Raw genomic sequence first — 57671 nt, 5'->3', positions numbered from 1 at the left:
TACAAGATCAGGGCCGCAGATCCTTCCTACCCGGCCCCCCAGGTCATTCCTGTCGGGCCGGCCTCGGTTGTGTTGCCACAGGCCACAGAGTCCTGGCCTCGCACCGTCTTCGCCATCGCTGAGAACACGGATGCGACCGTTGCGCCACTGTCACTGATGATGGTCCAGGACACCCCGCGAAGCGCCTACAAGGTGTACTACGCCATTCCGCTCGAGCCAGACACGACACTGCCCCCTGTCGCCCCGGCAACTGTCGGCACCTCGCGCCTGGCAGACGACAGCAAGCTCCTGTCGATCACGCCGGCCGACGCAGCGACCGGTTATGCAGACATCCTGGCTGTCGGAGACCAGAGCCCGTACTTCGACAAATTCGATGCAACGGGAGACACGCTCCGCACGAGCGTCGGCGTCGACTACAAGAACGCGAAAAAGGCGGCGCTGCCCAATACGGCGAGCATCGAATTTGCAAAGGTCGCCGGAGCAGGCGAGATCATCTCACTGGCCACGAACCAGTCGGGTGCGATTGTCGCCCTCAACATCAGGGAGTCGGAGACTGTCAAGGTGGTCGAGGCCGGTGCGACAGTGAGCCCGGAAGGCGGGGTGAAGGCCGCCTCCGGCGTCACCTCGTCGACAAAGGGCACCGAGGCGATCTACGATTACCAGTTGCTGTTCTATATCCCACCGTCGGGCGACACCTCGAAGGTCAGACTTCTCGGGTTCGCTCAGGGTCTCTTGAGTGCAAAGGAGTTGCCGTGAGCCAGGTTCCCCCCTCCGCCGCGAGCCTGCGAGGTGCGGTCGACCTGTCGTCGTTGGTGAACCGGGCGAACTCTCCGGCGGGCTCGGCCCCGTCACAGGGTGCCGACGGCGTCGCGGCTGGGCCGGGCGGCGTCGTCACGGTTCCCAGTCTGCTTCTCGACGGCACTGATGCGTCGTTCTCGCAGATTCTCGAACTCTCGAACTCTGTTGCCGTCATCGTCGAGTTGTGGGCATCGTGGTCTGACGGATCCCGGATGCTTGCCCCGCTGATGCAGAAGCTGATTCTGGAGTACTCCGGCCAATTCGTGCTGGTCAGGGTCGAGACCGACACGAACCCGCAGCTGACCGAGGCCTTCCAGGCGCAGTCCGTGCCGACCGTTGCGGCAATCATCGCTGGGCGACCCGTAGCACTGTTCGAGGGCGCGCAGCCGGAGCAGAGCATCCGCGACGTGCTCGAGCAGGTGGTGCAACTCGCTGATCAGAATGGCGTCACCGGCCGCGCCGAGCCCGAAGACGGGCGCACAGGCGCACGTCCCGAGGGAAGCGTGGCAGACCCGGCAGACGTCGCAGAGGAGGTACTCCCTCCGCACCACGCCGAAGCGTACGAAGCCATCTCGCGAGGGGACTACAAGGCGGCCATCGCAGAGTACGAGACGGCGCTCGCGCAGAGCCCTCGCGACCAGCTCGCCGTTGCCGGCCTCGCCCAGGTGAAGTTACTCGACCGCCTCACCGGCCACACGCTCGACGATATCCGGGCGCAGGCAGCGGCCCAACCCGACAACCTCGACGCGCAACTCCTCGTCGCCGATCTCGACGTGTCCGGCGGGCACATCGACGACGCCTTCGACCGCATTCTGACCCTCTTCGCTTCTGCGTCGGCCAGAGCGGACGCGCCGGCGAAAGACGTGTTGCGCACCCGGCTCCTCGATCTGTTCGAAGTGGTCGGTCTCGAAGACCCCCGGGTGACGGCTGCCCGCCGTCGCCTCACAATGCTGCTGTACTGACCCGCCCGCTGCTCGAGAGATTCTCGCTACGCCGCGGTACGGATACCCAACCGGCGAATGCTTGTCAATCGGCAGTATGGTTGCGCCTGATCTGACTGCCGGGGCAATACAGTCGAACCATGAGGATGAGCAGGCGTCACACACCACCACCGAGTCCGGCCAGTATTTCGCCCGAGGTTCAGACCATCACGCAGGGCACGGAGACGTTCGCCCAGGTGAATGCCTTCAAGATCGGGCTCCTCGGGGCGCTCGGTGTGCTCGTGGCATTGGTGATCGGCGGGTTGGTCACCCAACTGGGCACGGTGCTGATCTACGTCGGCGTCGCGCTCTTCATAGCCCTCGGCCTCGACCCGCTGGTCTCGCGCCTTTCCAAGCGGATGCCCAGGGCTCTCGCCATCGGAATCGTGTTCGGTGTCGTGGTGCTCATTCTCGCGGGGCTGTTGTTCACGATCATCCCGATCATCGTCGAACAGACGACAAACCTCGTCAACAACTTTCCGACGTACATGACGAACCTGCAGAACTCGGACTGGGTCAAGAACCTCGAGAACCAACTGGCCGGGGTCGTCAGCGTCGACGACGTCATCAAGAATGTGCAGACCTTCTTCAGCCCCGACAAGGTGCTCTCCCTCGGCGGCGGGATCCTGGCTGTCGGGGCCGGAGTGGCCAGCGGTGTGACGGGGTCTGTCATCGTGCTGATCCTGACGCTGTACTTCCTCGCGTCGCTTCGGTCGATGAAGCGGGTCACGTACCGGTTCGTCCCGGCAACGAAGCGCGCGAACTTCGCTGAAATCACGGAGCAGATCACGCAGGCGGTCGGTCGCTACGTCGTGGGTCAGATTGCGTTGGCGCTTGTCAACGGCATTCTGAGCTTCATCTTCCTCTCGATCATCGGGGCGCCATTGCCGGTGCTTCTGGCATTCATCGCCTTTCTGCTCTCGCTGGTGCCGCTTGTCGGTACGATCACGGGTTCGGTCATCATCGTGCTCGTCTGCCTGCTCGCGTCACCCTTGACTGCCTTAGTCGCAGCGATCTACTACCTGATCTACATGCAGGTGGAGGCATACGTCTTGAGCCCGCGCATCATGAACCGGGCCGTGTCGGTGCCGGGGGCCGTCGTCGTCATTGGCGCGGTCGCGGGTGGAACCGTCGGCGGCGTGCTGGGCGCGCTCGTGGCGATCCCGGTGGCCGCATCGGCGATCATCATCATCGAGAAGGTGGTGTTCCCCAAGCAGGACGCTAAGTGAAGGCACTCCGTGCCGGGGGAAGGTTTGCGAGGGTTGAGCTGCGGGACGGTGCCTGAGTTTGGCCGGGGTCAGGACTTCGGGCGGAACTCAGGTCATATGGCATCCTAGGGGTCGCCACCTCCACTGTGCTCCGCCCGAAGTACCCGGCGCGGCGGGAGTCAGCGGGGGCGGGGCTTCAGGTAGAGGGCGGCCAGGGGCGGGAGAGTCAGCTCCACGGAGGCGGGGCGGCCCGACCAGGGCACGTTCTCGGCGGTGACGGCACCGAAGTTGCCGACGCCCGAACCGCCGAACTCGACTGCATCGGTGTTGATGATCTCGTCCCAGATACCGCCGAACGGCAGGCCCACGCGATAGGGGCCGACGGGAGCGCCGGAGAAGTTCATCAGGACGGCGATCGGGTTGCCGTCGGCATCCCAGCGGAGGAACGACACGAGGTTCTTCTCGCTCGACCCGCCGTCGATCCACTCGAATCCGCCCGCCTCGTTGTCGCGCGCCCAAAGCGCCGGATTCTCGCGGTAGACAGTGTTCAGCGACGAGACGAGGTGCAACAGGGCCCGGTGCACCGGCTGGTCGAGGATCCACCAGTCGAGGCCACGCTCCTCACTCCACTCCGAGGGCTGGCCGAACTCCTGGCCCATGAACAGCAGCTGCTTGCCCGGGTGCGCCCACATGAAGCCGAGGTACGCCCTCAGGTTCGCGAGTTTCTGCCAGTGGTCACCCGGCATCTTCGACAGGAGAGATCCTTTGCCGTGCACGACCTCGTCGTGCGAGATCGGCAGCATGAAGTTCTCGCTGAACGCATACAGGAACGAGAACGTGATCTCGCCGTGGTGGTAGGAGCGGTAGAGCGGGTCGGTCTCGATGTACTGGAGGCTGTCGTGCATCCAGCCCATGTTCCACTTGATGCCGAAACCGAGCCCTCCCTGGTTGGTCGGGTGCGTCACACCCGGCCAGCTGGTCGATTCCTCGGCGATCATCACGATGCCGGGGTAGCGCCGGTACGCCGTGGCGTTGACCTCCTGGAGCAGGCTGATCGCCTCGAGATTCTCGCGCCCGCCGTACTGGTTCGGCAGCCATTCACCCTCTTTGCGGGAGTAGTCCAGGTAGAGCATCGAGGCCACGGCGTCGACCCGCAGACCGTCGATGTGGAATTCCTCGAACCAGTAGAGCGCGTTGGCGACGAGAAAGTTGCGCACCTTCGAGTCGCCGAAGTTGAAGACCAGCGTGCCCCAGTCCGGCTGCTCACCGCGGCGCGGGTCCGCGTGCTCGTAGAGGGGCTGGCCGTCGAAGTTCGCCAGCGCAAAGGCGTCTTTGGGAAAGTGCCCCGGTACCCAGTCGAGAAGCACGCCGATGCCCGCCTGGTGCAGGCGGTCGATGAGGTACCGCAGGTCATCCGGAGTGCCGAAGCGCGCCGTCGGTGCGTAGTAGCCCGTGACCTGGTAACCCCACGAACCGCCGAATGGATGCTCGGCCAGGGGCATGAACTCGACGTGGGTGAATCCCAGCTCATTCATGTAGTCGATCAGCTGATCGGCCAGCGAGCGGTAGTCGAGCCCGGGCCGCCACGAGCCGAGGTGCATCTCGTAGACGCTCATCGGCGAGTTGTGCGGGTCGGTCTCTGCCCGCGTCTGCATCCAGTCGCCGTCAGCCCAGTCGTAGCTCGATTCGGTGATCACCGACGCGGTCAGAGGGGGCACTTCGGTTCGGCGGGCCATCGGGTCGGCCTTGCTGACCCAGCCGCCGTGCTGCGTCAGCAGCTCGAACTTGTAGTTGCTGCCGGGGGCGAGCTCGGGAATGAACACCTCCCACACGCCGGTCGCGCCGAGGCTGCGCATCGAGTGCCGCGTGCCATCCCAGCCGTTGAAGTCGCCGATGACGCGCACGGCCCTGGCGTGCGGTGCCCAGACCGCGAAGGAGGTGCCGATGGTCGCCGCGTTGATGCCGTTGTGTGAGCGGTGGTGCGCTCCCAGAACGTCCCAGAGCTGCTCGTGCCGGCCTTCTCCGATGAGGTGCAGGTCGAGTTCACCGAGTGTCGGTGCGAAGCGGTAGGGGTCGTCGGCCGTCCAGGTGGAGCCGTCGCCGTAAGTGGCATCGATGAGGTAGTCGTCGAGACCGGTGATGGTGAAGCCCTGCCAGATGCCGCCGTACAGGTGCGTCAGCTGGGTTCGGGCTCCGTTGGAGAGCACCGCGACAACTTCGGTGGCGAGCGGACGAAGGGTGCGGATGACCGTGATGGGGTCACCCGCGCTGCTGGGGTCGACGAGGTGCTGCCCGAGAATCGCGTGCGGGTCGTAGTACGAACCGCTGGCGATCTGCTGCAGAACGCTCTCGTCGATCTCGGGAATGGTCAGGGCGGTGAGGCCGTCGATCTGGGCCATCAGGAGTCGCTTTCGTTGGTGGTGGAACGCTGGTTGAGTAGCGGTGCGAAGCGGCGCGTATCGAAACCGGTGGTGATTTCGATGCGCCCGCGCCCGTGGCACGAGCTACTCAACCGGCGGGTGGCGGTGCGTGGGCTCACGGCGTGTCGTCCGGGTCGGCGGCGGTCGCATCAGCAAGTTCGTCGGGGGGAGTAGTGCACCGAGAGGATGTGGACCGGTTCGGTGAATGCGTTCAGGCGTACGTAGTTGTCTGCGCCCCAGAGCCAGGAGGCGCCGGTGATCGCGTCTGTCACGCGGAACTGCGCCCCGGGCTCGAGGCCGAACTTGGTGACATCGAGGCGAACAGTGGTCTCGCGCACCGACCACGGGTCGACGTTGGCGACCACGATGAGGCCGTCGGGCTGCCCGGTCTCGGTGAACTCGCCAGCGATGTACTTGCTGTACACCAGAACCGAGTCGTCGTCGCTGGCATGGATGTCGAGGTTGCGCAACTGGTGCAGCGCGGGGTGCTCGGACCTGGCTTTGTTGAGCAGGGTGATATACGGCGCGATCGAGGTGCCGGCGGCCGTCGCCGCCTCGAAGTCGCGAGGACGGTATTCGTATTTCTCGTTGTCGATGTTCTCTTCGGAGCCGGGCCGGGCGACGTTCTCGATCAGCTCGTAGCCCGAATACACGCCCCAGGTCGGCGACGCCGTCGCTGCGATCGCCGCCCTGATCTTGTAGGCAGGGCGGCCGCCGAACTGAAGGTAGGCGTGCAGGATGTCGGGGGTGTTCACGAACAGGTTCGGCCGGAAGAACGCTGCCGTCTCGTGCGCCAGGGAATCGAGGAACTCTTCGAGCTCCTCCTTCGAGTTGCGCCAGGTGAAGTAGGTGTACGACTGCTGGAAGCCCACCTTGGCGAGCGTCTGCATCAGCGCCGGCCTGGTGAACGCTTCTGCCAGGAAGATCACATCGGGATGCTCGGCGTTGACGGTGGCGATGATCCACTCCCAGAAGTCGAGCGGCTTCGTGTGGGGGTTGTCGACCCTGAAGATCCGAACGCCGGCAGCGATCCAGAACCGCAGAATGCGAAGCGCCTCTGCACGGATGCCGGCAGGATCGTTGTCGAAGTTGATCGGATAGATGTCCTGGTACTTCTTCGGCGGGTTCTCGGCGTAGGCGATCGACCCGTCGGGCAGGGTCGTGAACCACTCGGGGTGTTCCTTGACCCATGGATGATCGGGCGAGGCCTGCAGCGCGAAGTCGAGCGCTATCTCGAGCCCGAGCTTCTCGGCTGCGGCACGGAAGATCGTGAACTGCGCGACCGTGCCGAGGTCGGGGTGCACGGCGTCGTGGCCGCCGGCTGCGCCCCCGATCGCCCACGGAGAGCCGGGGTCGCCCGGTTCTACGGTGAGGGAGTTGTTGGGGCCTTTGCGGAACGCCTTGCCGATGGGGTGGATCGGCGGCAGGTAGAGCACGTCGAACCCCATGGCCGCAACGGCAGGAAGGCGGCGTGCGGCAGTGCGGAAAGTGCCGCTGGTGAAGGTTCCGTCGGCCTTCTGTACGGCTCCGACGGACCGGGGGAAGAACTCGTACCAGGCTCCGTAGCCTGCGCGCTCACGTTCGACTTTCAGCTCGTGCCAGTCGGAGAACGTGTCGAGGCTCGCGATCGGTCGATTCTCGACGGCATGCTGCACGGCAGGCGACGTCGCTTGCTCGAGCCTGTCTGCCGCGGGGATGGCTTCGTCTGCCACGAACAGGGCGAGGTCGTCGAGTAGTGCACGCTCCTCTGCAGGTCGCTCGGCATCGGCGCCGGCGACGAGGAACAGCTTGCTCACGATGGCGAAGGTCAGCTCGACATCGATCCCGGCGGGGACCTTGATCGAAGCGTTGTGCTCCCAGGTGGCGTAGTCGTCGCTGAAGGCGCGGATACGGAATCTCCACGCACCCTGCGTGGGCACGTGGGCGAGGGTCTGAAAACGATCGATGCCGGTGCCGATCATCCGGAGCCCGTGGGAGGACGTTGCACCTGCGGGGTCGACGAGCTCGAGTCTGGCACCGACGGCATCGTGGCCCTCGCGAAACACGGTTGCGCCGAAGGGGATCACTTCACCGGCGAAGGCCTTCGCCGGCCATCGGCCGCCGGAGACCTGCGGGAAGACGTCGACGATCGGGATACGCCCGATCGTCGGGATGAAGCCGGGTTCAGCGGGAGCCCCTGCCCGCTTGGGTGCCGCTCGGCCGGATGTCTTTGCCACTGTCTTAGCCACAGATCGACCGTACCAACAAAGGTCAGGGGAGGCGGCGGAAAAATTGCCCCCTTGTGCGTTTAACGTTCCGTAACGTACCTGTTCTAGGCTTGCGCGACAGGGGCAACGATGGAGCGCACCCGACACGTTGCTCCGTCACTACCGAGGCACTGCTGTGTTCTTCGAAGGAGCTGTACGTGAAGGCAATACGCAAGTTCACCGTTCGATCTGTTCTGCCCCCTGAGCTGAAATCCGTGGGTCAGCTCGCTGGCAACCTCCGGTGGTCGTGGCATGAGCCGACGCGCAGGCTCTTCGCGCACATCTCGCCTGACGACTGGGAGGCCAGCCTCGGTGACCCGATCGCGCTCCTCGGTGCCGTGAGCCCGGACAGGCTGGCCCACCTGGCCTCCGACGAGGGATTCGTGGCCTGGGCGAACAGCCTGCGCGACGATCTGCACCGGTATCTCACCGAGCCCCGCTGGTACCAGGGCCTCGAGGGCCCCAAGCCCCGCAGTATCGGCTACTTCTCTCCCGAGTTCGGCATCGCCGCCGCGCTGCCGCAGTACTCGGGCGGGCTCGGAATTCTGGCTGGTGACCACCTCAAGGCGGCCTCTGACCTCGGCGTGCCGATCATCGGCGTCGGCCTGTTCTACCGGGCGGGGTACTTCCGCCAGGCGATCTCGCGTGACGGCTGGCAGCAGGAGAGCTACCCCATCCTCGACCCTGACGGGCTGCCGCTGAACGTGCTGCGGCTGGCCGACGGGTCACCGGCCCAAGTCGTGCTGGCTCTTCCCGACGACCGCGCGCTGTACGCCCGCATCTGGCAGGCACAGGTGGGGCGCATCCGGTTGCTGCTGCTCGACACTGACATTCCCGACAACGACGAAGACCTGCGCAGCGTCACCGACCGCCTGTACGGCGGTGGGGGTGAGCATCGCCTGCTGCAGGAGCTTCTGCTGGGCATAGGCGGAGTGCGTGCGCTGAAGATCCTGGCGGAGCTCACCGAGCAGCCCGAGCCGCAGGTCTTCCACACCAACGAGGGTCACGCCGGTTTTCTCGGCCTCGAGCGCATCTGCGACCTCATCGGCGAGGGGCTCTCGTTCGATGCCGCCCTGCAGGTGGTTCGCGCGGGCACGGTCTTCACAACCCACACTCCGGTTCCGGCCGGCATCGACCGGTTCGATGCCGCCGTGGTCGAACGCTACTTCTCCACCGATCTCCTCCCCGGCGTCGATGTGTCGTCCATCCTGGCGCTCGGCAACGAGGTCGCCAACGGCGGAGACCCGGGCATGTTCAACATGGCGATCATGGGCCTGCGCCTCGCGCAGCGGGCCAACGGCGTGTCGCAGCTGCACGGCGAGGTGAGCCGAGGAATGTTCGCCGGGCTCTGGCCGGGCTTCGACAGGGCCGATGTGCCGATCACCTCGGTGACCAACGGTGTGCACGCCCCGACCTGGACAGACCCGCTCCTCATGGAGCTCGCGCAGAACCGGCTCGGCACGTCTGACACGGCCACGGCCGACTGGATGTCGCCTGACGTCACCGACGACGACCTCTGGGCGGTTCGGGGCGAGATGCGCCGCCAACTGGTTGCCGATGCCAGGCACCGCGTCACCGAAGCGTGGCTCGAGCGGAGCCCCGGCTCGATTCCCCCCTCGTGGTACCGCACCCTGCTCGACCCCGCCGTGCTCACGATCGGGTTCGCCCGGCGGGTGCCGACCTACAAGCGCCTCACGCTGATGCTCCACGACCCCGCCCGGTTGAAGTCGATCCTGCTCAACCCGGCGCAGCCGGTGCAGCTCGTCATCGCTGGCAAGTCGCACCCTGCTGACGAAGAAGGCAAGCGCCTCATCCAGAAGCTCGTGCAGTTCGCTTCGGATCCCGAGGTGCGGCACCGCATTGTGTTCCTGCCGAACTACGACATCGGCATGGCGCAGAAGCTCTACCCGGGCACCGACGTGTGGCTCAACAACCCGTTGCGGCCGCTCGAGGCCTGCGGAACATCCGGAATGAAGGCCGCCCTGAACGGCGGGCTCAACCTGTCGATTCTCGACGGCTGGTGGAACGAGTGCTACGACGGCGAGAACGGCTGGGCGATCCCGACGGCCGACAGTGCCGAGTCGTCGGAAGAGCGCGACCAGCTCGAGTCTGAGGCCCTGTACGACCTGATCGAACACCAGGTTGCGCCACGGTTCTACGACCGCAACTCGGAGGGTGTGCCCGAACGCTGGACCAAGTCGATCCGCCACACGCTGGCCACTCTCTCTCCGTCACTCTCGGCCGAGCGCATGGTCAGCGAGTATGTCACCCGCCTCTACGTGCCCGCGTGCGCTGCCGAGAAGGCCGTCTCCGGGCACGACTACGCGCCGGCGTTGGAACTGTCGGAGTGGAAGGCGCGCGAGCGCGCGGCCTGGTCGAGCGTGTCGGTGGTGCACGTCGAATCGGGTGGCCTCGATGACACGCCCCAGGTCGGCGACGAGCTGCAGGTCAGAGCCAGCGTGAACCTCGGCTCACTGACGCCCGACGACGTCTCGGTCGAGGTGGTCTACGGCCACACGGCCAACGGCGACCAGCTGACGGATGCCCGGGCCGTCGCCCTCGCCCCCACCGTCGTGTCGACCTCGACAACTCCGCTCACGGTTGTCGCCCCCGGGGTCGTACCGACCGACGCCGACGGCCTCTACGGGTTCTCGGGCACGGTCGTGCTGGAGCACGCGGGCTCGTTCGGGTACACCGTGCGCGTGGTGCCGAAGCATGAGCTGCTGGCGTCGTCGGCCGAACTCGGTCTGATCGCCTCGGCGCGCTGAGCCGGACGGCTCTCGACGGAATGGTCCACGCGCGATGCTGCGTGCAGCCTGCACGCAGCATCGCGCATGGACGAATCGGTGGTCGTGGTGGCTGGGTGACCTGACGAAGCGCAGCTTTGTCAGCGCTGGCGTCGCGGCGAGCATCCACTGGATGATCGCTCAAAGCTCCAGCGCGCGGACGGGTCAGTCTGCGCGGAAGAGTTGCAGCGAGCTTGCCGACACCGTGAGCTCGGTACCAGGGGCGAAGACGACGGCGGGGGCATCCTCAGCAGGAGGAGTGTCGTCGTTGCTGTCCCAGAGCAGGGCGTAGCTGGCCACACCCTCGTGGCGCGGCAGGATCACGCTGGTGGGCGACTCGATGCCGTGGATCACCAGCAGGATGCGGTTGAACTCCTCGCGCTCCGGTGTCGAGGCCGCAAGGAACTGCAGGGTTCGGTTCTCGGCCGAGTTCCAGTCCCAGACGCTCATCTCGTCACCTCCGGCGTCGTACCAGTCCATCTGGCTGGCGCTCGGAGTCGTCTCGCCGAAGACGCCGAAATGTGACGGGCGGAGGGCAGGGTTCTCACGGCGGAGCTTCAGCAGGTGTTGCGTGGTCTGCCAGAGGCCGTTCTGCCATTTGCGGCGATCCCAGCTGAGCCAGGTGAGTTCGCTGTCGTGGCAGTAGGCGTTGTTGTTACCCTTCTGGCTTCGGCCGAACTCATCACCTGCAGTGATCATCGGGGTGCCTGCTGAGAGGAGCAGCGTCGCCATCATGTTGCGGATCGTCCGGCGCCTGCTGGCTTCGATGACCCGGTTCGTCGTCGGACCTTCGACGCCGTGGTTGTACGACATGTTGTTGTCGGTGCCGTCACGGTTCGACTCGCCGTTGCCTACGTTGTGCTTGACGTCGTAGGCCGTGAGATCCGCCAGGGTGAAGCCGTCGTGGGCCGTGATGAAGTTGACGGAGGCGAGGGGGCCGCGAGTCTGGGAGAAGGTGTTCGACGACCCGGCCAGGCGTGTGGCGAGCATCCCGACACCGTCGCCGGGGGAGCCGTGTTCACGCATCGATCGCACGTCGCGCAGCCAGAACTTGCGCATGCGGTCGCGGTAGCGGTCGTTCCACTCCTGCCAACCCTCGGGGAAGTTGCCCGTCTGCCAGCCGCCCATGCCCACGTCCCAGGGTTCGGCGATCATCTTGACGTCTTTCAGCTCAGGGTCGCTGACGATCGCGTCGAGAAGAGGATGCTGGGGGTCGAAGTAGGCGTCGGCGTTGCGGCCGAGCGTGGCGGCGAGGTCGAAACGGAACCCGTCGATCTGTACGTCGTTCGCCCAGTACTTCAACGAGTCGAGAACGAGTCTCGATACGGCCGGCACCGAGGTGTTCACGCTGTTGCCGCAGCCGGTGACGTCGATGTAGTTGCCCGACTTCGTCTGCCGATAGTAGTTCGCGTTGTCGATGCCCCGAAAGCTGGTGCGCGGCCCGTTCGGCCCCTCTTCTGCGGTGTGGTTGTAGACCACGTCGAGAATGACCTCGAGGCCAGCCTCATGCAGCAGCTTGACCATGCCCTTGAATTCGCGCAGCACTGCGCTCGGGCCATTGGCCTGCGCCTCGCGCGTGCCATAGAACGAGTGCGGGCTGAAGAAGTTGAGGGTGTTGTACCCCCAGTAGTTGCTGAGCCCCTGTTTCATGAGTCGGCGCTCCGACACGAAGGCGTGCACCGGGAGCAACTGCACGGCCGTGACGCCCAGTTTCTTGAGGTAGCTGATCGTGGTTTCGTGCGCGAGACCTGCGTAGGTGCCGCGGAGGTGTTCGGGCATCCTGGTGTTGAGCCTGCTGAGGCCCTTCACATGGCCCTCGTAGATGACCGTGTGGTCGAGCGCGGTGTTGGGTTTGACCGAGCCGTTCCAGTTGAAGTCATTGTCGACGACGACGCTCCGCCAGAGATCGGGGCCGGTGCGGGTCAGGCCTCGCGCGTAGGGGTCGAGCAGTAGCGCATTCGGGCCGAACGAGTTCATCGGGCCGTCGGGGCCGTTGACCCTCAGTGCGTATTTGCGCCCAGGAGTGAGTGATTTGGTCTTGCCGAACCAGACGTTGTTCGCGTCGCGGGTGAGCGCAACCGTCTTGAAGATCCACTTCGGATCCTTGAGGTCGAACAGGCACAGCTCGATCTGGCTGGCGTTCTCAGACCACACCCGGATTTCGCCGCCGCTCGCTGTCTGTCTGATGCCGAGGTTGGCGAGGGCATCAGCGTGTGTCATGAGTCTTAGAGTAGTGAATGGTTGTTACAGCAAGAAAAACTGGAGTCTTGGGCGAACATGGCGATCTACCTCGATCACGCGGCGACTACGCCGATGATTCCGGATGCCCTGCAGGCCTACATCGGGGCGCTCAGTGTGGTCGGCAACCCGTCGTCCATCCACTCGCAGGGGCAGCAGGCCAAGCAGCTGCTCGAGGAGTCGCGTGAGGTGGTCGCGGCCTCGCTCGGAGCCGACGCTGTCGAGGTCGTCTTCACTTCGGGGGGCACGGAGTCGATCAACCTCGGGATCAAGGGCCTGTACTGGAACCGGCAGCAGGCGCAGCGTCCGCGGCCGCGCATCCTGGTGCCCGGTGGCGAACACCATGCGACGAACGATGCCGTCGAGTGGCTGGTGCGGCACGAGGGAGCCGTCGTCGAGTGGCTGCCGGTCGATGAGTTCGGGCGACTCCACCCCTCCGTCTTGGGTGCCGCGCTCGCCGCCGGGCACGGCGACGAGAAAGTGACGCAAACGGCGCTTCGGAGCGGCGCCGAGAGCAGTTTGCGTCACTTCGGCGGGCCGGGGTTCGGCGCAGAGGACGTCGCGCTGGTGAGCTTCTTGTGGGCAAACAACGAGGTGGGCACGATCCAGCCCGTCGCCGAACTCGCGGCCGTGGCGGCGGAGTTCGGGGTTCCCGTGCACGTCGACGCGGTCTCGGCCTACGGGTACCTGCCGATCGACTTCCACGCAATCGGAGTCGCAGCGCTCAGCGTCTCTGCGCACAAGATCGGTGGGCCGGTCGGCGTCGGTGCGCTGGTGGTGTCGCGCACCGCCGAGGTCGTGCCTCTGATCCACGGCGGGAACCAGCAACGAGGCCGCTCGGGCACGCAGGATGCCGCGGGGGCCGTGGCGTTCGCCGCAGCCGCGCGGTCGGCGACTGCAGGGCTGCCGAAGTTTGCCGCGTCGCTGGCCGGCCTTCGCGATCGCCTGGTGGCGGGCATCCGGTCGGCTGTGCCCTCTGCGGTGCTGAGGGGCGACCCGGATGCTGCCGGCCGACTACCGGGCAACGCTCACTTCACGTTCGCCGGGTGTGAGGGCGATTCGCTGCTCTTCCTGCTCGATGTCGCCGGGTTCTCGGTGTCGACGGGCTCCGCGTGCCAGGCAGGAGTGCCGGAGGTCTCGCACGTGCTCACTGCGATGGGTGTGCCGGAGACAGAGGCGCGCGGTGCCCTGCGATTCACGATCGGCCACGGAACGACCGAAGCCGACGTCGACGCACTCGTGGCGGCGCTGCCCGCTGCGGTGGCCCGTGCCTCGAAGGCCGGCTTCGCTGACCGCACCGTCGGCTGAGCCCGCGAGCTGCCGCACTCCGCGAGAAGCCAGGGCTTCAGAGGTTCATGCTCGTCAGGATGGCGCGGTGGTCGCTGTCGCCGGCGCTGAGTGTCGTGTTGGACGTCACCGTCATTCCTCGTTGGAGGAGGTGGTCGAGACGCGTCAGGGGGAGCGGGGTGGGCCAGGTGCTGCCGAACATGCCCTCGCTCTGGTTGGACTCCGCCAGCTGCGATTCGATTCCCGCCATGGCCCTGTCGGTGGAGGCGGCGTTGAAGTCGCCCACCGCGATCACCCGGTTGTTCTCATCTCGCGGCAGGGTGGTGGCGAGTGCGGAGAGCATCGAGTCTCGCGCAGAGACGTCTCCCGGCCGGGCCGAGGCAGCGTGGATGACGTAGATGCTGACAAGGCCCTGCGGTGTCTGCAGGTCGGCGGCGAGGGCCCTGTTCCAGCCCAGGCCGAGGTTCAGGGGCTGCGCGTTGAGGACGGGGTACTTGCTCCACAGCCCGACGGTGCCGACTCCGTACGAATAGGGATATGCCGACGCGAGGGTCGAGGAGATGGTGTCGAAGTCGGTCGAGGTCATCTCTTCGAGAGCGATCACGTCGGCCCCGGTCGCGGCGAGGGTCGTAGCCGACTGGGAACCGGTGCCCGAGGTCGCTTCGATGTTCTGGCTGGCGACGGTGAGGCTCGTTCCCTCTGCCGTCGACGGTGGCACAGCACTCCAGGAGAGCGGCACGACCGAGGGGCCGAACAGCAGCGCCCAGGCCGCGATCGGCGCCAGAACGGCGAGCCAGGCCCGGCGCCGCCTGCTGAGGAGCGCGAGCAGGGCGAGAGGGGCTACGAGCAGCCCGAACCAGGGGATCGCCGTGTCGAGTACCAGGCCCACACCGGCGATGTCGGGCACGGCAGTGTGGAAGACCAGCAGGCCGACGAGCACCAGCGAGAGGATGACCGTGGTGATGCCGAGCGTCGTGCTGCCCCGTCGTGGCTCGACAGTCCGCCCCTCAGGTGCGCTGAGGGGGACCGGGCGGGTCGGAGTGGAAAGAAAGGACATCCCGTCTACCTTCCCCCACGAAACTGACTGCTGAGTGAACATCTCCTCCACATGCACGCGTGTCGATTCGGGTTCTGCACAGTACCGACGAGTGAGGCTTCTCCCGAGGGCATCGTCGGAGGGTCAGCTTAGACTTGTGCACATGAGAGTTCTGGCAGCAATGAGCGGCGGTGTCGATTCCGCGGTGGCCGCCGCGCGGGCGGTCGAGGCCGGTCACGACGTGGTGGGGGTTCACCTTGCCCTCAGCCGCATGCCGGGCACCCTGCGCACCGGCAGCAGGGGCTGCTGCACGATCGAGGACTCGTCAGACGCCCAGCGTGCCGCGAACATCATCGGCATTCCGTACTACGTCTGGGATTTCTCTGAGAGATTCAAGCTCGACGTGGTCGACGACTTCATCGCCGAGTACACGGCAGGCAGAACTCCGAATCCCTGCATGCGCTGCAACGAGCGCATCAAGTTCGCCGCGCTGCTAGAGAAGGCGCTCGACCTCGGGTTCGACGCGGTGGCGACGGGCCACTACGCGACGATCGTGACCGACGGCGACGGCAACCGGGAGCTCCATCGTGCTAGCGCCTGGGCGAAAGACCAGAGTTACGTTCTCGGGGTGCTGACAGCGGAGCAGCTCGCACACTCCCTGTTCCCCCTCGGGGCGACGCCGTCGAAGGCGCTGGTCAGGGCCGAGGCCGCCGAACGCGGCTTCAGTGTCGCGAACAAACCAGACAGCCACGACATCTGTTTCATTCCCGACGGCGACACCAAGGGGTGGCTTGCCGACAAGGTCGGCACAGCAACGGGTGACATCGTCGAACGCGACGGCACCGTGGTGGGCAGCCACGAGGGTGCGCACAGTTTCACCGTGGGCCAACGCCGTGGCCTGCACCTCGGCCGGCTGGCCGAAGACGGCCGTCGGCGCTTCGTGCTCGAGGTCAAGCCCGCGAGCAACACGGTCGTCGTCGGCCCGAAGGAGGCACTTGCCATCGCCGAGATCGCCGGGTCTCGGTTCACCTGGGCGGGGCGTGCCCCCGAGCATCCGGAGCTCGCCTTCGAGTGCGAGGTGCAGATCCGTGCGCATGCTGACCCCGTGCCGGCAGTTGCCCAGGTCGTTGCCGCGGGCGATGACGGTTCGAACGAACTCGTGATCAGGCCGCACAACCCGCTCATCGGGGTTTCACCCGGGCAGACGGCGGTCGTCTACATCGGAACACGAGTGTTGGGGCAGACCACCATCGATCGCACCGTGAGTGCCGTACCCGCAAACACGGCCCCAGCGGCAGCGACCGCAGCAGCGTAGAAAGTAGTCGCCGATGACCGCGAGTTCGCTGGAGAATCTGTCGCTCGAAGCAGCCGCAGACCGAGCGGCAGCGCTGGCGCAGCGTGTGCAGGAGCTGCGCGATGCCTACTACGACAAAGACTCCTCGCTGGTCTCCGATGAGGAGTACGACACCCTCTTGCGGCAGCTCGGCGAGCTCGAAAGGTTCTTCCCCGAGCTCCAGAGCCAGGACAGCCCGACACAGACTGTGGGTGGCCGGGCGGAGACCACTCTCTTCGATCCCGTGCAACACGCGGAGCGCATGCTGAGCCTCGACAATGTGTTCTCGCTCGAGGAGTTCGCTGAATGGGCGAGCAAGGTCGAGCGGGATTCCGGTCGTGCTGTGCACTACCTCTGCGAGTTGAAGATCGATGGTCTTGCACTCAATCTGCGGTATCTGAATGGGGTTCTGCTCTCGGCCGCGACACGAGGTGACGGAGTCGTCGGTGAAGACGTCACGGAGAACGTCGCGATGATTCCCGGAATCCCCGCACGGCTCACCCCGGTCGAGGGCCTGGAGTTCCCGCCGGTCATGGAGGTGCGGGGTGAGGTCTTCTTTCCGACCGCGGCGTTCGATGATCTCAATGCGGCCCAGGTCTCGGCGGGCGAGCGCGTCTTTGCCAACGCCCGGAATGCAGCGAGCGGCTCGCTTCGCCAGAAATCCGAGAACAAGAATCCCGATCAGCTCGCGTTGATGGAGGCGCGACTCGGCCGGCTCCGAATGCTGGTGCACGGTATCGGCGCCTGGCCCGAGCCGCCCGTGCGGTCGCAGTCCGAGGTCTACGGCGTTCTGAAGGGCTGGGGACTGCCGACGAGTACTCACTACGAGGTGAAACCGAGTGCCGCGGAGGCCGCCGATTTCATCGAATACTACGGTGAACACCGGTACAGCGTCGAGCATGAGCTCGATGGCATTGTCATCAAGGTCGATGAGCTTGCCCTCCACCAGGAGCTGGGAGCGACGAGCCGCGCCCCGCGCTGGGCGATCGCCTACAAGTACCCACCAGAACAGGTGCAGACGAAACTGCTCGACATCGTCGTCAGCGTCGGGCGCACGGGCAGGGCGACACCGTTCGCTGTGATGCAGAAGGTGCGCGTCGCTGGGTCTGAGGTTCGCCAGGCCACACTCCACAACCAGGACGTTGTGAAAGCAAAGGGCGTACTCATCGGAGACACTGTCATTCTCCGCAAGGCGGGCGACGTGATCCCCGAGGTGCTCGGCCCGGTGGTCGAACTCCGCGACGGCACTGAACGCGAGTTCGTGATGCCGGAGTTCTGCCCGGAGTGCGGCACCCGGCTCGCCCCCGCGAAAGAGAACGACGTCGACCTGCGCTGCCCCAACGCGCGCAGTTGCCCCGCGCAGGTGCGCGGGCGGGTCGAGCACGTCGGCTCGCGGGGAGCGCTCGACATCGAAGTGCTCGGTGAGGTCGCCGCCGCGGCACTGACCCAGCCTGTCGAACCGGAGACACCACCACTCATTACCGAGGCCGGCCTGTTCGACCTCACCCTGGAGCAGATCTTTCCGATCACCACCACCGTTCGTGATTCAGAGACGGGGCTGGAGAAGCTCGGCGACGACGATCTGCCCAAACGCGAGGCACCGTTTCGGCGTCGCCGGAAGAAGAAGGACGGCCCGTTCGTTCCTGGCGGCGAATTCTCCGGAGACGAACTGTTCGTTCCCTCGAGCAACGCGATTCGACTGATCGACAACATCGCCAAGGCCAGAACCAGCCCGCTCTGGCGAATCCTGGTCGCGCTGAGCATCCGTCACGTCGGCCCGGTGGCCGCCCGTGCGCTGGCTGACTATTTCGGCTCACTCGACGCCATCAGGGCTGCAACTGCTGAGGAGCTCGCATCGGTCGACGGCGTAGGCAGCATCATCGCTGAGGCGCTCGCCGACTGGTTCGCCGTGGACTGGCACCTCGAGATCATCGACACCTGGGCAGCGGCTGGCGTGCAGTTCGCCACTCCGGGTCACCCGGGCCCGGGAGCTGCAGCGGTCGCCGGGGGAACCCTGGCAGGGCTGACGGTCGTCGCCACCGGATCCCTGGAGGGATTCACGCGTGAGGGTGCGGTCGAGGCCATCATCGCCGCTGGAGGGAAAGCCGCGTCGTCGGTGAGCAAGAAGACCGACTTCGTGGCGGCAGGCCCTGGTGCCGGGTCGAAGCTGCCCAAAGCCGAAGCGCTGGGAGTGCGCGTCATCGATGCGGCCCAGTTCGCACTGCTGCTCGCCGAGGGGCCCGAGGCGCTCGGCCCGCCACCTGCAGTGGTGACTGGTGAGCCCGGAAAAGAGGCAGCAGCCACCTGACCGGATTGCTGCGCGCGGCCCGCACCCTCCGCGGAATCGTACCGGGCATCGGGTGCAGCATCCACCGCACCGATCACCGGCACGGCGACCGAATACACTTGACTGGTTCACCGCCGTGCGTATGCGCGCGAGACACGAAGCCCTACGGAGTAGCATGCCCCCCGAAATGCCCCCGGCCGCATCAGCACACGCCGATCAGCCCGCCACCATCAGCACCAGCGCGAACAGCAGGCCTGTGCAGAACGACACGACCGGCCCCGGTGAGATCACCGCCGACCAGGTGTCGCACCTCGCCAACCTCGCCCGCATTCGCCTCACGTCCGCTGAGATCACCAAGCTCACCGGCGAACTGAAGGCGATTGTCGACAACGTCGCGAAGGTGATCGAGGTCGCTACCCCCGATGTGCCGGCGACCAGCCACCCGATTCCGCTCCAGAACGTTTACCGCCCCGACGTCGTGGGTGTCACGCTCACGCAGGAGCAGGCGCTCTCGGGCGCGCCCGATCACGACGGCAGCCGGTTCCGCGTCTCCGCCATTCTGGGAGAAGAGCAGTGAGCCACGACCTGACCCGCCTGACCGCCTCCGCGCTCGCTGAGAAGCTCAGCTCCGGCGACGTTTCGAGCCTCGAGGCGACGGATGCCCACCTCAACCGCATCGCTGCCGTCGACCGTGATGTGCACGCCTTCCTGCACGTCGCATCCGAAGCAGCCCGTGCCACGGCCGAAGCGATCGACAAGCGCCGGGCAGCAGGAGAGAGACTCGGCCCGCTCGCCGGCGTTCCCATCGCCATCAAAGACGTGCTCTGCACCATCGACATGCCGTCGACTGCCGGATCGAAGATCCTGCAGGGCTGGGTCCCGCCGTACGACGCGACCGTCGTTCGCAAACTCCGCGATGCCGACCTGGTTCCTCTCGGCAAGACCAACATGGATGAGTTCGCCATGGGTTCGTCGACCGAGCATTCCGCGTACGGTCCCACGCACAACCCGTGGGATCTCGAGCGCATTCCGGGTGGTTCCGGCGGTGGATCGGCCGCTGCCGTCGCCGCCTTCGAAGCGCCCCTCGCGCTCGGAAGTGACACCGGTGGTTCGATCCGCCAGCCCGCGGCCCTGACCGGCAGCGTCGGTGTCAAACCCACCTACGGCGGAGTGAGCCGGTACGGTGCCATCGCGCTGGCCTCCTCGCTCGACCAGGTCGGCCCCGTGAGCCGCACCGTTCTCGACGCCGCGCTGCTGCACGACGTGATCGGCGGCCATGACCCCCGCGACTCGACCTCTCTCACCGACACCTGGCCGAGTTTCGCCGCCGCAGCGCGCTCGGGTGCCGAGAACCGCAGCCTGAAAGGGCTCAAGATCGGTATCGTCAAGGAACTTCAGGGCGACGGCTTCCAGTCCGGCGTCACCCGGCGCTTCGAGGAGGCCGTCGCGCTCCTCACTGAGGCCGGCGCCGACGTGGTCGAGGTGAGCACCCCGAGCTTCGAGTACGCGATCTCGGCGTACTACCTGATCCTTCCAGCCGAGGCGTCGAGCAACCTGGCGAAGTTCGACTCGGTGCGCTTCGGCCTCCGGGTGAACCCGGTCGGCGGCGGCACCGTCGAAGACGTGATGTCGGCCACTCGCGAAGCCGGTTTTGGCGACGAGGTGAAGCGCCGCATCATCCTCGGTACCTACGCACTGAGCGCCGGCTACTACGACGCCTATTACGGCAGCGCGCAGAAGGTGCGTACGCTCATCCAGCGTGACTTCGCCCGCGTGTTCTCCGACGTCGACGTGCTGGTCAGCCCGAGCGCACCCACGACCGCGTTCAAGCTCGGCGAGAAGCTCGAAGACCCGCTGGCGATGTACCTGAACGACCTCACCACCATTCCGGCCAACCTCGCTGGCGTACCCGGTATCAGCCTGCCCGTGGGGCTTGCGCCTGAAGACGGGCTGCCGGTGGGCATCCAGTTCATGGCGCCGGCGCGGCAGGATGCCCGGCTCTACAGCCTCGGGGCGACCCTCGAGGCCCTGCTCGAAGAGAAGTGGGGCCACACTCTGCTCAGCCAGGCGCCCGCGCTCGAGTCCGGCGAAATGTTCGCCTCTGAAGAAGGTGCAGTCTGATGGCCAAGGCCGAACTGATGGATTACGACAAAGCGATCGAACTCTTCGAGCCGGTGCTCGGCTTCGAGGTGCACGTCGAACTCAACACCAAGACGAAGATGTTCTCTGACGCGCCGAACTTCTTCGGCGGGGAGCCGAACACGAACGTGACCCCGGTCGACCTCGGCCTGCCGGGCTCGCTGCCCGTCGTGAACGAGCAGGCCGTGAAGTACTCGATCAGCCTGGGGCTGGCCCTCGGATGCTCGATCGCACCGGTCTCGCGCTTCGCGCGGAAGAACTACTTCTACCCTGACCTGGCGAAGAACTACCAGATTTCACAGTTCGACGAGCCCATCGCCGTGGGCGGCTCTGTCGACGTCGAACTCGCTGACGGCCGCATCTTCACGGTGCCGATCGAGCGCGCTCACATGGAAGAAGACGCAGGCAAGCTGACCCACGTCGGCGGAGCAACCGGCCGCATCCAGGGGGCGGAGTATTCGCTCGTCGACTACAACCGCGCCGGTGTACCGCTGGTGGAGATCGTCACCGACATCATCTACGGTGCTGAAGGCGACGCTCCGGAGCTCGCCAAGGCCTACGTCTCGACGATCCGTGACATCGTCGTCTCGCTCGGAATCTCCGATGCGAAGATGGAGCGCGGAAACCTGCGCTGCGACGCGAACATCTCGCTGCGCCCGCGCACCGCTCCCGGCGAAACCCCGGCAAAGCTGGGCACACGCACCGAGACGAAGAACGTCAACTCGCTGCGCTCGGTGGAGCGGGCCATCCGCTACGAGATCCAGCGACAGGCTGCGATTCTGGCCAGGGGTGGAACGATCATCCAGGAGACCAGGCACTGGCACGAAGACACCGGCCAGACCTCGGCCGGCCGGCCCAAGAGCGACGCTGACGACTATCGGTACTTCCCGGAGCCCGACCTGCTGCCCGTTGCGCCCTCGGCCGAACTGATTGCCGAACTCCGCGCGGCGCTTCCCGAGGCGCCCGTCATGCGTCGTCGCCGGTTGAAGGCCGACTGGGGTTTCACCGACCTCGAGTTTCAGGATGTCGTGAACTCCGGGCTTCTCACCGAGATCGTCGAGACCACGGCAGCAGGTGCGTCTGCCCAGGCTGCCCGCAAGTGGTGGACCGGCGAGATCGCCCGCGTCGCGAACCAGCGCGGCGTCGATGCGTCGAGCCTCGTGTCTCCGCTTCACGTCTCTGAGCTGATCGCTCTTGTCGAGTCGGGAAAGCTGACCGACAGGCTTGCGCGCCAGGTGTTGGAGGGTGTGATCGAGGGTGAAGGCACGCCAGACGAGGTCGTCGCCGGTCGTGGGCTTGCTGTCGTCTCAGACGACGGTGCTCTGATCGCCGCGATCGACGAGGCACTCGCCTCCCAGCCTGACGTGCTGGCGAAGATCCGCGACGGCAAGGTTCAGGCAGCCGGTGCGGTGATCGGTGCCGTCATGAAGGCGATGAAGGGCCAGGCCGACGCTGCCCGCGTTCGCGAGCTGGTGTTGGAACGAGCAAACAGCTGACACCGACGGGCAGACAGCGTTGGAGTTCAGTGCGCCAACCCCGCAATGAGGTTGATCGCCGCGGCGAGGATGACGGCCCCGAACAGGTACGACAGCAGCGCGTGCCGGAGTGCCGTCGAGCGGAATTCGCTGGACTGGAACGACGTGTCTGAGACCTGGTATGTCATTCCGATCGTGAAAGCCACGTAGGCGAAATCGGTGTACCGCGGCTTCGCGTCCTGGTTGAAGTCGATCCCGCCGTCGGTTCCCCGGTAGTAGATCGAGGCGTACCGCAGCATGTACAGCGTGTGTACCAGTACCCACGACAGCGTCAGGCCTGTGACGGCGAGTGCGCCGCTGCCGAAGCGTGCCACGCCCGACTGATTGCCCGACCCGATCAGAACGACGACGACCGCTCCGATGCTGGCGAGGCTGGCGAGCAGGATCAGCAGCTCCGCAATCGGCCGCGACGGGTCTTCGCGCGTCGCGTGCGCTTCCGTCTGCGCCGCGTCGTAGCGATGCGTCCGCGCCCACACCCAGATCGAGTAGAGCAGCGCCGCGCATCCCCAGCCGATGACCGCCGCTTCGATGCCGAGCCCGAATGCTACGGCTATTCCGGCGGCAACGACGCCCACGACCATCATCACCACGACACGGGTCGCCGTACGGTGACGGAGGGGAACGATGTTGTCGGCAGAACTCACTCTTGGATCTTGCCACGACCGCGAACGATCAGGCCTTCTGACCCGCCACGAGCACCTCGTCACGGGGGCTTCGTGTGACGATGCTCAGGAATCGTGGCTCTCGTCGAAGACTGATTCGTAAGCGAAGCTGTCCCTGTCGCGCCAGTACGATTCCGATCACCACGGCCGCCACGACGGGAGCGAGTCCGGAGACGGCCATGCCGACGTGGGCTCCGTACGTCTCGACCATCCATCCCATCAGCGGGCCCCCGACGGCCTGGCCGCCCAGGAGCAACAGCACGTACACCGACATCACCCGACCGCGCACCCCCATGTTCGAGGAGACCTGCACGAGCGAGTTGGCGCCCGTGATGAACAGCAGGTTGGCGAAACCGACCCCGACCAGAACGACGCAGAAGAACACCTGGCTCGGCATGAACCCTGCCACGGCCTGGAGCGCCCCGAAGAGGCCCGCCGTGAAGATCACCGTGCGCAGACGGATGCCGAGTCTCCGAGTCGACGCGATGGCGCCCGTGAAGGCGCCGACGGCCAGCAGCGTGTTGAAGAGCCCGTACCCGCCAGCACCGACCTCGAAGACATCACGTGCATACGCGGCCAGGAGAACCGGCATCGAGAAGGTGAACAGTGACATCACCGCGATCATCACCATCGTCCACAGGATGGCCGGCTTCGCAACGACGTACCGGAGTCCTTCGCGAAGCTGGCCCGGGGCGCGGACGGCGGGAGTCGTCGGGTGCAACTCGTCTACGCGGAGGCGGAGGAGTGCCGCCACGACGAACAGGCAGCTCGCGCCATTGATGGCGAACGACCATCCGGCCCCCACCGCGACGAGGAGCGCACCGCTCAGCGCCGGGCCGATGAGACCACCGAGCTGGAACACCGAAGAGTTGATGCTGATGGCATTGTGCAGCTTCGCAGGTCCCACGAGTTCGTTCACGAACACCTGCCGTGCGGGGTTGTCGAACACGGTGACGGTACCCACGAGAAAGGCGATGACGTAGACCTGCCAGACCTGCACACCGCCGCTGAGGGTGAGTGCGGCGAGGGCGCCGGCCAGCACGAACAGCGCCAGCTGGGTGGCCAGAAGGATCGATCGTCGGGAATGACGATCGACGAAGACTCCGCCGAACAGGCCGAAGAGCAGCATCGGGGCGAACTGCATGGCGACCGTGATTCCGACGGCCGCGACGCTGCCGGTGAGTTCGAGGACGAGCCAGTCCTGAGCGATGCGCTGCATCCAGGTGCCGGTCATCGACAGCAGGTTCGAGAAGGTGAAGAGCCGGTAGTTGCGAATGCGGAGCGAAACAAGGGTGTCGCGCCAGGCGGGCCTCTGGTGGATGACGCTGATGGGTGCGGTTGCAGGGAGTGCCTGCGAGAACGGTGGAGCCACGGTGAAACCTCTAGCCAGTATCGATAGGTGTTCTGTACTCCGACGGTATCGCGCAAAGTGACATTGAATTGCTAAATTGGAACTATTACTCCCATTACCTTTTCGAATGAAAGGCGCTGCACGTGTTCGAACCGATTCTGCTGAAGACTTTCCTTGCAGTCGCCGAGACGCACAGCTTCACGGCGGCGGCCCACCGGCTCGGCATCAGCCAGCCGACGGTGAGCCAGCACATCCGCAAGCTCGAAGTGGCGGCCGGGAGGATGCTCGTGGCGCGGGATACCCGCGATGTGCGCATGACCGACAACGGCGACGCTATGGCAGGCTTCGCGAGAACCATCCTCGCCGCCCACTCGGCGGCCTCGGCCTACTTCACCGGATCGGCGATGAAGGGTCGCCTGAGATTCGGCGCGGCAGACGATCTCGCCATCACGCAGCTGCCGCGGATCCTCCGGCACTTCCGCCAGTTGTATCCGCAGATCAATCTCGAGCTCACCGTCAACCAGAGCACGCCCCTCTACCGTCGGCTGAAGAGCGGCCAACTCGATCTGATCTTCATCAAGCGCATGTCCGACTCCGATGAGGGTTCGCTCGTGCGACGCGACGACCTGGTGTGGGTCGGGCAGGAGAAGACGCTGGTCGAGCCGGGCATTCCTGTGCCCCTCATCGCCTACCAGGCGCCGAGCATCAGTCGCCAGAGTGCGATCGACGCCCTGGAGAACGCTGGTCGCACCTGGCGCATCACCTGCAACACGCGCGAGGTCAACGGCATGCTCGCGGCCGTGCGGGCCGGCCTCGGCATCGCAGTGTTCCCGCAGTCGCTCATCCCCGACGACCTGGTCACCGTCGGGCAGCGGTTCGGTCTGCCCGAGCTCGGACATGTCGATTTCCGGCTCCTCTCCAACCCGTCTGCACCCGCTGCGCCCATCGAGGCTCTCACTACGGCGATCATGGGTCGCCCACTGAGCCAGCCCCGGACCGTCTAGCGTAGGAAGATACCGAAGAGACCATCGTCTGCACGACGACAGGAGAAATCATGAATCGCGCCCTCATCGTCATCGATGTGCAGAACGAGTACATCGACGGCAGTCTGCGGGTCACGTATCCGCCACTCGGCGTCAGCGTGCCCAACATCCTCGCCGCCATGCAGGCCGCGACCGGCGCTCACGTGCCGATAGTGATCGTGCAGCACGTTGCGCCGGAGTCGTCCCCGATCTTTGCAACAGGCAGCCACGGCGGCGCGTTGCTGGCGAGTGTGGCCGAGCATCCACGCAGCCTTCTCGTCGACAAGACCGAGGACTCGGCTTTCGACGGCACCGTGCTCGGCGCCTGGCTGGCGGCAGAAGAGGTCGACACGATCACGATCGCCGGATATATGACGCAGAACTGCGACGAAGCGACCGCACGCGATGCCGTTCAGCGCGGGTTCGGCGTCGAACTGCTCTCTGACGCCACCGGTACCCTCGACTTCGCGAACGAGGCCGGTTCGATCTCGGCCCAGGCGCTCCACGAGAGCGTGCTGGTCGTTCTGCAGAGCGGTTTCGCTGCGGTCACGACCACGGCCGAGTGGGTGGATGCCCTGCAGACCGGCGCCGCCCTGTCGCCGTCAGACATCTTCGCGAGCACCGCGGGGGCTCGTACGAGGCAGACCCCCGCTGCCGCTTCACAGGAAACCCGATAGGGCCGCCAGGCATGCCATCAACTGTGTTCATGAAGGCCATGGAGTCGTCGCACCGCTTCGTGCAGTGGATCACCCGGGGTCGCGTCGGCTGGTCGATCAACCAGATGCCGGTGATCGAGCTCACGACCATCGGGCGTCGAAGTGGCGAGAGACGGGCCACGATGCTGACGTCTCCGTTTCACGACGGCGATCTGTACGTCGTCGTCGCCTCGCGCGGTGGTGACGACAGGCATCCGGCCTGGTTCCTGAACCTCGAGAGCAACCCGAACGTCGACGTGGTGATCGGGGGAGCGCCGTCGAAGCCGATGAATGCCCGCGTGGCGACGCCCGAGGAACGCGCGCGCCTGTGGCCGGTCATTACGAAGCGTTACGCCAACTACGCGGGGTACCAGATGAAGACGACGCGCGAGATCCCGCTCGTTTTGCTGGAGCCCAGGCCGACCGGGCCAATCGCAGGCTGAGGGTCACCGGTTCTGTCAAAGCTCTCAGAAAGCATGCGGCGAGATGACCTAGATTGTCACTTCGACCACACGATGAAGGGGCTGTCAGCACCATGGGATTTCTGGATCGATTGTTGGGCAGAGCCGAAGAGCCACCCCGCGTGAATGACCCGGCACCTCCTGCAGCGAAGTCGGCCGACGAGGTCGCGGTGGAACGCTACCGCTACCTGCTCCGAACGGCACCGCCCGAAACCATCGAGCAGGTGCACGCTGAGGCATTCGCCAAACTCACCCCGGCCCAGCGCGACATCATCTTCACTGAGCTCACGACCGCTGCACAGGCCGGAGATGCGCCAGCGTCGGCGACACCAGAAGCCCTGGCGCGCTCCGCGACCCGATCGGAGATCAGGCAGCCAGGGGTACTCGAACGAACGCTGTCAGGTCCGCAGTCCGGCCTCGGCGGGGGCATGGGGTTCGGCGGCATGTTCGCGAGTTCGCTGCTCGGTTCGGTGGCAGGCTTCGTGATCGGATCGGCCATCGCGCAGGCCTTCATTCCCGATTCGATCGGCAGCGACCAGAGCGCCGATGCCAGTCAGGCGTCAGACTCGCCCACTGACCAGCAGCCGGCTGAATCGGACACCTCTGCCGATTCGTCAGATCAGGCCGATACGGTCTCCGCCGACGGCGGCTCGGACGGTTTCGGCGGTGACTTCGGGGGCGGTTTCTCCGACTCGGGTTTCGGCGATTTCGGTGACTTCGGGCTCTGAGGCCCGCATCGTCAGTCCGTCGGGAAAGTCACGCCCGTCAGCGACTCTGACATCGACCAGAGCAATTCCGCGGGTCGCTCCTTGTCGGCGCGCTTGGCAAAGTGGGCAAATCCCGGTTCGCCGGTGAGCTCGAAGAAGCCAGAGGGCCCGAAGTAGTCGCCACCCAGGGCTTCGGGGTTTGTCGCTGCGAAGAGTTCTGGCAACGCGCCCTCTGCCGCCGACTGGGTCATTCCGGGGGCGGCATTCATGCGGCTCATGAAACCCGACGGCTTCTCCCGGCCGAGGTTCGGCCCCGACGATTGCAGATTCGTGCGGCTGAAGCCCGGGTGGGCGGCGACGCTCAGGATCTTCCAGCCGAGCGATGCACTCCGGCGAGCGAATTCCTTCGCGAACATGAGATTCGCGAGTTTGGACTGGCCGTAGGCGCCCCAGGCGTTGTAGTGGTTCTCCGATTGCAGGTCGTCGAAGTCGATCCGTCCCATCCAGTGCATGATGCTCGACATCGTGATCACCCGCGCGGAATCCGAGCGCATCAGTGCCGGCAGCAGACTGCCCGTCAGCGCGAAGTGCCCCAGGTGGTTCGTACCGAGCTGCAGTTCGAAACCGTCGTCGGTCAGGGTCCGTTTCGGCACAGCCATCACACCCGCGTTGTTGAAGAGCAGGTCGAGTGGATGCCCGTCTGCCACGACCTCGGAGGCGAGGCGTTCGACCGACGCGAGGGTGGCGAGATCGAGGCTCGCGAGGGTGACGGTTCCCCGTGCGGGTTGTGGCGACGCGACGCTCGCCAGAGACTGCAGCTCGCGCAGGGCCGCCTGGCCCTTCTCTGCAGAACGTGCGGTGATGATCACGTCGGCACCGGCCGCCATCAGTCGCTTGGCGGTTTCGAAGCCCAGGCCCGAGTTGGCCCCGGTCACGAGAGCACGTTTGCCCGTGAGCTCGGGAAGCACGATGTCGAACGGTCTGCGTGACGGTTTGCCGATCATCCTGCCAGCGTAATGCGCCGTGCGCCCACACTCGCCCGGGCTCGCGATACGGTCGGGGGATGAGTATTGTCGTTCGCCCGGTGTCGCCCGCCGATGAAACCCAGCTGCTGAGACTGAACAACGCCGCCGTGCCCGCGGTCAACGAACTCGATGAGGCGGCGCTCCGGGCGATCCTCAGTGACAGCCATCTCTCGATTGCCGTCGTCGACGAGCGTGACCTGCAGACCGTGCTCGGGTTCGTGGTGACCTTCGTGGCCGGTGCTCCCTACGACAGCGAGAACTATCGCTGGTTCGAGACCAGGTCAGACGACTTTCTCTATGTGGACCGGATCGTGGTGGCAGACGGCCACCGGGGCAGAAAGCTCGGGCAGGTGCTCTATTCGGCGGTGTTCGAGGCGGCTCGGGATGCCCGTCGGCGAGAGGTCTTCTGCGAGGTGAACCTGCAGCCACCCAACCCGGGCTCGCTCGCCTTCCACGGCCGCCTCGGGTTCAGCGAGGTCGGGCAGCAGGCCACGAAGGGCGGCACGGTCGTGGTGTCGCTGATGGCCGCTCAGGTCGCTGGCCGCTGAACGGCTAGAGGCGGGCGATTCCGGCACCGAGGATGACCACCCCGGCCATGATGAGCACCACGCTCGTCACGCTGTGGTTGTTGCGCACGACCCACTCCCGGGTCGCGTTGAGGGTGTCTTCCATCTTCTTGCCGAGAAGGGTGTAACCGACCACGGGGCCGGCGACGGTGCAGACGCCGACCACGGTGAAGATACCGAGAGGGATCAGTGACTCGGCTACACCCAGCCCGGCACTGCCGATCTCCACACCGGCTGCGATCGACAGCAGGAGGTTCTTCGGCCGGAACGCCAGTGCGAACCCGACGCCCACCGCGCTGAACAGATTGAGATGGTTCAGCGCTGACATCCACTTCGGAAGGCTCGGATCCATGTCGCTCTTCGACGCGCGGTACCACGAGATGCTCGCGTAGACCGTCAAGACGATTCCCGCGAGGATCTCCACCAGGCCCTGCCAGAACGGCGGGTTCGACGCGGTCGGCTGCGGTATCAGGCGGAACCCGACGCTGAGAACACTGACGACGAGGAAGACGCCGGCAGTGAACCCGATCATGAACGCGATTCCCACCGCGGGGGGAGTGGGGGAAAGCAGAATGAGGATGACAGCGATGATGGGAATGGAGCTGAGCGCGACCGCAAGGGCCAGCGGAAGAATGTGCCCGATCACCCCTGCCATACCGGTTAGTTTACGGTTATGCGGGTTCTCGCCGCGTCACGGCGCAGCGGCAACGTTCTCACGAGCATTTAGTGTGGAGTGATGCACACCACCGCGCCGCCCTTCGAGCGAACGCGCCCCTGGTTCATGTTGGCACTCGGCCTGTTCGCGCAGGTGGCCGGCACGGTCGCCGTGACCACTCCCGCTTTTCTCCTGCCACTGCTCACTACCGAACGAGGACTCTCCCTCGGGCAGGCCGGATTGCTGGTGGCGGCTCCGTCTCTCGGCATGGTTCTCACGCTGATCGCATGGGGCGCCCTCGCCGATGCGATCGGCGAGCACTGGGTCATCACGGCTGGGCTCACAGTGACAGCGCTTGCTGGCCTGGGTGCCTTCCTGTCGACCGATCTGGTCACGCTCGCCCTGTTCTTCGCTCTCGGCGGCATGGGCGCGGCCAGCGCCAACGCTGCCGGTGGTCGCCTCGTCGTGGGCTGGTTCCCGGCCAGGCGCAGAGGGCTGGCCATGGGAATCAGGCAGATGGCGCAACCCTTGGGCGTGGCCGTCGCGGCGCTCGTGATTCCGTCGCTCGCGGCAGCGGGTGGCCTGGGGGAGGCGCTGGTCTTCCCGCTCGCGATCACGGCGCTCGCGGCGGCTCTCTCCGCACTGTTCATCGTCGATCCGCACCGCCCGCCGCTGGCGGAAGGCTCGGCGACGGGGCGCCCCGCCAACCCCTACCGTACGAGCGCAGTGCTGTGGCGCATCCATCTCGTGTCGGTCCTCCTCGTGTTTCCGCAGTTCGTCGTCTCGACGTTCGCCCTGGTCTGGCTCATCACGGCCGAGGGATGGAGTCCTCTCGCGGCCGGGACCATCGTCGGCATTTCACAACTGGTCGGTGCCGTCGGTCGCATCGGGGTCGGAATCCTCTCCGACCGGATGGGCAGCCGCATGGGACCGCTGCGTATCGTCGCGGTGGCCGCGAGCCTGTCGATGCTGGTGCTGGCCGGCACCGATGTTCTCGGGTGGCCAGTGCTGGCCGCTCTCGCGGTCGTTGCCGCCTCGACCATCACGGTCGCCGACAACGGCCTGGCGTTCACTGCGGTAGCAGAGTTGGCCGGCGGCCGGTGGTCGGGCCGGGCCCTCGGCGCGCAGAACACAGCGCAGTTCCTGGCGGCCGCCGCCACGGCGCCGATCGCGGGTGGGCTGATTGCTCTCGTCGGGTTCGGTGGTGCGTTCGGGGTGACAGCGATTCTGCCCCTCGTCGCTCTCCCATTCGTCCCAATGAGGGACAAAATCAGCGGTAAATCCCTTTAGGCAACATCCGTGGCGAATTCTGTCTCTCCGCGCGTGGTAGCGTGCAAAAATGCCAAGAATATCGGGAGTTGCCGCAGCCTTTCCCCCTCATTCCTACACCCAGTCTGAAATAACGGAGCTTCTTGGTCCGATCATCACAGACAACCCGTCGAAGCGAGCGCTGCTCAATCGCTTGCACACCAATAGCAAGGTGAATACCCGTCACCTCGTCATGCCGTACGACTGGTACAAGAACAGCAGCCTGAACTTCACCCTCACCAACAACACCTTCATCACCGCTGCCGTCGGGCTTGCCGAAGAGGCAACCCTCGGTGCGCTCGCGAAGGCCTCGTTGAAGCCCGAAGACGTCGATTTCATCGTCTTCACCTCCGTGACTGGTATCTCCGCTCCGTCTGTCGACGCTCTCGTCGCGCTCCGACTCGGGTTTCGGCCCGATGTCAAACGCATGCCCATGTTCGGTCTCGGATGTGTGGCCGGAGCGGCAGGAATCGCCCGCCTCAACGACTACCTCCTCGGGCACCCGAACGACGTGGCCCTGCTGATCTCAGTCGAGCTCTGCTCCCTGACTGTTCAGCGGGGGGATGACTCGATGGGAAACCTCGTGGCCAGTGGGCTCTTCGGTGACGGTTCGGCCGCCGTGGTCATGGTCGGCTCCGAACGGGCGAAGGCACTGCCGGTCACCGGGCCAGACGTGCTCGACACGCGCAGCAGGCTCTACCCGGGAACGGAAGATGTGCTCGGCTTCAATCCCGGCGAGAGCGGGTTCCGCATCGTGCTGACGGCGGGAGTGGCTGACGTGATCGACGAACATTTCGATGCCGACGTCGTCGGATTCCTCGACGACCACGAACTCGCGGTGTCCGACGTGGAGGTGTGGATGGCTCATCCGGGAGGCCCGAGGGTGCTGAATGCCTTCGCGAGCGCGCTGAGCCTGCCAGACGGTGCCCTCGATGTCAGCTGGGAGTCGATGGGAGCAAAGGGCAACATGTCTTCGGCCTCCATACTCCACGTACTCTCGGAGACGCTCGATCAGCAGAAGTTCACTCCGGGCGACAAGGGCATGTTGTTCGCCCTCGGCCCGGGTGTGTGCGCCGAGATCGTGCTCATGAAGTGGCCTGACGACGAGTTGCAGGAGCTGTAACGCCCGTGCTGCTCTACGCTCTGCTGATCTTCGCCACCGGTGGCGAGCGATTCGTTGAGCTTGGAGTCTCCTCGCGGAATGCGGCCTGGGCCTTCGCCAGGGGAGGAGTCGAGTTCGGCAAGCGCCACTTTCCGTTCATGGTGATCCTGCACACGAGCATGCTGGTGGCGTGCCTCGCAGAGGTGTTCCTGCTTCAACGCGCGTTCACGCCGTGGCTCGGGTACCCGATGCTGGTGATCGCTCTCGCGTCGCAGGGACTTCGCTGGTGGTGCATCGGCACTCTCGGAAAGCGGTGGAATACCAGGGTGATCGTGGTGCCCGGCCTTCCCCTTGTGAACAAAGGGCCGTACCGCTGGTTCAGGCACCCCAACTATGTGGCGGTGGTCGCAGAGGGCATCGCCCTTCCCCTGGTCTACAACGCCTGGATCACCGCCCTGGTCTTCACTGTGGTGAACCTCGTCCTGCTCCTTCGGTTTCGCATCCCCGTCGAAGAACGTGCTCTGGCGTATGGCCTGGCCAAGTCCGGGGTGACGGGCTGAGAATGGCGGAGTTTGTGGGCGGCGACGATGCTGCCGGCGGGGGCCGTGCCGACTGCGACCTGATTGTGGTCGGTGGTGGGCCCGTCGGCCTGGCGGCCGCCATTGGTGCGCGTCAGCGGGGCTTGAGTGTTGTGGTCGTCGAACCCCGTTCGCTGCCGCTGGACAAGGCCTGCGGTGAGGGACTCATGCCCGGAGCCATGGCTGAGCTGGCACGGCTCGGGGTGGAGGTCGACGGGCACACGATCACCGGCATCGCGTATCGACAGGGTTTGGGCCCCCGATTCGCCACGCATGACTTCGAAGGTCCATCGGGCAGGGGAGTGCGGCGCACAGCGCTGTCCGGTGCCCTGGTGCAGCGGGCGCTCTCGTGCGGGGTCACGTTCGTCGACGCCAAGGTGACGGCGCTGGTTCAGGATGCCCGGGGAGTGACGGTCTCGCTCGGCGGAGGTTCGGGCATCCGGAGCCGGTGGTTGTTCGGCTGTGACGGACTTCACTCGCCGGTACGGCGAATGGCTGGGCTCGAGGCGGCACCCAGGCGCAGGCTCGTGCCGGCTCGGCGACGATACGGCCTTCGGCGGCACTTCAGCGTGACGCCGTGGAGCGATCGGGTCGAGGTCTTCTGGGCCCGAAGGTGTGAGGTCTACGTGACGCCGGTTGGCGGCGCAACGATCGGCGTGGCGATCTTGGGTGGCCGGGGACTCGACTTCGACCAGGTGATCGCCTCGATTCCGGCGCTCGCTGCGCGCCTGGATGGTGCAGAGCCGGATTCGACCCTGCAGGGCGCCGGCCCGCTTCGCCAGCGCGTGAGACGTCATGGCGTCGGCCGCGTGTTGTTGGTGGGCGACGCCTCGGGCTATGTCGACGCACTCACCGGCGAAGGCCTGCGGGTGGGTCTTGCCCAGGCGGCGGGGGCCGTGGCTGCCATAGCCGGGGCCGCGCGCGAGCCTGTCGATGTGAATCGAGCCTACGAACACGCGTGGTCCCGTGCATCGCGCGGTGCGAACACGCTCACGGCAGGGCTTCTCGCCTTGGCACATTCCCCGTTCCGGCGACTGGTGGTGCCGATTTCTGCGGCCTTTCCTGCCGTGTTCGGTGCCGCCGTCGAACGAATTGCCCGCTGAGGCCCCACTGATGACGGGCCTCGGCGGTGAAGCCGCTGAGAATTTGCGTTCCCGGTCGGGCGGCAGTGTGGCAACAGCTGAAGATAGAGACGTGAACATCTTCCCAGAGGGCATGCGGAATCGATTGCGATCGACGTTCACCGGCCAGCTCGAGGGCTCACCTGAGTGGGTGCTGAAGCTCGAAGACGGCGATGACGCGGGCTACTTCTCGCCGGGTTCGGCCACCTGGGCGGTCCACGGCCAGACCGCGACGATCGTCGCTGGTGTGAGGGCACTGTTGATGCAGGCCATGCACGCGGGAGCGATGGCCGGGGTGCACGACCACTCCCGGTACAAGGAAGACCCGCTGGGCCGGCTCGCCGGCACCATCCGCTGGATCTTCACGGTGACGTATGCCGACACGGCGACCGCAGTCGCGACCTCGAACTGGGTGCTCAAACTGCATGAACGCGTGACCGGCAGCTACCTCGATGCGCAGGGCATCTCCCACGACTACGCCGCGAACGACCCGGAACTCCTCTCCTGGGTGCACCTGGCGTTCACCGATTCGTTCTTGGCGACGGCCAAACTCTGGAGCGAACCCATCCCCGGCGGCCCCGACGCCTACGTTCGCGAATGGGCGAAGGCCGGCGAACTCATGGGAGTTCCGAACCCACCCCGCTCAGAAGCAGAGCTTGCCCGCCAGCTGCAGGCCTTTCTCGACTCCGGTACCCTCGTACGAAACGACCGCGTCGACGAGGCCGTGAAGTTCATCGGAAACCCTCCTCTCTCCCGCGCGATGATGCCCGCGTACCACGTGCTCTTTGCGGGCGCTGTGTCGTCGATTCCCGAGGAATACCGCCGGATGCTCGGCCTCGAGGTCGCTCATCTCGGGCCGGTGCGACTCCCCGTTGTCGGCGCCACGCGGCTCGTGCTGAAGCTGGTCGGGGCGATGCTCGGCCACGAAGCTCCCAGTGAGAGTTCGGCGCGTCGTCGCCTGATTCGCCTGGGGCTTCTCTCGCCCGACCAGACGGTCGCTGCGGGCCGCGGCGCGGCCTGACCCTCTCCCAGAGGAACCCTCGCCGGGGTGCGGGCAGCGCGTGAAGCTAGCGGAACCGCATGGTCGGTGGCAGAGGCTTCGGCGGTTCTGAGGCCTTTCTCACCCGCCGCCGCTCGACCCGCGCCGCGACGACCATCACCAACGCGAACACCATTCCGCCGGCCATGACGACCAGCAGCGGTGTGAGCAGCACGTTGTGGGTCAGCGCGTTCGTCACTGCCGCCGCCACGGTCACAGAAGAACCGATGAAGGCGAGCAGGGAGTAGCGAGTCGCGCGGTCGATGTTCACCTCTGCCTCAGGCCACGCGAGTGGCGGGCGAGACGGTCTTCGACGGGTCGCGCTCGACGACGTCGCCCAGCGCCTCGTCGATGCGCCCGAGGGTCTCTGCGTCGATCTTCACACCGGCAGCGGCGACGTTCGACTCGATCTGCTCGGGCTTCGAGGCGCCGATGATGGCAGAGGCCACGTTCGGATTCTGAAGAACCCACGCCACAGCCAGTTGGGCCATCGTCAACCCCAGGTCATCGGCGATCGGCTGCAGCTTCTGCACCCGGGTGAGCGTCTCCTCCCTCAGCCAGCTCTTGATCATGTCGTCGCCGCCCTTGCTGTCTGTCGCACGGGTTCCCGCCGGCAGCTCGGCACCCGGCTTGTACTTGCCGGTCAGCACGCCCTGCGCGACGGGAGACCAGACGATCTGGGAGATTCCTAGTTCTTCGGAGGCGGGCACGACCTGCTCTTCGATGACCCGCCAGAGCATCGAGTACTGCGGCTGGTTCGACACGAGCTGAAAGCCGAGCTGGGTGGCGAGCGTCGACGCCTCGCGGAGCTGGGCCGCCGTCCACTCGCTCACGCCGATGTACAGGGCCTTGCCCGAACGCACGACGTCGGCGAATGCGGTCATGGTCTCTTCGAGCGGAGTCTCATAGTCGTAGCGGTGTGCCTGGTACAGGTCTACGTAATCGGTGCGCAGCCGGTCGAGCGAGCCGTTGATCGACTCGAAGATGTGCTTGCGCGAGAGGCCCGTGTCGTTGTGGCCCTTCGGGCCGGTCGGAAAGTACACCTTCGTGAAGATCTCGAGAGATTCGCGTCGTTCGTTCTTGAGGGCTTTGCCGAGCACCTTCTCGGCCACGGTGTTGGCGTAGGCGTCTGCGGTGTCGAAAGTGGTGATGCCTGCTTCGAGGGCGGCGGCCACACTGCGTCTCGCGATGTCGTTCTCGACCTGTGAGCCGTGCGTCAGCCAGTTGCCGTACGTGATTTCAGAGATCTTGAGCCCGCTGTTGCCGAGGTAACGAAATTCCATGGTGACAACGCTACCCTTCGCTGCTGACAGCCCCGTGCGATCAGCGAGCCAGGCCCAGTTTCGCTATGCCCACGAGGGATTCACCCGGCAGGAACGCGCGGGTCAGTGCCAGGGCAATCTTCGGCAGATCTCCTTCGTCGCGATAGAGCAGGCTCATCCGCTCGTACCGTGGATTGAATTTCGTCTTGAAGTTGTGCAAGGACTGGAACCCGTAGAGCGGTTCGAGGACCTTTCCGAGCGATTCGAGCAGGGCATCGATTCCGGTTGCATCGGCATCTCCGGCGGCGCGCGCGAGCGGGGCGCCAGAGAGCGAGACGAAGGCCGCGCCCTGCTCCTGGAACGCGAGGCACGATGAAGCGATCAGAAACTCCATGACGGGCTTGAACGTGCCGTCGCTCCGGCGCCGCATGAGGTCGAGCGTCCAGCCCCGGATCGAATCGTCGGCGCCGTAGACCGGCAGCCACGACAGGAATCCCTGCACCGTGCCCATCTCATCGAGGGCGAGTGCCGTCTTCACGTGCGGGTCGAGCGCCTCGTCGACACCACCGAGCGTGAATCCCATCTCCGGCAACGCCTTGTCTCCTACCCACTCCTCGGAGATCGCCCGAACCTGCGAGACGATCGCCCACGGCTCCTCGGCCAGCGAGGTCATCCTGAAGGTGATCTTCTCGCGCTCCGCCCTGTTCAACGATGACCGGATGGCCTGCCACTTCTTGCCCGTCATCTCGAGTGTCGGCAGGTCGATGATGGTGTCTTCGGCGACCTGCAGGTGCGTCCAGCCCTCCGGTGCGGCGGCCAGCACTGCATCAGAGACCGAGAACAAGCACGGCGCCAGCCCGACCCGCTCGCACTCGTCCACGAACTCGACGATGGTCGCCTCGAGGTTCTCCGCTGGTCCCACGGGGTCACCGAGTGCGACGGCCACTCCGGCATAGCGTTGGTAGGCCACGAAACTCTCACCGTCGGCCGTCACGAAGTACGAGTTCTCCTTCCACATGGTCATCCACGAGAGGGTGCCTCCGCCATCGGACGTCAAGATGTCGAGGGGGGTCTTCTGGGCATCCTGCTGCTGCCTGATCGCGCGGCGCGAGCGGCGAAGCGGTACCCGGTAGGCCGCGCGGCCGAACCAGAGGATGACCAGCAGGGCGATCCACAGTGAGGAGTTGGTCATCGCCTCGAACAACGACGGAGGGAAGTCGACCGCGACGAAGGCGTAGATCACGAGCCCCACGAACTCGAGCACATTGAAGACACCGAGGATGAGAGCGATGACCCAGGGGAGGCGGTGGCCCAGGCGCACCCCGTTGGCGATCAACGCGATGATGGCGACATCGATCACCAGGTCGACCCACGTGCTCGTCCCGGGCGTGGCGGATGCTGCCGCATCGTCGCCAGGGAGAAGCGTGCCGAGAACCTCGACGACAGCAAGGGTGAGCAAGCTGGCGAATGCAAGGATGCGCCATTCCCGACTGCTCGGCCGGCCGGCACGGTACTGAGGTCCCCGGATGAACGGGGTGGCGACGAACACGGCGACCACACCCAGGAAATGTTCGATGTCGGCCAGGGTCCCGATGTAGATGAGCGATACCGCCACGCAGGCGAAGAGGGCAAAGCGCAGTCGCAGCCGCCAGGGCGCGCGCACCGTGCCGAGAACGGCCGCCAGGCACGCGAACATGCCGCCTGAGGGCCCGACGTCGTATTGGGTGGCGAGGTGGTTGGCCCAGTCGCTGTCGAAGGAGCGTGCCGCGAGCATGAAGAAGGTGGTGCCGATGACGGCGACGATCTGCCCGCCGGCGAAGATGCCGATGGTCCTGAGCGAACCGAACTGTCGTTCTGCCCAGCCGACGGCCACGATGAGGCCGATCAGAATGACGGCGTAGTGGATGGGCAGCTGCGAGAAGAACGTGCCGGTGACCAGGGTCCACCAGTGCCCGTCGAGGAACGAGGGCAGTCCGTAGGCGATGTCGTGGTACCAGGGCCTGTGGATGAGCGGGTCCCAGAGTGCCCCCGTGACGAGGCCGGCGACGACGAAGATTCCGAGCAGGGTTGCAGCGAACGGCGTTCGGCCGAGCGCTCGGCCGACGGGGCCGAGCACCACCCCGACCGCGGCCCTTACTCCGGCGATTCCGGTCGTCCCGGATTCCATTCCCGCCGCTGCGGCGAGCGGACTGAGGCTGCCGTCTTCTTCGAACAGGTCAGACATCTGGAGTTCAGGAGCGGCATCGAGGTCCGCTCCAACTGGCTCGCTCACCTTCGCTCGAGCCTTCCGTGAGCGATAGACCATCACCACCGAGACCACCACTGTGAGGGCCACAGTCACGAGCAGGGCGATCCAGGTGAATTGGTGCAGCAGGGTGATGGCGGCGGTGCCCAGGCTGAAGACGACGGTGGTCACCATCGCGGCCCAGAGCACCGAGCCGATGGCGTTCGCGGCGAGAAAACGGCGGTAGGGCATCCGGAGCGTGCCGGCCAGGGGGCCGATGAGAATGCGAAGCAGCGCGATGAACCGACCGGCGACGACCGCATAGATGCCCCAGCGATTCATGACACCGATCGCCGAATGGATGCTCTGGGCATTGAATCGCGCGGGAAACCGCCTCGCGCCGATGATCAGCAGCCGCGAACCGAATCGTCGCCCGATGAGGTAGCCGATCGAGTCGCCGACGATGGCGCCGACCGCTGCGGTCACGCCGATGGCCCAAGGGGAGATGGTGCCGTCGAGCGAGAGGAGTGTCGCTGCGACCAACACCGTTTCGCCGGGCAGAGGGACCCCGATGCTCTCGACGGCCACGAACCCGAAGACGACGAGGAGCACGGCGAGGGGCGGAATTGCTGCGAGCCACTGATCCATCTGGTGTCACTACCCCCTTGGCCGGAGAGCGCATGCTGTCCTGCCCTTCTTTATAGCAGGGCCGTGGCGGTGATCCAGTGGACTGATTCTCTCCTGACAGACTGGAGTCATGACAGCGACACTCGTGGCCAAGGGCCTTTCCGGCGGCCACGGGCACCGCATCCTCTTCTCCAACCTCGATCTCACGGTTTCTCCTGGCGACGTGGTGGGGCTGGTGGGCGCGAACGGCGCAGGCAAGACGACCCTGTTGCGACTCCTGGCCGGCGTGGACGCGCCGCTCGCCGGCAGTGTCTCCCTCGCCCCGACCGATGCGTTCGTGGGCTGGCTGCCGCAGGAGCACGAGCGCGTGGAGGGCGAATCCATTGCTGGGTACATCGGCCGGCGCACGGGCTGTTCAGAGGCCACGAACGAGATGGAGCTGGCCTCCGAGGCTCTCGGCACTGACGACCCCGGTGCAGCTGATGCCTACTCTGTCGCACTCGACCGGTGGCTGGCGAGCGGGGCCGCCGATCTGGATGATCGAATGCCAGCCACTCTCGCCGAACTCGGTTTCGAAACCGACGTCTCGGCGTTGATGACCGCTCTCTCCGGCGGGCAGGCCGCCCGGGTGGCGCTCGCGGCCCTCCTGCTGTCGAGGTTCGACATCGTTCTGCTCGACGAGCCGACGAACGACCTCGACCTCGACGGACTGGCCCGGCTGGAGGCGTTCGTCAGGGGCCTGCGGGGTGGAGTGGTGCTGGTGTCGCACGACCGCGAGTTCCTGGCCCGCTGCGTGACCACGGTGGTCGAGCTCGACCTCGCCCAGAACAGCGTCGCCGTCTACAACGGCGGGTATGAGTCGTTCCTCGAGGAGCGCGCCACTGCCAGGCGTCATGCGCGAGACGAGTACGACGAGTTCGCGTCGAAGAAGGCCGACCTGGTCGGGCGTGCGCGTACCCAGCGCGAGTGGTCGTCGCAGGGCGTTCGCAATGCGATGAAGAAGGCGCCCGACAACGACAAGATCCGGCGCCGCGCCGCCACAGAGTCGAGCGAGAAGCAGGCGCAGAAGGTTCGCCAGATGGAGAGCCGCATCGCCCGCCTCGACGAGGTCGACGAGCCGCGCAAAGAATGGCAGCTGCAGTTCAGCATCGGTACGGCTCCGCGGTCCAGCGCGGTTGTCGCATCGCTCGGTTCTGCGATCGCCCGGCAGGGGTCGTTCACCTTCGGGCCGGCCACCCTGCAGGTGAACGGCGGTGACCGCATCGGCATCACCGGGCCGAACGGTGCGGGCAAGTCGACGCTGCTCAGGCTGCTGCTGGGTACCCGTCAGCCCGACGAGGGCAGTGCATCCCTCGGGCGGAGTGTGCAGATCGGCGAGATCGACCAGGCGCGCGCCCTGCTCGACGGCGAGACGCCGCTCTTCGAGGCGGTGAGCGCTGTTGTTCCCGAGATGCCCATCGCCGAGGTTCGCACACTGCTCGCGAAGTTCGGGTTGAAGGCCGACCACGTCGACCGGCCGGTTTCGAGTCTCTCGCCGGGCGAACGGACCCGCGCGGCCCTGGCCCTGCTGCAGGCGCGTGGCGTCAATCTGCTTGTACTCGACGAGCCGACGAACCACCTCGACCTCCCGGCCATCGAACAGCTCGAAGAGGCGCTCGAGTCGTACGACGGAACCCTGCTTCTTGTCACGCACGACCGTCGGATGCTCGAGACCGTCACCCTGAATCGCCAGTGGAACGTCGACGCAGGGAAGGTCGTGGAGGTGTGAACGCTGGCGGTGCACCCGGCCAGGGCGCGAACGGCATGCACGTATACGTCGGTCTTGTTCGCGGAATCAATGTGGGGTCATCCACTCTTGTTGCAATGGCCTACTTCAGGCGGCTCTTCGAAGACCTGGGCTACACAGACGTCGTCACTCTGCTTCGGAGTGGAAACGTGGTGTTCACTTCGGCACGGGTTCTCACCGCGGCCGACGTGACGGCGATCGAGGGAGCCTTCGCGACGGTCGCCGGGTTCCGAGCGGGGTTCGTGGTGCTCTCGGCAGAGCAGTTTCTCGGCATCGCCGCGGAGAACACGCTGCTCGACATCGCGACCGACAAAGCCAAGCTCGTGGTCGCATATGTTCCGCTCGGGGAGGCGGGAGGGCCCGTCGCGGGTCTCGCGCAGCTCAATCTGCCGCATGCCGACCAGCTCCTGCCGGAGGTAATCGCTGTCGGCCCCCGTGCGGTCTACGTCTGGTGCGCGAACGGCATCTCGAATTCGCGCGTCCCTGCGTCGTTCTGGAAACAGCTCGGCCCGGTCTACACGGCGCGAAATGTGAATACCGTGGAGAAGCTGGCGGCTCTGGTGTCACAGAGGCTCGAATCAGGGGAGTGACTCACTGGCTGTGCATAACCTGAGATAGTTTCACTAAAGGGTTGTAGGCTCGATGGATGCTCGAAAGTGAACTTCTCCCGCCTGGTGATCTGCCGCTCCGTGACCATCTCGACGGCCCTCCGCATGGCCCTGTGCGGCTCCCGTGCTCTGTGCCGCTCCCGTGCTCTGTGCCGCTCCCCTGCTCTGTATCGCTCCCCTGCTCTGGTGCGGTCGCCGAACTGTCGCTCGTCGACGAGGCGTCGGCGAGCTATCTGCTGACCGTCGACGGAATCCCGCAGTCGCAGGTGTGTTTCTCTGACGCCACGCGACTCGAGTTCGACTACGTGCGCCACATCGCCAGGATGGTCGATGTGTGGGCAGCACCCGGGGAGGCGCTGCCGTGCATCCATCTGGGCGGCGGTGGGTTGTCGCTGGCGCGGTATGTCGAGGCGACCCGACCCGGATCACAGCAGCTTGTCATCGATTCGCAGCGGGCCATGGTCGAGGGTGTTCTCGAGGTTCTTCCCCTGGCTGCTGGCCATGCGACCAGGCTCCTGTTCGGCGACGCCCGCGAGTTGGCGGAGCGACTGGTTCTGCGTCGTCGTTTGCTCAGGTCGACCGCGGGAGGTGGGCGCGACTCTGCGTGCTCGGGGGCGATGGCTGCGGGAGCAGGAGTCGTGGTCATCGACCTCTGGGAGGGCTCGGTCATTCCATCACACGTCGCAACGCTCGAGTTCTACCTTCTCGTCGCCCAGCTCGCCGCGCCCGAGGCGCTGGTCGTCGTGAACCTGCTCGACCGCGGCCCGGGGTTCGACTACTCGCGAGGGCAAGCCGCGACGCTTCGCAGGGTGTGGCCGCGCGTCGGCGTTCTTCGTGACCCTCGCAGCATGCTCGGCTGCGCCGGCTTCTGCCCAGAGGGTTCTGCCGTTGGCTGCGGTGGTGCCGCTGGTGCCGATGCAGACAGCGAAGGTTTCGGAAACGTGGTGCTTGTGGCGAGCAGGCGCAGGCTCGATTTTCTGGAGACCTCTGGCTGGCTGAGAGACGAACCACGGCCGCCTCACGCCCTGAGCGGCCCCAATGTCGACGCGTGGGTTGCCGGGGCTCCAGCGATGACGGACGAGGCGTCTGCCGCGTCCCCGCGCCCCCCTCGCGAGGCGCTCAGCCCGGTTTGCACTCCAGAGATGTCCACGTGAGGGTGACCTCTCGGGGTGCCTGACCGTGTGTGCACTCGGGCTGACCATCGCGGACGAAACTACTCCGGTCGGGGCTTCGGTGGAAGGGTTCCCATGATGTGCACCTCCAATCTCGCTACTCTGCGCGCTGACTTTGCGCCGAACAAGTATAAGTGAGTTTTGATCGGGTACTGGCCAGCTCGAACTCGCGTCACCGTAGCGGTTCTCCGGGTCAGTACCGCCTTCGGCTGCGATGACCTCAGATTCGCAGAGTCGCCTGTCAGCGGTGCAACCTAGAATCGGGGTGTGGCTGATGGAGCGAAGAGGGCGGCAGACTGGGCATCGAAGCCGGTCGCCGCGGTCGCTTCTGCCAACACCAGGCCCTCCGTTTTCGGCGGCGCAGGCGACGACGGCACGGCTGACAGCTCCGCAACGATGCTCCACATCGATATGGATGCGTTCTTCGCCTCGGTGGAGTTGCTCGAGCATCCAGAACTCGTCGGCCTCCCCGTGATCATCGGCCACAACGGGCCCCGGGGAGTCGTCACGTCAGCGACGTACGAAGCGCGCGCATTCGGGGTGCATTCGGCGATGCCCGTGGCGCGCGCTCTGCAGCTGTGCCCGCGGGCGATCGTGCTGGCACCGCATCACGACCGCTACCGGCACTTCTCAGCCGAGGTGATGCGCATCTTTCGAGACGTCACCCCACTGGTTGAGCCGCTGAGCATCGACGAGGCCTTTCTCGATGTTGCGGGTGCTCGACGGCTTCTCGGTTCGCCGTCGGTCATCGGCTCGCTCGTGCGGCGCCGGGTCGAAGCTGAGACGGGGCTGACCTGCTCTGTCGGCGGCGGCGCGACGAAGTTCATTGCCAAGATGGCCTCCGGCCGGGCCAAACCCGACGGGATGCTCTTGGTCCCCGCATCCCAGACCCTGCCGTTCCTCCACCCTTTGCCGGTCTCGGCGCTCTGGGGCGTCGGCGCGACAACAGCCGACGCGCTGACGAGGCTCGGAATCAGGACCGTCGGCGACCTCGCGGCAACACCGTTGCCGACACTCATCAATCGGGTAGGCGCTGCTTCGGGCCAGAAGTTGCACGCGCTCGCGAACGGCATCGATACCCGTGAGGTCGTCACCGTGCGCCATGAGAAGAGCGTCGGTCACGAGATCACCTTCGAGTTCGACGTCTTCGACGAACAGAAGATCCGGCTCGAACTCCTGCGACTTTCTGACCAGGTCGCCGTGCGCCTTCGACGCGCTGGGCTGGCCGGCAAGACGGTCGCGTTGAAGCTCCGGTTTGCCGACTTCTCGACCATCTCGCGCTCGCGCACACTTTCAGAACCGACTGACCTCGCCCAGGCGATCTTCGATGCCGCTCGCGACCTCTTCGATGCGGTGGATCTTGCCGGCCAGCGGGTGCGCCTGATCGGGGTACGGGTCGAGAACCTCGTCACTGCCGCCGAGGCCGTGCACCAGCCTTCACTCTGGGACGACGAGGCCACAGCCCCTTCGAGCTGGCGTGAGGCAGAGGTCGCTGCCGATCGGGTCGCCGACAAATTCGGCGCCGGGGCCGTCAGGCGCGCGTCGCTCGTCAAGCCTTCGGGGCTTGGCAGGCAGGGTGCGCCACCCACTGCGGCGCCGTGATTGTGAGGGAATGATTCTTGGCCGTTCCGAGGGTCTCACCGGAACAGACCACACCGGCCGCACCGGACCCCCCCCCGGACTGACCTCGACCAAATCGATCTGTAGAACATCTGTACCGGGTATCTGCTTAGGTCAAGTCAGCGGCGAGGTTCCTGCCAAACTTGGGTTTGTTTTAGGTTCAGCTAACGTGTTGACATGCCTCCTCCAGATACCCTGCGGCTTCGATTTCGTCAGATGGCGTCATCCGATCTTGATGCAATGGCCGGATTGCTGGGTGACCCGAAAGTCATGCAGTTCTATCCGATGCCGAAAACGCGGGACCAGGCCGCAACATGGATTGCTTGGAACGAGAAGAACTACACCGACCATGGGTATGGCCTCTGGATCATCGAGACGCTAGCCGGCGACTTCGTCGGCGACTGCGGCCTGACCTGGCAAGACGTCAACGGCGTCAGCAAGCTCGAAGTGGGGTATCACGTCGGAACTGTGTGGCAGGGTCGCGGCTTCGCGACCGAGGCCGCCGCCGCGTGCCGCGACTTCGCGCGCGAGCTCGGCGGGGTTCCGGAACTGGTCGCAATTATTCATCCCGAGAATCGCGCATCGGAGCGGGTCGCAGAGAAGATCGGGATGCGACGCATCGAGGACGACCGCGGAGGACACCTGCCCACCCGGAGAGTACTCAGCCTGCGGTTGTAACCGCCCGGAAAGTACTTTGGCTAGGCATCTCCATTAGTACGTTTGGCGGCGATGATCGTTGGCAAAGGTGCAGGGTTCGTGCGCATGGCTTGTTCGAGGAGACGGTAAAACAGCAGGCCTCGGCTGCGGGATGCGCGGCGGTTGAATCGGAAGGTGAACTCGTCTAGGTAGTAGCCTAGGTGGTCGTTGCTGATGCCCTGGTGGAGGGTGCCTTCGAGCCAGCGCTTGAGTAACGAGGCAACGGTGTGCACGCCGTAGAGGGATACGTGGGCGGGGACCTTCGAGCCGAGTTCTACGTGACGCTCGTGCTCGTATCCGAGCTTTGCGAGGCGCTTGAGCTCTTGCGCTCCGTCCGTACGGATCAGGGCGCCGGGGTCGATGACACGTTGTGCGAAGCTGATCAGCTGCAAGCTCTCGCCGGGGCTTGGCTCGAGCCGTATTCGGCCCAGCCGCTTGACGCCGAGCATCTCGGCAGCGACCATTACCCCCACCTTTGTGCTGCTTCGGCCCGAATTTCCGCGGCTTATCCCGCCCACATAGGTTTCGTCTAGCTCGACCACACCCTGCAGCAGCCCCCGGCCGGGCACGACCATCGCCCGACGGAACTTGTGCATCCAGACCCACGCCGTCTCATATGACCGCAGCCCGAGCACCCGCTGCAGCCCCTGCGCGGAGACTCCGGTTTTTTGCGAGGTGATGTACCACGCGGCGTGAAACCACATCCGCAACGGCGAGCGGGTCCGATCAAAGATCGTGCCCGCCGTCACGCTCGTTTGCCGTCCACACGCCCGACACATCCATAAGCCGCCCGCGATCCGCCACGCCTGCCCACTCACACCACACCTCGGGCAGACAAAGCCGTCCGGCCATCGCAGACCCGTCAAGAACTTCAAGCACGCATCATCGGTCGCGAACCAATCCTGAAACTCCAGAATCGTCTGCGGATAATCCACCCCACCGACCAAACGCTCGACCATATCCGCGAGCATACCCGGAGAACTTGACCTAAGCAGATACCCAGTACATCTGTTCGATGGTGTAGTATTGACATATGCTCATTGATTCGAACGCCATCGAAACAGACTCGCACCGTGACGCCGCAGAGGCGTTGCTGGTCGAGCTGTACTCGGGCATGGCGCGTGACGATGAGCTGTTCGCCTCGCTCGCTCGTCCGGTGCCGTTGCCTGGGTTTGACGCTGAGGCCGGCCACGCTCACAGATCCGACAGTTCTGAACGCCCGAGCGGCGACAGGGGTACCGGGCGATCGAACTATGCGCAGCTTCGTGACGGCGTGAGCCACGCTGTCGACCTGGTCGTCGAGGTCGAGGCCGAGATCGCGCGGTGTATGGCACGCCGGGCGAGGCTGGTCGAATCGGCACGTGAACTCGCGGTCGCGGCCGAAGAGATCGTGCTGACGCCGTCCGCGCTTGAGACAGGTTCTCGGCAGGATCGAGAACAGCTGGCGCGTCGTTCGCTTGTCGCCGAATTGGGGTGTGCCCTCCGCCAGCCCGAGGCTAGCGTGCAGAGGTTGCTCACCGAGAGTGAGACCCTCGCCGACCAGTTGCCTTCGACCCTGAACGCCCTCGCAGAGGGGCGCCTCAGTTATCGTCACGCGCAGGTGATGGTCGACAACGCCTTGTCATTGCCGCGGGAGGCGCGCCTCCGATTCGAAGGTGCAGCCCTGCGCTCCGCGGTGACATCTCCGGCGTCCCGGTTCACCCAGCACGCGCTCAAGCTGCGAGAGCGTCTCCACCCCGAGTCGATGGTGGCTCGGCGCGAGAAGGCGGCATCCGATCGCTGTCTGCGTTTCGAGCCGGCACGCGACGGAATGGCCTGGCTGTCGCACTTCCTTCCGGCCGCCGTTGCGTTGCAGATCGATGACACGGTCGACAATCTCGCGCGAGGTCTCGTGAAAGCTGACGAGACGCGCACGGTAGCCCAGCTTCGCTCCGATGTGCTGGTCGACCTGATTCTTGGCGACTCCGACATTCATGGCGGCACCGACGTTCTTGGCGAATGCAACCCTCTTAGCGAATTCGGCTGGGAATCATGCACCGGCCCCGCGGCTCATGCTGTCCCGCATGCCGAAAGCGAAGACGAGCGCTCTACGGGGAGGTTCGGCCCGAGAGCTACTGACCGACAACCCCGCCCCTCGGCACGGCTCGTGGGCAGGGGCGTTCGACCGACGGTGATCGTCACGGTTCCTGTGATGACTCTGCTCGGTCACACGGAAGAGCCGGGAGAACTCGAGGGGTATGGTCCGATCGACGCCGAAACCGCGAGAGAGCTGGCTCGCCACGCGCCGAGTTTCATCCGGATCCTGACGCATCCCGAGACCGGGGCGACGCTCTCCGTCGGGCGACAACGGTACAGACCTCTCGCAGACCTTCGAACCGCTCTGGAGATCGACGATCAGACGTGCCGATTCCCAGGTTGCTCGCGGGCCGCGCGACGGTGCGAACTGGACCACACGGTGGATTGGGCGAGCGGTGGGCAAACGAGCCATTCGAACCTGGCACACCTCTGCCCGAAGCATCACCATCTCAAACACGAGACGAAGTGGGCCGTGCGGCACGAAACTGACCGAGCGCTGAGGTGGACTTCACCGCTCGGCCGTGAGTACGTCACGACACCCGAATCACGTGGAGCCGACCCCATGATCGACCCGTGTAGTGGCGCCGTGCCAGTCGTCGACGCGGGGATCGAGCCGCCACCATTCTGATGTGGAGAGTGCTTACTGAGGTGCGCGGCGGCGATGGCGCCGAGCGTTCAGCTCCGCCGAGCGTTCAGGAACGCGGAACCATTCTGAATGCGGAATCCTTCTGAATGCGGAATCCTTCCGAACGGGGAATCTTCATGGGCGCAGGATGATCGTTGCCGAGTGAGGCGCGATCGTCGCGTCGGCCGTGACTGGAGCCCCACTGAACTCCGTGCCTTCCAAGGCGTCGGAGGTGTTCAGCAATATAGTGCCGGCCGGTTCGCCTGCTCCGATCCCAACAGCATCGAACGCAATCGGCACGTCTGAGAAGTTCACGATGATGCTGACACGGCCGCGAGTGATCTCGAACCAGTCTGCATCCTCGTCCAACCGCACGGAGATCTCTGTGAAACGGGGGTCGGTGAACTCCGGAAGGCTGCGCCGCAGTCGTGCGAGCTCCTGGTAGAGGCGCAGCACGCGGGCATGGCGACCTTCAGCGCGCTCCGCCCAGTCGAGCTTGGAGCGCTCGAAAGTCTCGGGGTCCTGCGGGTCGGGTACTGCCGACTCGTCCCAGCCCATCTTGGCGAATTCGGCGATACGCCCCTTGGCGGTGGCCTCGCCGAGTTCGGGCTCGGGGTGCGAGGTGAAGAACTGCCAGGGTGTGGATGCTGCCCATTCCTCTCCCATGAAGAGCATGGGGGTGAACGGGCCGAGCATCGTGAGTACGGCGGCGATGGCGAGCTGGCCATCCGTCAGCGACGCGCTCAGCCGGTCACCGGTGGCCCGATTGCCGATCTGGTCGTGATTCTGGTTGGCGACGACGAGCCTCCACGAGAGGGTGTGCTCGGTGTCGATTGGCTTGCCGTGAATCTGCTCGCGAAAACTCGACCACGTTCCGTTGTGGAAGAAGCCCTCGGTCATGACCTTGCCGAGCGCAGAGAGTGGTTCGAAGTCGGCGTAGTACCCCGAGACCTCGCCGGTGAGCGCCACGTGCAGGGCGTGATGGAAGTCGTCACTCCACTGGGCAGAGAGTCCGTAGCCGCGACTCTCGCGCGGCGTGAACATGATCGGATCGTTGAGGTCGGATTCGGCGATGAGCGTCAGAGGCCGGCCGAGAAACGACGACAGAGTATCGACTTCGGTAGACATCTGGGCGAGGAGGTGCGGTTCACTCTCGTCGTGCAGGGCGTGCACGGCGTCGAGACGCAGGCCGTCGACGTGATAATCATTCAGCCACATCAGCGCGTTGTCGACGATGAATCGCCGTACCTCCTCGGAGCCCTCGCCGTCGAGGTTTATCGACGATCCCCAGGTGTTCGAGCTCTGGTCGTTGATGTATGGGCCGAACATCGGGAGGTAGTTGCCGCTGGGGCCGAGATGGTTGTACACGACGTCCTGGATGACCGCCAGACCTTTCGCGTGACAGGCATCGACGAATCGTTGGTACGCCGCTGGCCCGCCGTACCCCTCGTGAACGGTGAACCAGAGCACGCCGTCGTAACCCCAGTTGTGGGTGCCGTTGAAGCCGTTGACGGGCAGGAGTTCGACAAAGTCGACGCCGATGGAGACCAGGTGGTCGAGCTTGGCGATCGCAGCGTCGAGGGTACCCTCGGGAGTGAAGGTGCCGATGTGCAGCTCGTAGATCTCGCCGCCCGCGAGCTGGCGGCCCTTCCACGAGGAATCTGTCCATTCGAATTGCGTGGGGTCGAAGGTGCGGGAGAGACCGTGAACGCCGTCGGGTTGGCGCCTCGACCGGGGGTCGGGGATGACGAGATCGGCGTCGCCCACGCCCGAGAACGTGTACCCGTAGTCGATGTCGCCTGCGGTCTCGAGATCGGCCACGACGTTAGCGGGCACCGCGAACCACCCGTCTGCTCGTGGCGACATGGTGATGCGCTTTGGCTCGGCAGAGCCGGGCTGGCGAACGGTGAGGGTCACGCCGTCTGCTCGAGGAGCCCACACATCGAATTTCTGGAGTGCCATGGTCTGGTTACGCCTCTTCTTCGGGCACCAGCAGTGCCACGGGGTAGCGGGAGAGCAGCTCGGTGAGCGGGAGTGTTGCCGAAGCGAAGTGCCGACCAGTGATCACGTCGACCGTCGCCCGGTAGTCGGTGGTGAGGGTCGTCTCGCCCCAGCCGCCGGCCCGCGCAAGCCCGACGGGCAGCCGCGTCGCAACGGTGATTGCCCCACCCCGGTCGAACGCGATGGCGTGACTGGCCGCCGCGCCTTCAGCGACCAGCGGCTGGTACCCGGTGAACAGCCCGGGCCGGTCGCGCTTCAGGCGAAGTGCCCGCGAGACCACGAGAAGCTTGGCCGCTCCCGTTTCGTCGAGGGGCGGCAGATCGCCCGCATCGAGCCGGGCCAGGATGCTGCGGCGCTCGCCGTAGTCGACCGCCCGCCTGTTGTCGGGGTCGACGAGTGACGTCTCCCACAGCTCGCTGCCCTGGTAGACGTCGGGCGAGCCCGGGGCGGTGAGCTGCAGCAACTTCAGCGACAACGAGTTCGACCAGCCGGGCATCCGTACCTGCTCGAGAAAACCCGAGAGAACACGACGCACTTCGTGAGAATCGAAGGCGCTGTCGACCACACGATGCATGCGCGCCTCGAAATCGTGGTCTGGTGACAGCCAGTTCGTCGAGTCGCCGGCCTCCCGAGCGGCCTTCTCGGCATAGGCGTGCAGCCGTTCGCGCGACGCTGGTGCCGAGCCGACGATGGCCTGCCACAGCAGGTTCTCGAGCTGGCCGTCACCGAGTGGTGCGAGCACTCGCACTTGCTGAAGAGTGGATGCCCACTCCTCCGCCAGCTCGGAGATCACGCTGATGCGCGCCCGCGTGTCTTCGCCCCGCTTGGTGTCATGGGTCGACAGCGTGGTCATTGCTGTGGCGTAGTCGGTGTGGCGCGTTTCCTGGCGGTGGTGGAATTCGGCCACAGGGATGGCGAATTCACCCGGGTCGGCGCCGACCTCGTTGAGCGAGGTCAGGCGGTTGAACCGATAGAACGCGGTGTCTTCGACGCCCTTGGCCATGACCATGCCAGAGGTCTGCTGAAAGCGCTGGGCGGCGACGTTCGCGGGGTCAGACAGCGCAGGCACTACGGCGTCGATGGTCGAGCTGAGGTCGGGGCGGTGCTGGCCAGCGAGGTCAACAGCCTCTCCGAGCGCCTCGATTCCGAAGGGCAGGTACGAGCGGTATACCGGGAAGCAGGCGAGCAGCTCAGCGATGGCGTCTGCGACTGCGTCAGCTTCGAGCGCGTCGGTCTCGAGCGGGCGGGGCCACGACGGTACATCGAGGTCGCGAACGATCCGGAGCACCTCTGAGCGCAGAATACCGTCGGCGATGCCGCGTTTGGTGTCGTGGATGAGGGCGGTGAACGACGTGGGAGCGGGGCGGGATTCGGTCGCGAGGCGCAGGTCGAGGGCATCCAGAGTCGCCTGCCCTGCAGCGTCGACCAGAACCCGATCGAAATCGGCGAGGGCGTCGTACCCGGTAGTGCCCGCCGTCGCCCAGTCTGCCGGCATCTTCTCGCGGCCCTCGAGGATCTTCTCGACCAGCACGTAGCTGCCGCCCGTGAGTTCGGCCAGGCGATCGAGGTAGCCGCGGGGGTCCTTCAGGCCGTCAGGATGATCGACCCGCAGCCCGTCGGCCAGCCCTTCCTTGAACCACCGCCCGATCTCGGCGTGCGATTCGTCGAAGACGGAGGCGTTCTCGACCCGGATTCCGGCCAGCGTGTTCACCGCGAAGAACCGCCGGTAGTTGAGGTCATAGTCGGCCCGGTGCCAGTTCACGAGCTCGTAGTTCTGGCGCGAGTGGACGGTCACTGCGTCTGCGCCGTCGTCGGCAGAGCCCGGTTTCAACGGAAACCGGTTGTCGTAGAAATGAAGCTGGTCACCGACGATACGGAAGTCGTCTGCGGAGAGGCTCTCGAGCGGGTCATCGCCGAGAACCGGGAGCCGCACCTTGCCGTGCCCGAACTCCCAGTCGACGTCGAATGCGTCGGCGTAGCGCGAATCACGCCCGTGCGTGAGCAGGTCCCACCACCACGCACTCGTGTGTGGGGTGTTCACCCCCACGTGGTTCGGCACGATATCGATCAACACACCGAGGCCCGCGTTGCGTGCGGCTGCGACGGCACGGTCGAGTCCCTCAGCTCCGCCGCGGTCGGGGTCGACCTGCGAGTGATCGATCACGTCGTAGCCGTGGTCGGAGCCCTTCTCCGCCTTCAACAGCGGGGAGAGATAGATCCAGCTCGCCCCCAGATCGTGGAGATACGCGGTCACCTCCGCCGCGTCGGAGAGCGTGAAGTTCGGAGTGATCTGCAGACGATAGGTCGACTGGGGGACGCGCACGGTGGTCGGCTCGATTCTGTCGGGGGTGGAGGGGGGGACTAGCTGGTTGACGCCCGGTTGGCCGAAATGATGGGAACGGCGCCGGTCATCGAGCTCAGCGACGCGGCAACAGAGTGGTCGGGGTCGGCCGTCTCGTGACGGTGGGCACGAAGCACCATCATCGACTTCGGATGCACGGTGAGCACGTCGCCTGGAACACTCGGGTCTTCGTTGGTGGCCTGGCCCGCGGTGTCGATCACCACGTCCCACGCCGTCGCATACTCGACGCTCGGCAGGGTGAACGGGACCTCGACGTCGTCGGCGTTGAAGTACACGAGGAAATTCACATCGGTGACCCGGGCGCCGCGGTAGTCGCGCCCTCGGATTCCCTGTCCGTTCAGAAAGACGCCGACCGAGCGACTGAGTGGTGTGTCCCACTCCTCCGGCTCCATCTCGCCCGCACCCGTGTTCAGCCACACGATGTCGGGCAGGGGCTCGCCCCGACCTCGACGCACGGGCCGGCCGTCGAAGAATCTCGAGCGCCTGAACGTCGGATGCTCCTTTCGCAGCCGCACGACGGCAGAGACGAATTCGGTGAGCGGTTCATCCGCCCGTTTCCAGTGCACCCACGAGAGTTCATTGTCTTGCGCGTAGGTGTTGTTGTTGCCGTTCTGGGTGCGGCCGAGCTCGTCGCCGTGCAGCACCATGGGTACACCCTGTGACAGCAGCAGGGTCGCGAGAAAGTTGCGCTGCTGGCGTGCACGCAGGGCCCGGATGCCCGGGTCGTCGGTCGGCCCTTCGACACCGCTGTTCCAGCTGCGGTTCTCCGACTCGCCGTCGTTTCCGTCTTCGCCGTTGGCGTCATTGTGCTTCTCGTTGTACGACACCAGGTCGGCCAGCGTGAAGCCGTCGTGCGCGGTGACGAAGTTGATCGAGGCGACGGGCCGGCGGCCTGAGTGCTCGTAGAGATCGCTCGAACCTGTGAATCGCGAGGCGAATTCACCGAGCGACGACGGTTCACCGCGCCAGAAGTCACGAACGGTATCGCGATACTTGCCGTTCCACTCCGACCACTGTGGGGGGAAGTTCCCCACCTGGTAGCCGCCTGGGCCGACATCCCAGGGCTCGGCGATCAGCTTGACCTGTGAGACAACCGGATCCTGCTGTACGAGCTCGAAGAAGCTCGAGAGCCGATCGACATCGTAGAATTCGCGTGCCAGGGTCGAGGCCAGGTCAAAGCGGAACCCGTCGACGTGCATCTCGGTCACCCAATACCGCAACGAGTCCATGATGAGCTGCAGGGAATGCGGGTGACGCACGTTCAGCGTGTTGCCAGTGCCGGTGTAGTCCATGTAGTACCGCTTGTCGTCATCCATGACCCGGTAGTACGCCTCGTTGTCGATTCCCCTGAACGAGATCGTCGGCCCGAGGTGGTTTCCTTCAGCGGTGTGGTTGTACACCACGTCGAGAATGACTTCGATGTTGGCGGCGTGCAGCGCTTTCACCATGCCCTTGAACTCCTGAACCTGCTGGCCGCGCTCGCCGGCAGAGGAGTAGGCACTGTGCGGTGCGAAGAACCCGATGGTGTTGTAGCCCCAGTAGTTGTGCAGGCCCTTGTCGAGCAGGGTGCTGTCCTGCACGAACTGGTGTACGGGCATCAGCTCGATCGCGGTGATCCCGAGTCGCTGCAGGTGCTCGATGGTCGCCGGGTGGGCGATGCCTGCATAGGTGCCCCTCTGGTCCTTGGGAACCGCGCTGTTCAGCTCGGTGAGGCCCTTGACGTGCGCTTCGTAGATGATGGTCTCGTTGTAGGGGACCTTGAGGGTGCGATCACCCGACCAGTCGAAGAACGGATTGATGACCACGCCATACATCATGTGCTTGGCCGAGTCGAGGTCGTTCTGCGAGTCGGGGTCGCCGAAGTTGTACGAGAAGAGCGACTGGTCCCAGTCGATCGTGCCGCTCGTCGCCTTGGCATAGGGGTCGAGCAGCAGCTTGTGCGGGTTGAACCGAAGGCCGTTCGCCGGGTCGTACGGCCCGTATACGCGGTACCCGTAGCGCTGGCCCGGCTGCACCTGCGGCAGGTAGCAGTGCCAGACGAAGGCGTCGACCTCGTTCAAGAGAACGCGCGTCTCTGCCCCCTTCTCGCCGAAGAGGCAGAGTTCGACCTTCTCTGCCCCCTCGCTGAAGATGGCGAAGTTCGTGCCGCTGCCGTCGAAGGTCGCTCCGAGCGGGTACGCGGATCCGGGCCAGCTGTCCATAAAGAATTCTCCTGTTGTCGTGCGGGCACGCGTGGTCAGTGCGAGGTGAGGTGCGGCGCGATGTCTGCCGCGATGAAGTCGAGGTGTTCCAGGTCGCCCAGGTCGAGCACCTGCAGGTAGAGCCGCTCGACGCCAGACTCCCGGAGGGCGCCGATGCGATCGATGGCTTCGGATGCTGTACCCGCGATTCCGTGCCGACGAAGTTCTTCGGGCTCGCGGCCGATTGCGGCCGCACGGCGGGCGAACTCCCGCTCGTCAGAACCCACGGCCACGACGAGAGCCGCCGAATAGACCAGGCTGTCGGGGTTGCGCCCGATGGCCTCGCACGCCGCGCGGACGCGCCCGAACTGGGCTGCGATGGAGTCTAATTCGGCGAACGGAATGTTGAACTCGGTGGCGAAGCGCGCGGCGAGGACCGGGGTGCGTTTGGCCCCTGATCCGCCCACGATGACCGGAACCGGGCTCTGCACGGGCTTGGGAAGGGCAGGCGAGTCGACCAGCTGGTAGTGCTCGCCCTCGAACGAATACCTGTCGCCGAGCGGGGTTGACCACAGCCCGGTCACGATTTCGAGCTGTTCTTCGAGCAGGCCGAAACGCTTCGCCGGGAAGGGGATGCCGTACGCGGCGTGTTCCGCGGCGAACCACCCGGTGCCGAGGCCGAGCTCAGCACGCCCACCCGACATCTGGTCGACCTGGGCCACCTGGATGGCGAGGATGCCGGGGTGCCGGTAGGTGACGGACGACACGAGAGTACCGAGCTTGATCGTGCTCGTCTCCCTGGCGAGCCCTGCGAGCGAGGTCCACGCGTCGCTCGGGCCGGGAAGACCGTCGCCATTCATGGCGAGATAGTGGTCAGAACGGAAGAACGCGTCGAAGCCCAGTCGTTCGGTGGCCTGGGCCACCGCGAGGAGATCGTCGTAACTCGCACCGTCTTGAGGCTCTGTGAAGATACGCAGCTGCATACCTTAACCCTCACACACTTCTCACTATCGCCGGGTGGGGTTGAAGAGTAGCGCCGAGTCATGACTAGTCTCGCTGTGCAGCTCTCAGAATCGTTTAGGTCCGCCGGGGTCAAATCGATCTACGGTGACCCGGTGGACCTCGAAGGGGTCACCATCATCCCGGTCGCCCTGGCGTGGTACGGCTTCGGTGGGGGCGACAACGGTGGTTCTGAGGGCGCGCTCGGCGGCCCGATGGCCGGCGGGGGCGGCGGGGGAGCGAGCATCCCGATCGGCGCGTACGTCAAGACGAGCAAGGGTGCCTGGTTCCAGCCGAACCTGGTGTCGCTGATCGCGGTCTCGATACCGGCCATGTGGGTGTGGGGCCATGCCATGTCGCGAGTGATCAAGTCACTGAAGAAGTAAGGCGCCGCTGAAGACGGCACAGGCCGGGCTCGCTCGGGGGCAGGTCATGCCCGGGCGCGTCAGGCAGCCTGGCGCAGCCTGACGCGGTGCCAGGTGGTCGGAGCGGGGCCGAAACCCACGCGCATCCGGTCGTCGCTGGTGGGCTTCGCCGCGTCGTACAGCACGGTTACGGCGCCACTGGCCTGCGCGAGCTTGAACGTGACGCCGCCTGAGCGGGGGATGAGGCTTCGCGCGATGCCGTCACTGGCGGTGAACGAGATGATCGTCACCGTCGAGGTCAGCCGGGAGAGAAGCCCCGTTGAGAGCGGAGGCGCCACCGTGACGGCCTGGCCCCGGGTGCGCGTGCCGTTCCGGGAGAGCCAGCTCTCGGTCATTCTGCGGTGCGCGAACACGGCGAGAAAGAGCACAGCCACCAGAACGGCAGCGGCGAGAAGGAGGAGGGGCATCGTTCCTTCAGAATAGGGGATGCCACAGGATAGAGGATGTGACCCACCCCGCGAAACGGTTGTGAGCTCGCCGCTGGCTGGGCGCGCAACAGCGCTACGGTGGGGGTATGACAGATTCAGCATCAACCCCCACGTCGTACACCGTCGAATATGTCGACGGCCCCCTCAAGGGCCAGTTCGACAAGCGGGTCTTCGTCGGTGGCAAGCACGACAAGACCTTCGGTGTGATCGCCCTCGTCGACGGCATCGAATCGAACTTCGAGTACACGGTGGTTTCAGAGCGAACCCTCAACGGTGAACTGCACGTCAGCTACTCGTTCGATGCCGCAGACAGCGATCCGTACGTGAGCGGCGACGACTCCGACCTGGGTGAAGCACTGGTCTGATCCGGCACTCCAGCGCGATCAGTGTCGCGAATCCAGGAAGGCCTGGATGACCGGCACCGGGTGCGTCAACCGCCAGAGCGGCCCGGGGTCGGTGATCGTCGCACTCAACTTCAGCGGTACGGTCAGCGGCCCGCCGGGCAGGTCGAAGGCGACGCTGCCTGCACTGGTTCCCCCGAGTGCGGTGGTGACCTGGGCGGCTGAGACGACGGGAGCTGTCGTGGCGGGTGCCCAGAGCATCCGGTCGTCGCCAGCGAGTGCCACGCCCTGCGCCGACTGGCCCCAGGCCGTGTCGTAGCGCACGAACGCGTCACCCGCGGTCACGACGGGGCTGGGCTTCAGGGTGAGAGGTGCGCTCGCCACCAGGGCGACCATGTCCTGGTGAAGCGTGTCATAGTCGGGCTCGCGAAGCAGCGCCCCGTAGATCGGCACCGTGCTGCCGGCGACTGTCACGGTTGCGCTGAAGAGAAAACACAGCCCCGCTTGGTCGGTGTAGCTGAGAGACAGCCCCGTGACGCCCTGCTCCGGCAGGTAGGTTGCGAGGTTGTTCACGACGCGGTTCTTGTTCACCGTGACGGTGGGCTCTGCCATGATCTCGGCGACGAGGGGGTTCTCGAAGGCGAGCTGTGTCACCCGGGTGAGATCGGATGCTGTGCCCACCGAGTCGCCCGAGAGCCCGGTCGCATCGACCACTGTGGTGCTGGGGAGCCCGTTCCTGGCGAGCCAGGATTTCGCGGCCGTCAGATACCCGTCGACGGAGCCGAAGGCCCATCTGGCCAGCGCATCGCTGTGATTGTTGCTAGAACCGAGCAGGATGGCCTGGAGGAATTCGCGCTCGGTCCAGGATTCGCCGGTGATGAACGAGACGGCCCGGGCGCTGTTCGCGATGTAGTCGACGTAGCCGGCATAGTCTTCTGCCGTCACCACGATCGACGGGCCCGCTGTGCCGGCGTCGACGGGTTTGGCATCGAGCACCACGAGAGCCAGGATGACTTTCGCTGTGCCGCCGAGCGGAACGGCGTCGGTCTGGCCCGCTGTCGCCAGAACGGTCGAATTGTCTCCGACGGAGATTCCGCTCGCTCCCGTCTGGGGGAGCGTGGGAGGCGACGAGGCGACCGCAGGCGGGGCGGGGCTCAGAACGGTTGCCGTTGCGGCCGGCAGGGGGCCCACGAGAGTTGCCGGTCCGTAGATACCGACCGCGAGGATGATGATCGCACCGAGACCCACAAACACTCCGCGCCTGATGCGGTGAGCGAGTGTGAGCGGCATGAAGTCAGGCTAACCCGCCCGCGCGAGAATTCCGCTCAGGCCCAGCCGAGTTCGTGCAGACGCTCGTCGTCGATGCCGTAGAAGTGGCCGATTTCGTGGACGAGAGTGGTGTGGATCTCGTCGCGGAGCTCGTCTTCGGTCTCGCACACCGAGAGCAGTGGTTCCCGAAACAGCACGATACGGTCGGGTAACTCGCCGAAGCCGTAGTCTGCCCGCTCGGTGAGCGAGGTTCCTTCGTACAGCCCGAGCAGGTCGAGAGACCCGTCTTCGGGGCGGTCTTCCACCACGAAGATGACGTTGTCGAGCCCGTCGACCATCTCGTCAGGCAACAGGTCGAGTTCTTCGACCACAAGGGCTTCGAATG

Annotated in this window: 47 protein-coding genes (2 of these 47 only partly in view); 28 read left to right on the top strand and 19 right to left on the bottom strand. The window is 65.5% G+C overall.

Annotation, left to right across the window (positions count from 1 at the left end):
• From JOE66_RS12320 to JOE66_RS12310, 3 genes are all read left to right on the top strand, one after another.
• Positions 1-756, top strand: the end of a protein-coding gene (locus tag JOE66_RS12320; protein ID WP_205109847.1) for a DUF8094 domain-containing protein. 1074 nt of this gene lie to the left of the window's left edge; 756 of the gene's 1830 nt are visible here — the last part of the coding sequence; the start codon falls outside the window, past its left edge; its stop codon occupies positions 754-756.
• Positions 753-1760 (top strand): tetratricopeptide repeat protein, encoded by a 1008-nt coding sequence (locus JOE66_RS12315; protein ID WP_205109845.1) that lies wholly within the window; start codon positions 753-755, stop codon positions 1758-1760. The genes JOE66_RS12320 and JOE66_RS12315 overlap by 4 nt, the downstream gene beginning before the upstream one ends.
• A 119-nt stretch (positions 1761-1879) precedes the next feature.
• Positions 1880-3007 (top strand): AI-2E family transporter, encoded by a 1128-nt coding sequence (locus JOE66_RS12310; RefSeq protein ID WP_307827184.1) that lies wholly within the window; start codon positions 1880-1882, stop codon positions 3005-3007.
• Positions 3008-3165: 158 nt separating this feature from the next.
• Here the strand turns inward: JOE66_RS12310 and glgB are convergent, their stop codons facing one another.
• Together glgB and JOE66_RS12300 are read right to left on the bottom strand one after the other, a co-directional pair.
• A complete protein-coding gene (gene glgB / locus JOE66_RS12305) occupies positions 3166-5385 on the bottom strand; it encodes a 1,4-alpha-glucan branching protein GlgB (protein WP_205109843.1) in 2220 nt (739 codons plus the stop codon).
• 170 nt (positions 5386-5555) lie between these two features.
• Positions 5556-7559 carry an alpha-1,4-glucan--maltose-1-phosphate maltosyltransferase gene (locus tag JOE66_RS12300; RefSeq protein WP_372435514.1) on the bottom strand — a complete coding sequence of 668 codons (2004 nt, stop codon included), beginning with the start codon at positions 7557-7559 and terminating at the stop codon, positions 5556-5558.
• A gap of 251 nt (positions 7560-7810) precedes the next feature.
• Here JOE66_RS12300 and glgP point away from each other — a divergent pair, with 251 nt between their 5' ends.
• Positions 7811-10420 (top strand): alpha-glucan family phosphorylase, encoded by a 2610-nt coding sequence (glgP, locus tag JOE66_RS12295; RefSeq protein WP_205109839.1) that lies wholly within the window; start codon positions 7811-7813, stop codon positions 10418-10420.
• A 183-nt stretch (positions 10421-10603) separates the two neighbouring features.
• On the opposite strand, the gene glgX (JOE66_RS12290) is transcribed toward glgP, so the two are convergent.
• Entirely contained in the window at positions 10604-12658 is a 2055-nt protein-coding gene (glgX, locus tag JOE66_RS12290) for a glycogen debranching protein GlgX (protein ID WP_205109837.1), read from the bottom strand.
• A gap of 57 nt (positions 12659-12715) precedes the next feature.
• On the opposite strand from glgX (JOE66_RS12290), the gene JOE66_RS12285 reads away from it, so the two are divergent.
• Positions 12716-13984: a cysteine desulfurase family protein gene (locus JOE66_RS12285; RefSeq protein WP_205109835.1), complete on the top strand. Its 1269-nt coding sequence runs from the start codon at positions 12716-12718 to the stop codon at positions 13982-13984.
• A 37-nt stretch (positions 13985-14021) separates the two neighbouring features.
• On the opposite strand, the gene JOE66_RS12280 is transcribed toward JOE66_RS12285, so the two are convergent.
• Positions 14022-15020: an endonuclease/exonuclease/phosphatase family protein gene (locus JOE66_RS12280; protein WP_205109833.1), complete on the bottom strand. Its 999-nt coding sequence runs from the start codon at positions 15018-15020 to the stop codon at positions 14022-14024.
• Positions 15021-15162: 142 nt separating this feature from the next.
• On the opposite strand from JOE66_RS12280, the gene mnmA reads away from it, so the two are divergent.
• From mnmA to gatB, 5 genes are all read left to right on the top strand, one after another.
• Complete coding sequence (gene mnmA, locus JOE66_RS12275) at positions 15163-16314, top strand: tRNA 2-thiouridine(34) synthase MnmA (RefSeq protein WP_205109831.1); 1152 nt, start codon at positions 15163-15165, stop codon at positions 16312-16314.
• A 13-nt stretch (positions 16315-16327) separates the two neighbouring features.
• On the top strand, positions 16328-18640 hold the full coding sequence (gene ligA, locus JOE66_RS12270) for an NAD-dependent DNA ligase LigA (protein WP_205109829.1): 2313 nt from the start codon (positions 16328-16330) through the stop codon (positions 18638-18640).
• A gap of 235 nt (positions 18641-18875) precedes the next feature.
• A complete protein-coding gene (gene gatC / locus JOE66_RS12265; protein WP_307827296.1) occupies positions 18876-19196 on the top strand; it encodes an Asp-tRNA(Asn)/Glu-tRNA(Gln) amidotransferase subunit GatC in 321 nt (106 codons plus the stop codon).
• Positions 19193-20740, top strand: a complete 1548-nt coding sequence (gene gatA, locus JOE66_RS12260) for an Asp-tRNA(Asn)/Glu-tRNA(Gln) amidotransferase subunit GatA (protein WP_205109827.1) — start codon at positions 19193-19195, stop codon at positions 20738-20740. The genes gatC and gatA overlap by 4 nt, the downstream gene beginning before the upstream one ends.
• The gene (gatB, locus tag JOE66_RS12255; RefSeq protein ID WP_205109825.1) at positions 20740-22254 is read left to right on the top strand and encodes an Asp-tRNA(Asn)/Glu-tRNA(Gln) amidotransferase subunit GatB; all 1515 of its coding nucleotides are present in this window, start codon (positions 20740-20742) and stop codon (positions 22252-22254) included. Before gatA ends, gatB begins: the two co-directional genes overlap by 1 nt.
• Before the next feature lie 26 nt (positions 22255-22280).
• On the opposite strand, the gene JOE66_RS12250 is transcribed toward gatB, so the two are convergent.
• A complete protein-coding gene (locus tag JOE66_RS12250; RefSeq protein WP_307827182.1) occupies positions 22281-22937 on the bottom strand; it encodes a DUF1345 domain-containing protein in 657 nt (218 codons plus the stop codon).
• 28 nt (positions 22938-22965) lie between these two features.
• Positions 22966-24327 (bottom strand): MFS transporter, encoded by a 1362-nt coding sequence (locus JOE66_RS12245; RefSeq protein ID WP_307827181.1) that lies wholly within the window; start codon positions 24325-24327, stop codon positions 22966-22968.
• A gap of 122 nt (positions 24328-24449) precedes the next feature.
• On the opposite strand from JOE66_RS12245, the gene JOE66_RS12240 reads away from it, so the two are divergent.
• From JOE66_RS12240 to JOE66_RS12225, 4 genes are all read left to right on the top strand, one after another.
• Positions 24450-25310 carry a LysR substrate-binding domain-containing protein gene (locus JOE66_RS12240; protein ID WP_205109823.1) on the top strand — a complete coding sequence of 287 codons (861 nt, stop codon included), beginning with the start codon at positions 24450-24452 and terminating at the stop codon, positions 25308-25310.
• 50 nt (positions 25311-25360) lie between these two features.
• On the top strand, positions 25361-26005 hold the full coding sequence (locus JOE66_RS12235; RefSeq protein ID WP_205109821.1) for an isochorismatase family protein: 645 nt from the start codon (positions 25361-25363) through the stop codon (positions 26003-26005).
• A 29-nt stretch (positions 26006-26034) separates the two neighbouring features.
• Positions 26035-26466: a nitroreductase/quinone reductase family protein gene (locus tag JOE66_RS12230; RefSeq protein WP_205109818.1), complete on the top strand. Its 432-nt coding sequence runs from the start codon at positions 26035-26037 to the stop codon at positions 26464-26466.
• A gap of 92 nt (positions 26467-26558) precedes the next feature.
• Positions 26559-27212, top strand: coding sequence for a hypothetical protein (locus JOE66_RS12225; protein ID WP_205109817.1), 654 nt, complete (start codon positions 26559-26561; stop codon positions 27210-27212).
• Between the two features lie 11 nt (positions 27213-27223).
• Here JOE66_RS12225 and JOE66_RS12220 read toward each other — a convergent pair whose 3' ends face one another.
• Entirely contained in the window at positions 27224-28195 is a 972-nt protein-coding gene (locus tag JOE66_RS12220; RefSeq protein ID WP_205109815.1) for an SDR family oxidoreductase, read from the bottom strand.
• 59 nt (positions 28196-28254) lie between these two features.
• Here JOE66_RS12220 and JOE66_RS12215 point away from each other — a divergent pair, with 59 nt between their 5' ends.
• Positions 28255-28764, top strand: coding sequence for a GNAT family N-acetyltransferase (locus JOE66_RS12215; protein WP_205109813.1), 510 nt, complete (start codon positions 28255-28257; stop codon positions 28762-28764).
• Positions 28765-28768: 4 nt separating this feature from the next.
• Here the strand turns inward: JOE66_RS12215 and JOE66_RS12210 are convergent, their stop codons facing one another.
• The gene (locus tag JOE66_RS12210; RefSeq protein WP_205109811.1) at positions 28769-29437 is read right to left on the bottom strand and encodes a GAP family protein; all 669 of its coding nucleotides are present in this window, start codon (positions 29435-29437) and stop codon (positions 28769-28771) included.
• An 81-nt stretch (positions 29438-29518) separates the two neighbouring features.
• Between JOE66_RS12210 and JOE66_RS12205 the strand changes: the two genes are divergently transcribed.
• The 5 genes from JOE66_RS12205 (at position 29519) to JOE66_RS12185 (ending at position 34567) form a co-directional block, all read left to right on the top strand.
• Positions 29519-30727, top strand: coding sequence for an MFS transporter (locus JOE66_RS12205; protein ID WP_205109809.1), 1209 nt, complete (start codon positions 29519-29521; stop codon positions 30725-30727).
• A 49-nt stretch (positions 30728-30776) separates the two neighbouring features.
• Positions 30777-31868, top strand: coding sequence for a type III polyketide synthase (locus JOE66_RS12200; protein ID WP_205109807.1), 1092 nt, complete (start codon positions 30777-30779; stop codon positions 31866-31868).
• 5 nt (positions 31869-31873) lie between these two features.
• A complete protein-coding gene (locus JOE66_RS12195; protein WP_205109806.1) occupies positions 31874-32407 on the top strand; it encodes an isoprenylcysteine carboxyl methyltransferase family protein in 534 nt (177 codons plus the stop codon).
• Between the two features lie 2 nt (positions 32408-32409).
• Positions 32410-33528, top strand: coding sequence for an NAD(P)/FAD-dependent oxidoreductase (locus JOE66_RS12190; RefSeq protein ID WP_205109805.1), 1119 nt, complete (start codon positions 32410-32412; stop codon positions 33526-33528).
• Positions 33529-33640: 112 nt separating this feature from the next.
• Positions 33641-34567 (top strand): oxygenase MpaB family protein, encoded by a 927-nt coding sequence (locus JOE66_RS12185; RefSeq protein WP_205111951.1) that lies wholly within the window; start codon positions 33641-33643, stop codon positions 34565-34567.
• A gap of 46 nt (positions 34568-34613) precedes the next feature.
• Here the strand turns inward: JOE66_RS12185 and JOE66_RS12180 are convergent, their stop codons facing one another.
• Genes JOE66_RS12180 through JOE66_RS12170 form a run of 3 tightly spaced genes read right to left on the bottom strand, consistent with a single transcriptional unit; the run spans position 34614 to position 38719 of the window.
• Positions 34614-34856 (bottom strand): hypothetical protein, encoded by a 243-nt coding sequence (locus tag JOE66_RS12180; protein WP_205109804.1) that lies wholly within the window; start codon positions 34854-34856, stop codon positions 34614-34616.
• A gap of 7 nt (positions 34857-34863) precedes the next feature.
• Positions 34864-35868, bottom strand: a complete 1005-nt coding sequence (locus JOE66_RS12175) for an aldo/keto reductase family protein (protein ID WP_205109803.1) — start codon at positions 35866-35868, stop codon at positions 34864-34866.
• A gap of 40 nt (positions 35869-35908) precedes the next feature.
• Positions 35909-38719, bottom strand: a complete 2811-nt coding sequence (locus JOE66_RS12170; protein ID WP_205109802.1) for a rhomboid family intramembrane serine protease — start codon at positions 38717-38719, stop codon at positions 35909-35911.
• Between the two features lie 109 nt (positions 38720-38828).
• Between JOE66_RS12170 and abc-f the strand changes: the two genes are divergently transcribed.
• The 5 genes from abc-f (at position 38829) to JOE66_RS12145 (ending at position 44562) form a co-directional block, all read left to right on the top strand.
• Positions 38829-40466 carry a ribosomal protection-like ABC-F family protein gene (abc-f, locus tag JOE66_RS12165; RefSeq protein ID WP_205109801.1) on the top strand — a complete coding sequence of 546 codons (1638 nt, stop codon included), beginning with the start codon at positions 38829-38831 and terminating at the stop codon, positions 40464-40466.
• Complete coding sequence (locus JOE66_RS12160) at positions 40463-41074, top strand: DUF1697 domain-containing protein (protein WP_205109800.1); 612 nt, start codon at positions 40463-40465, stop codon at positions 41072-41074. Before abc-f ends, JOE66_RS12160 begins: the two co-directional genes overlap by 4 nt.
• 56 nt (positions 41075-41130) lie before the next feature.
• Positions 41131-42246 (top strand): spermidine synthase, encoded by a 1116-nt coding sequence (locus JOE66_RS12155; protein WP_205109798.1) that lies wholly within the window; start codon positions 41131-41133, stop codon positions 42244-42246.
• A gap of 414 nt (positions 42247-42660) precedes the next feature.
• Positions 42661-43866 (top strand): DNA polymerase IV, encoded by a 1206-nt coding sequence (locus JOE66_RS12150; protein ID WP_205111949.1) that lies wholly within the window; start codon positions 42661-42663, stop codon positions 43864-43866.
• A gap of 195 nt (positions 43867-44061) precedes the next feature.
• Positions 44062-44562, top strand: coding sequence for a GNAT family N-acetyltransferase (locus JOE66_RS12145; RefSeq protein ID WP_205109240.1), 501 nt, complete (start codon positions 44062-44064; stop codon positions 44560-44562).
• Between the two features lie 20 nt (positions 44563-44582).
• On the opposite strand, the gene JOE66_RS12140 is transcribed toward JOE66_RS12145, so the two are convergent.
• The gene (locus tag JOE66_RS12140; protein ID WP_372435488.1) at positions 44583-45539 is read right to left on the bottom strand and encodes an IS1595 family transposase; all 957 of its coding nucleotides are present in this window, start codon (positions 45537-45539) and stop codon (positions 44583-44585) included.
• A gap of 74 nt (positions 45540-45613) precedes the next feature.
• On the opposite strand from JOE66_RS12140, the gene JOE66_RS12135 reads away from it, so the two are divergent.
• A complete protein-coding gene (locus tag JOE66_RS12135; RefSeq protein ID WP_205109796.1) occupies positions 45614-47284 on the top strand; it encodes an HNH endonuclease signature motif containing protein in 1671 nt (556 codons plus the stop codon).
• Between the two features lie 132 nt (positions 47285-47416).
• Here the strand turns inward: JOE66_RS12135 and treZ are convergent, their stop codons facing one another.
• The 4 genes from treZ to JOE66_RS12115 are packed head-to-tail and all read right to left on the bottom strand — an operon-like array spanning position 47417 to position 54807.
• Entirely contained in the window at positions 47417-49243 is a 1827-nt protein-coding gene (treZ, locus tag JOE66_RS12130) for a malto-oligosyltrehalose trehalohydrolase (protein ID WP_205109793.1), read from the bottom strand.
• Positions 49244-49250: 7 nt separating this feature from the next.
• Complete coding sequence (treY, locus tag JOE66_RS12125) at positions 49251-51605, bottom strand: malto-oligosyltrehalose synthase (RefSeq protein WP_205109791.1); 2355 nt, start codon at positions 51603-51605, stop codon at positions 49251-49253.
• A 38-nt stretch (positions 51606-51643) separates the two neighbouring features.
• A complete protein-coding gene (gene glgX, locus JOE66_RS12120; RefSeq protein WP_205109789.1) occupies positions 51644-53845 on the bottom strand; it encodes a glycogen debranching protein GlgX in 2202 nt (733 codons plus the stop codon).
• A 35-nt stretch (positions 53846-53880) separates the two neighbouring features.
• Complete coding sequence (locus JOE66_RS12115; protein WP_205109787.1) at positions 53881-54807, bottom strand: LLM class F420-dependent oxidoreductase; 927 nt, start codon at positions 54805-54807, stop codon at positions 53881-53883.
• A gap of 60 nt (positions 54808-54867) precedes the next feature.
• On the opposite strand from JOE66_RS12115, the gene JOE66_RS12110 reads away from it, so the two are divergent.
• Entirely contained in the window at positions 54868-55209 is a 342-nt protein-coding gene (locus JOE66_RS12110) for a hypothetical protein (RefSeq protein ID WP_205109784.1), read from the top strand.
• Positions 55210-55268: 59 nt separating this feature from the next.
• On the opposite strand, the gene JOE66_RS12105 is transcribed toward JOE66_RS12110, so the two are convergent.
• Positions 55269-55655: a DUF3592 domain-containing protein gene (locus JOE66_RS12105; RefSeq protein WP_205109782.1), complete on the bottom strand. Its 387-nt coding sequence runs from the start codon at positions 55653-55655 to the stop codon at positions 55269-55271.
• A 107-nt stretch (positions 55656-55762) separates the two neighbouring features.
• Between JOE66_RS12105 and JOE66_RS12100 the strand changes: the two genes are divergently transcribed.
• Complete coding sequence (locus JOE66_RS12100) at positions 55763-56041, top strand: hypothetical protein (protein ID WP_205109781.1); 279 nt, start codon at positions 55763-55765, stop codon at positions 56039-56041.
• Positions 56042-56059: 18 nt separating this feature from the next.
• On the opposite strand, the gene JOE66_RS12095 is transcribed toward JOE66_RS12100, so the two are convergent.
• Together JOE66_RS12095 and JOE66_RS12090 are read right to left on the bottom strand one after the other, a co-directional pair.
• Positions 56060-57307, bottom strand: coding sequence for a D-alanyl-D-alanine carboxypeptidase family protein (locus JOE66_RS12095; protein ID WP_205109779.1), 1248 nt, complete (start codon positions 57305-57307; stop codon positions 56060-56062).
• A gap of 35 nt (positions 57308-57342) precedes the next feature.
• Positions 57343-57671: the 3' portion of a metallopeptidase family protein gene (locus tag JOE66_RS12090; protein WP_205109777.1), read on the bottom strand. 22 nt of this gene lie beyond the right edge of the window; only the last 329 of its 351 coding nucleotides appear in the window; its start codon lies beyond the right edge, outside the window; its stop codon occupies positions 57343-57345.

Source organism: Subtercola frigoramans (assembly GCF_016907385.1).
Taxonomy (GTDB): Bacteria; Actinomycetota; Actinomycetes; order Actinomycetales; family Microbacteriaceae; genus Subtercola; species Subtercola frigoramans.
This window is presented reverse-complemented; position numbering and strand designations above follow the sequence as displayed.

What these genes read in the sequence shown, in the direction of transcription:
- mnmA (WP_205109831.1), top strand. Translation starts at nt 15,163, where the DNA reads ATGAGAGTTCTGGCAGCAATGAGCGGCGGTGTCGATTCCGCGGTGGCC.
- JOE66_RS12105 (WP_205109782.1), bottom strand. Translation starts at nt 55,655, where the DNA reads ATGCCCCTCCTCCTTCTCGCCGCTGCCGTTCTGGTGGCTGTGCTCTTT.
- JOE66_RS12220 (WP_205109815.1), bottom strand. Translation starts at nt 28,195, where the DNA reads ATGATCGGCAAACCGTCACGCAGACCGTTCGACATCGTGCTTCCCGAG.
- ligA (WP_205109829.1), top strand. Translation starts at nt 16,328, where the DNA reads ATGACCGCGAGTTCGCTGGAGAATCTGTCGCTCGAAGCAGCCGCAGAC.
- JOE66_RS12280 (WP_205109833.1), bottom strand. Translation starts at nt 15,020, where the DNA reads ATGTCCTTTCTTTCCACTCCGACCCGCCCGGTCCCCCTCAGCGCACCT.
- JOE66_RS12230 (WP_205109818.1), top strand. Translation starts at nt 26,035, where the DNA reads ATGAAGGCCATGGAGTCGTCGCACCGCTTCGTGCAGTGGATCACCCGG.
- JOE66_RS12185 (WP_205111951.1), top strand. Translation starts at nt 33,641, where the DNA reads ATGCGGAATCGATTGCGATCGACGTTCACCGGCCAGCTCGAGGGCTCA.
- treZ (WP_205109793.1), bottom strand. Translation starts at nt 49,243, where the DNA reads ATGGCACTCCAGAAATTCGATGTGTGGGCTCCTCGAGCAGACGGCGTG.
- JOE66_RS12115 (WP_205109787.1), bottom strand. Translation starts at nt 54,807, where the DNA reads ATGCAGCTGCGTATCTTCACAGAGCCTCAAGACGGTGCGAGTTACGAC.
- JOE66_RS12150 (WP_205111949.1), top strand. Translation starts at nt 42,661, where the DNA reads ATGCTCCACATCGATATGGATGCGTTCTTCGCCTCGGTGGAGTTGCTC.
- JOE66_RS12175 (WP_205109803.1), bottom strand. Translation starts at nt 35,868, where the DNA reads ATGGAATTTCGTTACCTCGGCAACAGCGGGCTCAAGATCTCTGAAATC.
- JOE66_RS12170 (WP_205109802.1), bottom strand. Translation starts at nt 38,719, where the DNA reads ATGGATCAGTGGCTCGCAGCAATTCCGCCCCTCGCCGTGCTCCTCGTC.
- JOE66_RS12205 (WP_205109809.1), top strand. Translation starts at nt 29,519, where the DNA reads ATGCACACCACCGCGCCGCCCTTCGAGCGAACGCGCCCCTGGTTCATG.
- JOE66_RS12155 (WP_205109798.1), top strand. Translation starts at nt 41,131, where the DNA reads ATGCTCGAAAGTGAACTTCTCCCGCCTGGTGATCTGCCGCTCCGTGAC.
- JOE66_RS12225 (WP_205109817.1), top strand. Translation starts at nt 26,559, where the DNA reads ATGGGATTTCTGGATCGATTGTTGGGCAGAGCCGAAGAGCCACCCCGC.
- JOE66_RS12235 (WP_205109821.1), top strand. Translation starts at nt 25,361, where the DNA reads ATGAATCGCGCCCTCATCGTCATCGATGTGCAGAACGAGTACATCGAC.
- JOE66_RS12095 (WP_205109779.1), bottom strand. Translation starts at nt 57,307, where the DNA reads ATGCCGCTCACACTCGCTCACCGCATCAGGCGCGGAGTGTTTGTGGGT.
- JOE66_RS12200 (WP_205109807.1), top strand. Translation starts at nt 30,777, where the DNA reads ATGCCAAGAATATCGGGAGTTGCCGCAGCCTTTCCCCCTCATTCCTAC.
- abc-f (WP_205109801.1), top strand. Translation starts at nt 38,829, where the DNA reads ATGACAGCGACACTCGTGGCCAAGGGCCTTTCCGGCGGCCACGGGCAC.
- glgB (WP_205109843.1), bottom strand. Translation starts at nt 5,385, where the DNA reads ATGGCCCAGATCGACGGCCTCACCGCCCTGACCATTCCCGAGATCGAC.
- JOE66_RS12140 (WP_372435488.1), bottom strand. Translation starts at nt 45,539, where the DNA reads ATGGTCGAGCGTTTGGTCGGTGGGGTGGATTATCCGCAGACGATTCTG.
- JOE66_RS12190 (WP_205109805.1), top strand. Translation starts at nt 32,410, where the DNA reads ATGGCGGAGTTTGTGGGCGGCGACGATGCTGCCGGCGGGGGCCGTGCC.
- gatB (WP_205109825.1), top strand. Translation starts at nt 20,740, where the DNA reads ATGGCCAAGGCCGAACTGATGGATTACGACAAAGCGATCGAACTCTTC.
- glgX (WP_205109789.1), bottom strand. Translation starts at nt 53,845, where the DNA reads ATGGACAGCTGGCCCGGATCCGCGTACCCGCTCGGAGCGACCTTCGAC.
- JOE66_RS12100 (WP_205109781.1), top strand. Translation starts at nt 55,763, where the DNA reads ATGACAGATTCAGCATCAACCCCCACGTCGTACACCGTCGAATATGTC.
- JOE66_RS12110 (WP_205109784.1), top strand. Translation starts at nt 54,868, where the DNA reads ATGACTAGTCTCGCTGTGCAGCTCTCAGAATCGTTTAGGTCCGCCGGG.
- JOE66_RS12135 (WP_205109796.1), top strand. Translation starts at nt 45,614, where the DNA reads ATGCTCATTGATTCGAACGCCATCGAAACAGACTCGCACCGTGACGCC.
- JOE66_RS12210 (WP_205109811.1), bottom strand. Translation starts at nt 29,437, where the DNA reads ATGGCAGGGGTGATCGGGCACATTCTTCCGCTGGCCCTTGCGGTCGCG.
- JOE66_RS12285 (WP_205109835.1), top strand. Translation starts at nt 12,716, where the DNA reads ATGGCGATCTACCTCGATCACGCGGCGACTACGCCGATGATTCCGGAT.
- JOE66_RS12215 (WP_205109813.1), top strand. Translation starts at nt 28,255, where the DNA reads ATGAGTATTGTCGTTCGCCCGGTGTCGCCCGCCGATGAAACCCAGCTG.
- JOE66_RS12145 (WP_205109240.1), top strand. Translation starts at nt 44,062, where the DNA reads ATGCCTCCTCCAGATACCCTGCGGCTTCGATTTCGTCAGATGGCGTCA.
- glgX (WP_205109837.1), bottom strand. Translation starts at nt 12,658, where the DNA reads ATGACACACGCTGATGCCCTCGCCAACCTCGGCATCAGACAGACAGCG.
- JOE66_RS12310 (WP_307827184.1), top strand. Translation starts at nt 1,880, where the DNA reads ATGAGGATGAGCAGGCGTCACACACCACCACCGAGTCCGGCCAGTATT.